This window comes from Vibrio sp. Vb1337, from assembly GCF_033338715.1.
Lineage (GTDB): Bacteria > Pseudomonadota > Gammaproteobacteria > Enterobacterales > Vibrionaceae > Vibrio > Vibrio alginolyticus.
On sequence record NZ_JAWOTD010000027.1, the window covers coordinates 1 to 57,074 of the forward strand.

Sequence of the window (57,074 nt, forward strand, 5' to 3'; positions counted from 1 at the left end):
CACTCAAGAAGAAAAAGTGGATCAAGTGCGGAGAGTCACACTTGATTGTCAATGGGGGACTGGTGAACGGTTACGCTCTTACTAACTGGGGTTGGCCAGATATTCGCTCGGTGTGGTCTGCGGATTAACTGCCTTAGTTATATAGCAAAGTGCTGCTTCACGAATTCAATGAAGGCTCTGGTTTTCGCCGATTGATAAATGAGCTGCGGATACACCAAGTACACCGCGTTGTGCTGGTGGTCGGTTTCTTCCGATAAAACCTGCACTAGACGGCCGTGCTCAACGTCTTGTTCGACAAAGTAACTTGCTAACCGAGCAATGCCATTGCCAGACAGGGCTGATTCTTTGAGTAAGCGGTTTTCATTGCTTGAAAGCCAACCTTGGGTTTGAACTGTTCCCGTTTTTAACGGCCACTCTTTTTGATGCAATGTGGTTAAGCATTGATGCTGTTTTAAATCCGCTAACGTCTCCGGCGTACCTTCTTCTTGCAGATAATGAGGAGAGGCAACCAGCCAGTGGTGGTAGTCCAAAAGGTGATGAGCAATCATATTCTCTGGCGGCGTTCTTGTCGCTCGAAACGCAAAATCAACGCTGGTTTCCGTCAGATTAAACGCTTGATAGCTAGAAAGAATCTCGAACTCTACGTTTGGATGTAAAGCGCGAAACGCTACGCACAAATCATGCAGCACCGCTTCAGCAAACATCTTGGGAGCGGTAAGACGAATCAGACCGTCTATTTGTTCAGATCGCTGACTTAAACTCTTTTCCATTTCCATTACGCGGCGTTTGAGATCTTCTGCTTGTGCAAAGATCGACTCACCCTCTGCCGTCAATCTCACGCTGCGTGTGGTTCGAACAATCAAAGGCGTGGCGAGTTCCGATTCCAATCGCTTGATTTGTTCCGACAGGTAACTTTTAGAAATGCCAAGTTGCTCCGCTGCCCTAGAAAAGTTGAGTGTTTGAGCCACTTCAGCAAACAGCATCAGTTTTTCGATTCTCTTATAATCTGCCATCTTGATTGCTCGTCTTTATTGTTCGCTTTAATTGTTCGGTAGCGAGGATAATGAATTCGATTTTACGGTATTAAACTAATTTTTACGAACGGTAAGATGGTTCGAGTTAACTTAAGAAATTGAAGATGCAGAAATCGGAAAAGTGAGAATAACGATGAACAATCCAACACTACCGCTCGCCAAAACCTTACCTAACGTTAGCCGCTTGGTCTTCGGCTGTATGGGACTTGGAGGGGAGTGGAATCGCAACCCATTAACCGCCCAAGATGAAAACCAAGCTTATGCCGCTGTCGAGGCAGCATTAGAGGTAGGCATTAATCTCTTTGATCATGCGGATATCTACAAATTCGGTAAGGCAGAAGAAGTGTTTGGGTGCATCTTAGCCAATGACTCAACCTTACGAGAGCGAATTTATCTGCAATCCAAGTGCGGCATCCGTCTAGGAGATGAGCAAGGTGTTAAGCAGTATGACTTTTCTGCTAAATGGGTGATGGCTTCTGTTGAGGGCATTCTTGAGCGCCTTGGCGTGGAAAACCTTGATGTTTTGATGCTGCATCGTCCTGATCCTTTGGTTGAATTTGAAGAACTGGGCACAACGCTAAAAGCCCTGAAACAAGCTGGCAAAGTTAACCACTTCGGTGTTTCTAACATGAACAGTGCTCAAATTGACCTTCTTCAACAAGCAACGGGCGAAGTTGTTGTGGCGAACCAGTTGGAAATGAGTCTGGCTAAGTCTGAGTTTATTAAGCAAGGCATGGGGCTTCCTTCGTCGGAATCTGACTACGTTGCGGGAACACTGGAACATGCCCGTAAGCATAATATCCAACTGCAAGCGTGGGGCAGTATGGCGCAAGGAAGATTCTCAGAGCGTGGTTTACATTCTGATGATCACAACACCAGACAGACGGCGGAGATGGTAATGGCGCTAGCAGCTGAATATGGCGTGTCGTCTGAAGCGATTGTTTTAGCCTTCCTGACGCGTCATCCAAACCAAATTCAGCCTGTTATTGGTACTGCAAACCCACAGCGTATTCGCGCTTGTGCTCAAGTAGAGAACGTCACGCTATCACGTAGCCATTGGTATGGCTTGTTCGAGAAAACCCTTGGTCATGAGATCCCGTAGGAGAGAAAAATGAAATACGTACAAGTTCAAACTCTGATTCAAACGGCATTGGAAATTGCGACTGCTCGCAAGCAAAACATTGCGGTTGCCGTGGTTGATACACATGGAGAATTGCTCGGTTTTGCCCGAATGGATGATGTGAGTGTGCAAGCAGGTTTGTTGGCACAGAACAAAGCTTACACCTCGGCTAGAGACCGTCAGCCTAGTGGCAATCTGGGCGCTTGGGCTCGTGAGACAGGTAAGCAGTTGAGTTATTGGACTGACCCAAAGATCACTGGCTTTATGGGTGGTGTACCTGTAGAACAAGAGGAGAAAGTCGTCGGTGCAATTGGCATTAGCGGTTTGGCTGAGCAAGATGATGAAGCACTTGCGATGGAAGTATTAAACGCGCGTGAGTATAACGTTTATCAGTAGGTGTGATGCTTTGTCCAGCTTTGTACTCACTGTAGGGACTCAAGTTCACAGGCTTCGTCGAGTCACAATGCTATCTAATAGCCTGAAGTAAGCAGAAGTTGAAATCGCGAACTATGATTAATTTATTTGAAAGCTTTGAGGCCTAAATATGTTTCATAGGGTATTCGTTTCGCTATTTTTTGTTCTCCTCTCAGGCTGTGGTACGAGTGACAGCGCGTTAAAAGAGAGCGGTTATGATGAAGCTTATATCCAAGGCTTTCATGACGGTCGGCATAGTGGTATGCAAGAGGCAGGGAATGATTTTGAACACTATATTAAGGACGAAACAAGGTATCAAACCGACTCAGATTATCGACAAGGCTGGGATGCTGGTGAGGTAGAGGGTAACAAGTTACAAAAGCAGGCGACCGCGATAGGACAAGGCATGATTGATAATTCATATGAAGAACGTGATGTCTTTGATCCTGATAAAGTGGCGAAAGATGCAATAAAAGGCGTTGATACATCGGAATTGAAAAGCCTAGAGTAACGGACTGATATAAAGAATAAAACTCGTCATTTGACGAGTTTTTTTGTCTAAACGATTCATGTTTCAACGCTCAACAGGGCATTCATCGTTTGGGTATGAGCAATGTCGTTAATCACCTTTCTTGTTCTTTTGTTCAAGGACTAACGATAATAGGCGAACGAGCAGGGACTGAGCTTCCGGTGAGAGCAATCTCGCCACGGCCGTTAGGTCATTTGCTGTGACATGCTGAACATCACGTACATCTAAAGCAATATCTAGGTCAGTCAAATGAAGCGAACGCAATATGGCACGATATTGTGAGAGTTTAAGATCGGACTCTCCGCGCTCGATCCTTTGATATGTTTTTACGCTCATTCCAGCGATGTTTGCCATTTGCTCACGGGAGAGGCCATTCGATTTTCGTCTTGCGATCAGTGCTTGAATTATAGGGTCTACCTGCATGTGCTCTCCTGAAAGGACAGTTTTGACCTAAACGGAGCAAGAAGTGGACCAGTTTAACCACCACATATTTACCTGCTTTGCAATCAGTATAAAAATAACTGTCTTATAAAAACGTAAATATTTTAGTCAGTTATTAACTCAATGGAAAAGTATCAATCATACAAATCAATAGAAACGAAAGCTTCTATTCGCAAAATGCAACGCATTTTAGATCATTTACTTAGTGAAATTGATCAGCAACATCGTGAGACTAAAGAGAATGTTGTGACACTGATTCAACAGTCACAACAGCGATTGATGAACTACAAAGAGCTTTACCTTCACAAAGAGTCGATAAGTGAAGTAGAGCTGCGGGTGGCGCATGAAAATATGAGTGAGACTGAGAAGCAGGTCGCCGATATGGGTATTCCAGTGTTAACTTATATCATTGGTGCGCTAGATAAAGCGTATTAACACAGCCGTAAAGTCGGGCGATACAAGATTTATGCAATTTCGATCAATTGATGACATCTAAAAGAAAGGATGCAAATGCTGGGGAACCACACCCAGCATTCGGACACTCATTTACCTATATTTTCGAACCGTAAATCAGTGTTTAGAGGTATGTGAACCGAACGTGTCGGTACGCAGCGAATAATAGCGATATTGTCCGATCTAGGCTACGTCCTTGGAATCTAACACCTTCACTTAAACTGTAAATTAATCTGTACACCCAGCCAAATTGAGCCATTGAGCACGTTCTGCCTTCTCTTTAAGCGATAAAAGACTAATTAGTGACGAAAAAAACAACACATCTTAGGTAAAAGATAAGAGTTGTTAAAATATATCGCTATAAGATTGACCTTTTGCTTTTCAATCGTCCTGCTTATGCCTTACAATCTTTTCGAACCAAATCCATTCATAACGAATGGGGTTGATGAATTAAGATGAACAATTTTGCTTCGAACCCAAAGTTGCGCACATTTCATCAACGATGACATCGCCAAAAACGACTCTCAAGTGTTCATGTGCAAATGATTAACCACCTTTTGTTGCATGTTTTCTTAGCCATACAGGGCTCTTGTAACATAGTGCTCTTGTAACCAAATTTTGACTAAGTCGGAGCGTTTTGTTGTGTGCTTTAGCTAAAGCACAACTGGCGAGAAATTAACGGATTGAATTTAGAGGTATTAACCGTGAACCTAAAACTTGTCGGCAGCTCCCTGATCGTTGCAGGTACTGCTCTTGGCGCTGGTATGCTTGCTATACCAATGGTGCTTGCTCAATTTGGCCTCCTTTGGGGCACTCTTCTTATGTTGTTCATCTGGGCTGGAACGACTTATGCTGCGCTGCTCCTTCTTGAAGCCAGTTGCAAAGTAGGTGGTGGTGTGAGCATGAATGCAATTGCTCGCGAAACGCTTGGTAAAGGAGGCCAGTTGGTAACCAACAGCTTGCTTTACGCCCTGTTAGTTTGTCTATTAATGGCTTACATCATTGGTGCGGGTGATCTGGTACAAAAAGTAACAGCCTCAATTGGGCTTCCAACATCCACGATCGCAAGCCAAGTCGGTTTTACTCTTTTAGTTGGTATCATTGTTTCGGCAGGTACAGGGGTAGTAGATAAGCTTAATCGCGGTTTGTTCCTAGGCATGATCGTAGCGCTGATCCTGACACTTTTTGCGCTTGCACCAAGCGTCTCGTTTGAAGGACTTGATGAGGTTGTGAGCGACGATAAAATGGCACTTATCAAAACCAGTTCGGTGCTTTTCACCAGTTTCGGTTTTATGGTCGTGATCCCATCGCTTGTAACTTACAACAAAGAAGCGAGTAAAACACAGCTGCGTAATATGATTATCGTGGGCTCAACTATTCCGCTTGTTTGTTACCTATTATGGTTGTTAGCGGTTGTCGGCAATCTACCACCTCATGAGCTTGTTCAATACTCCAACGTAACAGAGTTGATCTCGGTACTAGGTCAGCAATACGAGGGCTTAGAGTTCATCCTATCCATGTTTACTGGTTTGGCACTGCTAACGTCGTTCTTAGGTGTTGCAATGGCGCTATATGATCAAAATGCAGACCTACTGAAAGCAAGTAAGCCAGTGATTTTTGTTACTACTTTTGTGCTACCACTATTAGGTGCTGTATTTGCGCCAGAACACTTCCTAGCTATTCTCAGCTACGCGGGGATTATTCTTGTGTTTCTCGCGGTCTTTGTCCCATTATCAATGACCATGAAAGTGCGCCGAGTGCCGGTAGAAGATGACAATATTTATGAAGCTGGTGGCGGCGCAATGGGAATGAGCATGATCTTCCTATTCGGCTGTTTCTTGCTGTTTGCCCAAGCAGTATAAAATCACGCTAGCTTATTTAAAAACTGAGCCGCTCGTAGTCAAACGGGCGGCTTTTTTGTATTCATAGCCGAACCCAGGCCACTCGAAGTCATCAGCATTTGTGATGTTTGACGTTTCTCTGATAATCACGGTTAGCGCTGACTTTTTAGTAAAACTCCTTAGCGAAAGGCTGACATGTACAGTGATTCACCCTTCTATTATATCGATGTTGATATGAATAAGAGGCTCTGTTGTGTCAAAGCAATTATCTTTTGCCATGGTTGGCGTTATGTTGTCTTTAGGTGTGTTGAGTACAGAAGCGGTGGCTGACCCGAAGCATAAGCATGGACATCGGTACGATCACCATCATGCTCATCACCACCATCATAAACACAAGCGCAAGCACAAGCATAAACACAAACATCGTGACGTTATTTATGTGGAGACCAGACGACCAAGGCGCAGTTACTATTACCATGACCGAATTCCTCGGAATAGTACCTACATAAAGATTGGAGATTTCACTTATCTAAAAGTGGACGACCGTTATTATCGCCGTTCTAATGATCGCTATATCCATGTCGAGTTCAATTAAACTTGAAAGGGCACATAGTCGGCGTTCTTGTAATGTTGAGCTTAATAGCAACAACATGGCACATGTAACATCGACCAATACTAGGGTTGAGGGTTAAAAACAAAAACAGCGAGCCGGTGCTCGCTGTTTTTGCTTAGATGAGTGTTAGACAGTAAATCTATTTAAGATTTGATCTTGTTTATGTACATCTTCTTGTTGCGCCTGCATCGCGTCGTTGGTTCGATTTGCCGATTCGGCGACTTGAGTCGATAGGTCTTTAATATTCACCGTATTGTTGTTGATCTCTTCAGCGACAAGGCTTTGCTCTTCCGCTGCTGAGGCAATTTGCAAGTTCATATCGGAAATACGCTGAATCGCGTCACGAATGCGTTGTAACGCACTATTTGCTAAACCCGCTTTTTCAACGGCCTCTATAGCACTACCTTTGCTTTGATGCATGGCATTTGCCACAGATGAAGCGCCAGATTGTAGTTGCTCAATCATAGTACGAATCTCTGTTGTCGACTCTTGAGTACGTTGTGCCAGTGTACGTACTTCATCTGCAACAACGGCGAAGCCTCGGCCAGATTCTCCCGCACGTGCAGCCTCGATTGCGGCATTCAACGCGAGTAAGTTTGTTTGGTCCGCAATATCGTTGATGACTTTTAGAATCGTTTCGATATTGGCGGTAGCAGATTCCAACACTTGTACTTCTTCGACTGCAAGGTCAATGCTATCGGAAAGCATGTTTATCGTTTGTGTCGATTCACCAACGATAGAAGACCCCTCAACCGTTGCTTGGTCGGCTTCTTTGGCTGCACTTGCCGCACCTTGCGCATTATTAGCAACCTCTGTCGCGGTGACAGACATCTCATGCATCGCGGTAGCAAGTTGTTCTAGCTCTTGCAGCTGAGTGTGAATTGCGCCTGCCGAGTCTTTTGCGCCCTCAGCGGTGATTTGAGTTCCGTTTAAAATTTGATCAGAAATACGTTTCGACTCAATGATTTGCTGTTGTAAGTTCTCCATGAACGTATTGAAGTTTGTGGCAAGCTCAGAAAACTCTTGGTCAGTATCTGTTTCGAGGCGTTGTGTAAGGTCGCCTTTCCCTGATGCTACATCTTTAATCGCATTGTTTAGCGTGTCCAAAGGACGCATGAGAGTGCGAATCAACAGAGTTAGGGCGATAATAGATGCAATCACGGCAATGATTGAATAAATAATAGCGTTGTTACGAAGCTCTCCTACGGCAGAATAGGCAACAGCTTCATCGATCACCGAACCTACGTACCAGTTCTCGCCAGGAATGTGAGTCAGGTTAACCATGTAGCGGTTGCCATCAATCTCAACATGTTGTGCTGATTGCGTAAGTTCGATTTGCGGGAGGTAGCTACCGACCTTCTCGCCGTTATACTTACTTTGAGGGTGAGCAATGGTTGTGCCATCAGCGGTGATCAGAAATAAGTAACCAGCATCAAACAGATTCACTTGGTTGACCAGATCAGAAAGGGTAGTTAATTCGAGGTCATAAAACATACCGGCTAAAAACTGGCCATTTTCTTTTACTGGCGTACCAACAGAGATGATAACGTTTTTCGAGGACGCATCGACGTACGGATCGGTTACGACCAAATCGCCTTTGCTCTTAGCTGCAATAAACCAAGGACGCTGACGTGGGTCGTAGTCTGGACCCGCATCCCAGCCGTCGTCATTTTCAATCACAAAACCATTACTTTCATAACCAAAACCGATGGCAAGGAAGCTGCTTTTTGGCGTCGGTCTTTCAAGTATGTTTTGAACATAGCTATGTGAACTGGGATCAAGCTCAATCACTTCAGTAATGGAGCGAGCGAGATCCTTCTTTGCATTCATTTCTGATTGCACAGTGTTACCAACACTGGTCAATATCTCGTTTACACTTGAGTCGATTTGCTCCTGAGTTTGGGAGCGGATGGTCATAACTTGTTGTGTCGACAATAACGACACGGTAATTAGCAGCAAAAATGAAGAGGCTGTGACAACCTTATGTCTGAATTTCATGAGCTTTCCTCTGATTCTCCCGGTTGGTTCCACTTTGCTTTCGCCTCTTTTAAACCGAGCGAATTGGGCATAAAGAGAAACCTATTGTGTTTGGTTATATTTTTATCGACATCTTTGTCAAAAACATGAACTCATTTGTCGTCTTTTTTAACTAAATTTAAACAAACCGACAATTTACGTTAAAACTTGTGAGTGTGATCATGTTTGCGAGCTCAATTAATGAAATCGTCATAATGAAAAGAATTGCTTAACAAACAGTGGCATTAACTGGCTTTACAGGTGAGGTGATGAAAATTTTGTTGGTGCTGAAAGGTGTTTTGTTGAAGTTTTGTCTTTGTAAATTATGAGCTTTTTACTAAAAGCCTAATGTGGACGGAGTTTTAGGTATAAAAAAGGCCCCGACGATGCGGAGCCTTTGTTAATTGACGTCTCGATTTTAGAAAATAAGATGAGCAACGCCAGCAATCACAGGTAATGTGATTAACGTACGTAAAATGAAGATTACGAAGAGCTCTACAATGTTTACTGGAATTTTGCTGCCTAACAGTAGGGCACCTACTTCCGACATGTAGATAAGCTGAGTTACTGACATTGCTGCAATAACAAAACGTGTCATTTCGTTATCGATTGAGGCCGCTAAAATTGCTGGAATAAACATATCCGCAAAGCCAACAACGATTGTCTGTGATGCTGCAACAGCTTCAGGGACTTGCAGTAGCTCTAGGTATGGGATAAACGGTTGACCCAGAATTGCAAATACAGGCGTGTATTCTGCAATCACCAATGCAACGGTACCAAGACCCATAACTACAGGTAGTACGCCAAATACCATGTCGACTGCGTTGTGTACGCCTTCTTTAAATACAGACTGAACCGATGTGACTTGACCAGCACGCTTAAGAGCTAGATCCATACCCCAAGAGAATGTGGTGTGGCCTTCTGGCACTGCATCTGCGTCTTTATCTGGGTTGCTGCCGTCAATGTAGCGATCTTTCTTCAGACTAAGCGGAGGCAGGCGAGGAATGATAATCGCAGCTACGATACCAGCTAGACAGATAGCGCCGTAGAAAGGCAAAAATAAGTGCTCTAGTTTTACCTGAGCGATAACAACTAAGCTAAACGTGATCGATACTGCTGAGAAAGTGGTCCCGACAACAGCCGCTTCACGCTGAGTGTAGAACTTATTTTCGTATTGCTTGCTGGTTAGCAAGATACCAACACTTCCGTCGCCTAACCAAGATGCCATACAGTCAATTGCACTGCGGCCAGGTAGGTTGAATACCGGACGCATTATTTTACTGAGTAACGCACCAAATAGCTCCAGAAGACCGAAGTTCAAAAGAAGCGGAAGCAGTAAACCCGCGAAAATGAAAACGGCAAACAGAGTAGGTAGAAGACCAGTAAGAACAAGCCCGCCAGTGTTCTCTTCCCAAATTGCTTTTGGACCCACTTGGAAGAACGTCATTAACACGGCAGCGCCGCCGATTAAACGAACAACGAGCCAAAGTGGAGATGGGTTGAAGAGACCGTTTAAAAAACCATTACGTAAAATTGCAGCTGGCTTAAAAATTTTGCAAAGAACAGAAGCAACGGCCATGAAAGCGATGATACTGGTGACGATAGCAATCAAGGTATCGCCTAACACCGCTGGGATGACTTTTGCCATCACGGCAACGGGAATGGTTAGGCCGCCATCGTAAGAGATCGGAGCCATAAAGAGTAGAAGACCAATTAGGGAAGGGATGAAAAACATCCAAAAGTTGCCCTTAGGAGCTTCAGTAGCATTAGTGGTGTTATGCATAGTTGTCTCGTGTTACTACTAGTCAATACTTGCCATTTCCATGACATAAATATTCACTAAACATCCGTATTTAATCACAGTTTTGCGGAGGGTACCCGCAAACTGCATCCATTGCAATACTATTCATTAAATACATCTAGTTATTCAGCCGATTTGTCGGGTAATTGGTCAAATAACGTCTAAGTGTATGCGAATATGTTGCTTGTGTTAGAAAATTGTAGCACGAGAGGCGAATTGCGCAGTGAATTATGGGGCGCATTGTGACTGGAATAATAAAATGGTAAACAAATGTGATTTTGATCTAACTAACTTCTTTGCCAGAAATTCAGTTAGCCTTATCTATTCTAAGGTTTTTAGTGGTGTCAAAATACCGTTCAGCGTTTCTTGTACCGTTGCAGTGTGAACCTATTGAGCCAAATCCGATTGAAGCATGTCGCTTCAATCGGATCGAAATTTTATGCTTTTTGTTGACGGCTAAGTATGTATAGGTAACTCCAGTAAATCAGAGCCGTAGAAAAAGCCAATATTGCTGGGAAAACCAGCGTATATAAACCATATACCATAAATAGAGCCCCTCCCGCGACGCCGCCAAACAAAAAGCCAAAGAAAATGAATAGGAATAATTTTGCTTTACGTCGGTCAAATTGACGACCTCTCAAGCTCTCTCCAATCATAATCCCTAGATCGGTGATGATTCCGGTCATATGTGTGGTTCTGACTACTGCGCCGCTAAACGTGGTGATCATGGCGTTTTGTAATCCACATGCTGCTGATGCTAGATATTGGCCGTACAAATCCCCTTGCACCAAAAAGCCCAAGCTGAGTAAGAGCAAGCTCCCTTCTATGCACAGTGCAACACCATATCTTCGCCCTAGTTTTAACGCACTGCTTTCAATAAAAAAGCCGCTAAAGGCAGCGCCAATCAAAAAGCTAAATACGATGAAGAGCAGGTGAATGGAGCTATCCACACCTGTTAGCAAGCTGTTCCCTAGCTGAGTTACGGTTCCCGAAAGATGAGTTATCGCTTGGTGTTGAAAGCCGAGAAGACCAACGGCGTTGACGCAGCCCGCGAGAAGAGCTAGTAGAAACGCGCCATATTCCACCCAACGAGGAAGTCTGGAAATCACAATAAACCCCCACCAAATATTAGGAGCCGATTATAGCGCTCACACCGAGTTACGAAACCCTTTACAGTAAAACTCGATTGATCATTCTCAAAAAAATCTCACTTATAGGGCGGTTGTCCGAGCCAAAGTAAATACGTGAACGCGGATTGCTCGCTAGCAGATGTGTTCCGTTGTGCATTCGAAACTCACCCACCCGTGTTTCATTTGTTCATAGACTGAAACGGTAGGTTGGTGGAACTCTTTATCGGTAAATAGACCGACGGGAATGATCATGATTTCTGGGTATGCAGCAACGAACAACCTCATTGTCGTGCCGCAGGATGGACAAAAGTCATACTGAACCTCACTGCCATCATCGCCAATTCGGGTATAGCTAGTGACTTCACCGTTTAAAGTGACATGCTCTTTTTCAAAGCGAGCTTGTACCCCAAAAACACTGCCAGTTCGTTTTTGGCATTCGAAGCAATGGCAGACAGACGTGTGGGTGGGCTCTCCCTTACAACGGATCTCAACTAAACCGCAGGCGCACTCGCATGTATGAATGGTTTTTGTCATCGTGATTACCTATTTGTCCCAATACACCAATAGACCTAGAGCACAGAGCTTATGTCACTGGCTCGTTATGAGCTCTGGACTTGAAACTATTTGGATACAATCAGTTTAGTTTAATTTTGAAACACTTGAAGAGGTGAAATCATTTGGGTATACAATGGTATACTCGCTTTTCGTTTATACCTTGAAACAAGGAAGTCTTCATGACTCACAAAAAAATCCTGCCGATACCACTTATTCTACTTATTCCAATCGTTTTATTGGTTGTGGTTGTGATCGCGGGTGTTTATCGCTTTAGTTTGTCTGATGACGAGATCATGGCTAAGTTTCCTCAAACAGAAGTAGAAACGAACGTTATTGTGCAAGAGACGCTTGGTATCACTGCACGTAATCCTTGGACGATCCAAGTCCCCGAGCAGGGTGCGGTCACTTTTCTTGATGAGTGGGATAAAGAAAACGGCTATTTGATAGGTGGCTATGATGCAGGTGCGACGAAAGGTCAGGTACTTGTTCCAACTGCGTCGATTAGCCAGCGTGAGATTGAAGGTGTTTCATGGGTTGTTGCACCGATGATTGTAACGACACAAGGTAGCGGTTCGTTTAACTATGTTGGCTTGTTCAAGTTTGACCCCGTGCCGAGCCGAGTTGTCCTTTTAGACAGTATTTTTGTTGGTGACCGCGTGAAATTTACTCAGCTCGAATGGAAAAGTGATACAACTATCACGCTTTCATATTTAGCGCACGGTGACGATCAAGCAATAGCAGACACGCCAAATCAATTCAATTCATCCACATTACAGCGTGTAGGGAATAACTTACATATGCAACAGTGATGAATTTTTTTTGAGTTCTGTAAAAATTCAGTATTTTCTGCGCTAGATCTCGAAATTTCCTAGTGATTTCTTATTCGGGAATGCATAAGCTATGAGCCTTGTTTGAAAGGAGATAGTAATTCCCGTGTCTACAAATGAAATTACAAGACGGTTGCCGAATCTGACAAGTCGTAGAGCGCTGCTGTTATACTCCTTGCCAGTTTTAGTTGCGATTGGTGTTTCTCACTCTCTCAAAGAGTCATCTTTAACCAAAACCATCGCATTGAACCTACCTGAATCTCAGGTCGTTGAAAAAATTCTTGATGCGACAACTGCCGAAGTTGTCACTCCCCCGAACTTCGAATATCAAATCCAAGCAGGTGACAACCTAAGCACTATTTTTAGTCAGCTCGGTTTCGGTTACAGCTCGTTAATGAAAGTAATGGAAACGGATTTGAACTACTTGGCACTTGATACACTTAAGCCGGGCAATACGCTCCGTTTCTGGCGTGATGATGCGACAGGCGAGTTAGCGAAAATGGAACTGCAATTTTCTATTGCAGATAAAGTGGTCTACAAGCTGAATAGTGATGGTAGCTATGACTTTACTGATATTTCCATTCCTGGCGTGTGGAGCCAAGAACCTTTAGTTGGCGTTATTCAAGGCAGTTTTTCTTCTTCTGCGAGTCGTTTAGGTTTAACGTCGGCGGAAGTGAGTCAAGTCGTAAGCTTACTCAAAGAACAACTTAACTTTGGACGTGATCTTCGTGCAGGTGATCGATTTGAAGTTGTTCGCCGCTCACAAAGCATCAATGGTGTACCAACAGGTAAGAACGAAATTGAGGCGATTAAGATTTATAATCGCGGCCGCGAGATCACCGCTTACCTTCATACTGATGGTCAATTCTACAATGCCAAAGGTGAAAGCTTACAGCGCGCATTCCAGCGTTACCCTGTAAGTAGTCGTTGGCGTATCAGTTCTGGCTTCAACCCTAATCGTTTACATCCAGTAACGGGGCGTGTTGCGCCGCACAACGGCACTGACTTTGCTGTACCAACCGGTACACCAGTCGTTTCTACTGGTGATGGTACAGTGATCATGACTCGTAAACACCCTTATGCGGGTAACTACGTGGTTGTTGAGCACGGCAGCAAATACAAAACCCGTTACTTACACCTAAGTAAGATTTTGGTGAAGAAAGGGCAAAAGGTTTCTCGAGGCCAGCGTATCGGTCTTTCTGGTAAAACAGGTCGAGTGACTGGGCCACACCTTCACTATGAGTTGATTGAATACGGCCGTCCAGTTAACGCTATGCGAGCAAATATCCCAATGGCGAGTTCTGTTCCTAAGAAAGAGATGGCTACTTTTGTCGCGAACAGAGATGAAATGGATAGACTATTACGCGATAAAGAGAAAGCAGTGCTGTAATAAAGTACTTCGCTTAAAAAACAAAAAGAGACTAAGCATAGCTTGGTCTCTTTTACTTTGTGCATTAACTAGATTTGAATTCTATGACAGCAGTCTGTTCAGTACGTTAGGCACTCCGCACTTCACGTTCATTTATCAGGTGTACGATTTCTTCAACACTGTGTGGACGAGAGTAAAAATAACCTTGGATGTAGTGGCAGCCCATTTCAATTAACTTTTGTAGTGCTCTATCGTCTTCTACGCCTTCGGCAATCAAATCCACATCAAGCAGCTCTGCCAATTGCGCTATCAAAAACACTACTTGTTCAGAGGTTGTATTTGAGAGCATGTTCTGCACAAAGGTAGCATCGATTTTGATGCTATCAATCGGATAATTGTGTATATAGTTCAAGCTTGAGTATCCCGTACCAAAATCATCCAGTGCGACTTTAAAACCCAAGTATCGCAACGAGTTAAGTACCATTTGTTCACGGCCACTTTGTGAGAGTAAGACGGTCTCGGTGAGCTCTATAACAAAGTCTTTTGCTTCGTGCTGATACTTTTCAACCATGTTGGTTAAGTGATTAATATAACGGTTGGAATCAACCAGCTCATACGCTGAGCAATTGATGGAGAGTTTGACTTTATAGCCTAGGTTCGCTTCGAGTTCTTGCTTTGCGATACACGCGAGTTCAATAATCCGTTCACCTAACTCGATAATCAGGCCTGATTGTTCGGCAGCTTCAATGAACTCCGCTGGAGAGATATTTCCATAGATATTGCTATTCCAACGAGTCAAAATTTCAAAGTAATTCCAGCGGTCGCTCGTGATATCGACGATCGGTTGAACCACTACATACAACTCATCGCTGTCTTGTATATCAGTACTTAGCTGGATTCGCATTGCCTCAATAAGCTGCGTCCTACGGTGGTATAAAGCACTAAGGTGTGTGTCGTAATGCTGAATCCGTGTATCGCGGTGTTTTTTACAATCTTTGAGAGCGAGACTGGCATTCAAAATCAGCTCATCGCTGTTCAACATATGTACTGGGGCACGCGCAATGCCAATACTAACGGTGAAAGAAATCCGGTTAGATTTGTCGCTGTAGCCACTTTCAATTTTGTCGAGTACTTCCTGACACACGGCTACAGGATCTTCGTCGTACGTGATGAAGGCGAATTCATCTCCTGCGACACGGAACGCATTGTTTGGCGACGACAAACTCTGTTGAATGGCGTTAGCTGTGAACTTAATGATTTGGTCGCCGATATAGTTTCCGTTGATATCATTGATCGATTTGAAATTATCGATATCAAGATACGCCAAACTGAATGGACGAGTCGCTTGCTGCGTTAATGTCTCCAAGGTATCAGCTAAACAGCTACGGTTGAGCAGTCCAGTTAGGTTATCATGCGATACCTCATAGCTAAGCTGATTAAGAAGCTTATCTGAACGTTCACTGACCCACTTTTCACGTAAGCTATGAATAATGACATTGGCATAAAATCGGTGGAAGTCGAGGATATCTTGCGCTTCTTTCGCGTGGATGCTTCGGGTAAAGGTAGACAGTAAAATTCCCAGAACTTCGCCATTTTGTGTCTTCAATGGCAGGCCAATGTAAGCTTGAATGCCATCTTCTTGAAACATCTGATCTTCAGGAAAACGCTTGTATACCTGGTCTTGATAGAAAATATGTTCGCCAATGTCTTTCGCCACTTTTTCACAGGGGGTGCCTGAAAGGTGGTAGCTTAGGTTGTCTGTAATTTTTCCATTGCTGGCGAAGGAAATGGTATGAGCCGAATGCTGAAGATGCGCAACTTCTACGACGCAAGTGCAATGGCTCTGCAAGTGTTGATGAATATCTAACGTGACTCGGTTTAGCTGAGCCGTGCCGTTTAGCTTCAATATCTCATCAATTTTGTGGAAACTGATTTGTACCTGACCCATTGAGCATTTCACCTAGCGTTGTTATTAACATATCGTGTAAGACACGACGAATTATTATTTGATATGCATCAAATAAACTATCGGTTACTAAGGCAGATTTTTCAAATTTTGTGAACGAACAAATCATTATTTTCATGTTTTTATGCTTGAACCTTTTAAAGGTTCAAGCATAAAAACGCTAAGCTAGGTGCGCTTCTCCTCTTCTAATCGTGATTTGAGATAATCGAGGAATAGCTTAGTCCGGGTATGCTGATAATCCAGCTTTGGATAGTAGGCATATACAATGGCTTTATCCGCTGTGATATCGGGCAGGATAGGGACTAACGCGCCGGATTTGAGATCATCTTTGATCATGACGTTGTTCGTCATCAAAATACCCATGCCTCTTTTGGCACCATGAAACAGCGCTTCTGGGTTGGTCGTGGCAAAGTTACCGGACAAGCTGATACGTTTGCCTCGATTTGTTTTGATTTCTCGTGAGGGCTTTTCACCCCAAATCAGGACATTATGCTCTGTCAGATCCTCAACGCATTGCGGTGTTCCATATTTTTTTAGGTAACTAGGCGCTGCGTAAAACTGTGCTTTATGTTCGAAAAGCGCTGTGGCTTTGAAACTTAGAGAGTTCAGTTGCTCTAATTCCCGGCTAATAAACAGGTCTAAGCTTAGCTCTGGCAATTGGCCTGGTAGCGTTGTTGTTAATTGAAGTGTGATGTCTGGATATTTCTCAAGAAAATCATCAAGATAATGAACTAGAAATTTAGAACCAACGGCCAGCGTTGCCCCAATTTTTAATAGCCCTGCTGGTGATTGGTTGACTGAGCGAGTTTCATCTAATACCGATTGCCATGAATCAAGCTGACTTTTTGCTCGTTGATAAAACAGCGCACCAGCTTCAGTTTGGCTAATTGAGCGGGTCGTACGTTTGAGTAGTTGAACGCCAATTTTATCTTCTAGCCATTGAACTCGCTTACTGATAGCTGAGCTGGTGGTATTGAGTTTCCGCGCTGCTGCATTAAAGCTACCTTCTTCGACCACACGAATATAACTCTTCACGCTTTGAATCCAGTCCATTGTATCTCCTTGGGAATTAATTCCTTTCCAACTTAGCTGATTATCATCTTTGAGTATCAAATATACACTGTTTGCCATCAATCTGTCACAAAGTAGGAGGAACGTTTGCGTAAAACACCATTGTTATTAGCGATGATGATCATTGCCACAGGCCAAGTTGGCGTCAGTATTTATCTTCCTTCTTTGCCATTGATTGGTCATGACTTGAATTTGCCGCAACATTCGATTCAGAATCTCGTCACGCTATTTCTCGTTGGCTTCGGTATCTCTCAGCTTTTTTACGGCCCATTGTCTGATGCGATTGGTCGTCGGCCGGTCTTTATTCTGGGGCAAAGTGTATATCTAGTTGGTACGGTTATTTGCATCGCGTTTTCGGACAACATTGTTGCCCTTGAAGCGGGACGGTTACTGCAAGGCCTAGGAGCGGGCAGCGCTTCGGTACTTGGTCGGTCAGTACTGCGTGATAGTTATGACGGTATGCAACTAACCAAAGCGCTATCTTATATTTCAGTCACTGCTTCAGTGATGCCAATTATTGCTCCGCTGTTTGGTGGCTGGATCGCTTTTCACCTGAGTTGGCATGCTGTCTTCGTGTTTGTGCTGATTTACTTAATGGCAATTTTTACACTTGGTTTATTGGTGCTGCCAGAAACGCTGCCTTATCCGAAGAGAAAATTTAAAGTAGGCGAAGTAAGCGCGAACTATTTGCGTCTGTTAACGAATACACAAGTGATTGGTAGTGCGAGCTACAACTGGCTTAGTTATTTATCGGCTCTGGTTACGCTCTCCTTGTATCCATTTTTAATGCAACAAGAGTTAGGATTAACGGCGGCAGATTACGGCTCTTTGATGATCATACCGTCAGTTGGTTTGCTGACGGGTAGCTTAGTGCTGAATTTGATCAATGCTCGTTACAAAGCTCAGCAAATCTTGCTGATGAGTTTCGCGATTGTTGCTGTTGCTGGCTTCATGTTGTTGGTTACCCCCTTCAGTGTATTTTCATTGCTGACGGCATTCACGTGTTTAAGTTTTGCCCAAGGCATGTCATTCCCAGTATCGATCAGTTTGCTACTTTCGCCACATAAGCAACAGGCAGGCGCGGTTTCTGCGTTATCTGGCTCTATTCAAATGTGTTTAGCAGGTTTGTTTGGTGGGTACTTAGTAGACTCATGGGTTACGAATCAGCAGCAGCTTGGGGTGTTTTATTTGTTTATTGCGTTACTTTCTTGCTTTGTTCTTGTACTAAGCCAATTTCGTAAAGTGCCAGAAGGGACGGTTCAAGCAGAAACTTCCATCTGAATATACTTGCAACCAGAAGGTCGGCTTTCTAAAATGCGCAGCTAAATTAAGCTAGGCCTGTTGTGTATACTGAATGACTTGGTTTGAAAGGAAGAGGGCGAACCTTGATACTTCTCTCAAGCTTGGAATACATTTCTGCCCAATGGCTATCCGATCTCTAATCGTTAGGTGAAAGAATGCAACAAAACGAATTTGAAACACTGGTAAAAGAAATTACTCAGCAAGAAAGCATGCCAAAGGCACTTGAAATCTTGAAGGCGTGTGAGGAAGAAGAAGTTGCACAAGCGGCGCAATCCCTAACGGGTCAGTTTGGCCTTGCAGAAGTTGATGGTGAGAAACGTATTTACCATATTACCACTCAAGAAGATGAGTCCGGAGAAGAGCAAGAATACGTAGAGCACGTCATGAATGAAGGCGATCACTTGATCAAGTTTGCTGCGTGGTTCTTTGAAACATTCTTTGAAATCAAACAGAAAGATACGTACGTCGCAGCGGGAAAAACATACCAACAACCTAAGCGATAGACGCTCATTTCAAGAAATCCACGAAAATCAAACTGAAAGTTAATTACAAAATAAATGTGACTGGAGTCTTGTTTTTATCTAGTTGTGGTGTAAAATTACAACATAGTTAAGTCAATACATTCAGGAGAAGGTCATGGGTAACGAACTTGGTGGTGCTTATATTGGCCAGATGATTGCAAAAGACGCGATGCACAAAGCGCTTTACGGTAAAGCGAAGAAGAAAAAAGCTTCTGTTTTTGCTCGTGTTATTAAAAAACTGGCGAAATAATTTAAAAAGCCCTGATTGAAAAATCAGGGCTTTTTGCTTTTCTCTGTTTTGTTGTTAGTAAGTAGCCAACATATTGCACAACATTGGCAAAACGCTACTCAAAGACTGATGACATTTAAATCTAGAATTACGCGGATTGGCTTGGTATCTCCACAACATTGTTAGGCACTTTATCTAGCCCCTTTGCTGATAACCACTTTTCTAAATCGTCAGCGCCTCCAATATATTTTCCATCTAACCAGATTTGCGGCACTGTTACCGGTGTTTTTTCGCCAATGATGGCTTTTACTTCAGGAATCATGCGGTATAAGGCGGCGCTGTCTTTAACTACATCATGGTACTCATACTGAACGCCAGCCTCGTCAAGTAATTGTTTGGCTTTGACACAGTAAGGGCAAGTTGCTTTACCATAAACAATGTTGCCTTTTAGCTCATCGCGTTTTACCCACTCAGCAATAACAGACTGTACAAGCACACCCCGATTCAATGCTTCTCCTTGGCTGATAACTTTCCCTTCGACAAGAAGAATGGGTGCATGCCAAGCACCAGCTTTTAATGGTTCCCACCAGTGCGATAACCAATCTTTTACTTCAAGTTCAACGGGCACATCGGCTAGTTCGTTTTCAAAAGCATCCTTTAAAATATCTTTGGTTAATGTACATTCACCACAAGGAATATTGACTTTGAATGGGCCCCAACTACCAGCCCAGCGATACAGTGTAATTTTGATTGGTTGACTCATATGGGTTCCTCATTTCCTTTCCTGAAAATATAGAACTTTTAAATTAGATTTTTCTTTCAACTAACTTTGTCTTTTTCGCTTCCCAATGCGTAATAAACGCAATAGATGCAATAATAATCGCAGCACCTAACCATAAACGACCAGGTGGCACCCAACCAAACACCAACCAACCAGCAACAACATTCAAAGGCAGTTTGGCGTGATCAAATGGTTGCACAAATGAGGCGTCTGCTACTGCATATGCTTTAACGATAGCCCATTGAGCGAGTGCTGTAAGTGCACCTGCGGCTAAAAGCACACCCCATATCGTCCACGTATCTGGCATAGTAAACGTCGGTATCGCTAACAAGATATTAAATGGTGTTATCAGCATCAATAAATAGACAACCATGGTTGATGGCGGATCGTTTACCGACATTTTTTTAACCATTAATGAATACGCTGCCCAGAAAAATGCGGCGCCAACAGGGAGCAGGGTCGCCCATGTAAATGAGTCTGCCCAAGGCTCAAGAATGATCATGGCACCAACAAACCCCGTCAATGTCGCTAACCAGCGTGCAGTACCTACTTTCTCTTTGAGTAACAAGCCAGAACCAACTGTGGCAAATAACGGGGAGGTCATGAGAAGTGCAATACCTTGCCAAATTGGAACTGGGTAAGCGAGAGCCCATAACCAAAGTTGAATCCCGATAACAGAGAGAAAAATGCGGAATGCATGCCAGCCAAAGTGTTGGGTTCTTAAAGAACGTCTAATCCCAAGTGTACGTAGGTAGGGCAGAATAACAAATAAGGCGATTGCATATTGGAATAACGCAAATGTGGTGGAAGAGACACCAAAGTTGATGCTAGCAATTTGGGCGAAGCTGTTCACTATGGCGAATGCCAAGCCAGCTGTTAGCATCCAGGACGCACCTTGAACAGGATGATGATTCAATTGAAAAATTCCAGTTTGATAGAGGTGGCGGGATCATACGTCCTATTGTTTTTCGCGCCAATAAAAAAATGCCTCCCAGAGGGAGGCGACATTACCAATTCAAAGGACGTGCCTGTTATAACAGGTACAAAGAACGAGAAGCACAAACGCTGCCATGCATTTGCATAAATAATATTGCAGAACACGTGCCAACTTTTATCTGTTTGATTTTAAATGTTTTTTTTGGTTTTTCTATGTTGTCGATTAGATCAAACGCACTAACTTAGTGAGCAATCGCATTAAAAGAGGGCAGAAGTAGGCGTCGTTACGGTCGTTTTTCATTGCTGAGCGATGCTTCGATAGTGTGAAAACTTATCGAGTTGTGTTGGGTTACATAAAAAATGGCCAGCAAAGGTGCTGGCCAAGTGGACTCGCTCTTAGGACAAGAGTGAATTAGAAATCGTAACGTACGCCTAGGCGCAGTGTATCTTCGCCTTCTGTTACTAGACCTGTTGTTGCATCTTTTGCTTCATCAAGTTGGTTGATGTAGTAAGACAGGTAAGTACGGAAGTTGCTGTTTAGTTTGTAGTAACCAACAAGCTCGATACCTTCAACGGTGTCGTACTTTGAACCGTTGTCTGGATCATTCTCTTGAGCTGTGTATAGAGCTGCAAGCGTCACTTTGCTTGCTACTTTGTAGCTTGCGACTAGCTCGTAAGCCGTAAAGTCTTCAGAGTCAGTCAGGGAACCTTGAGAATAAGTACCTGCTAGGTAAAGGTTGTCCATCGAGTAAGCGATACCACCTAGAATTTGATCTTCAGAGTTATCTTTATCTACATCGCCACCAGAGTATGCAAGACCAAAGTCGAGGCCCATTGGTAGTGAGTACATTCCAGAGATGCCGTATTTATCTTCGTTATCGCTAGAGTTTGCTTGGTAGGTTGCTTGAAGTTGTAGTGCATCAAACGCCCCACGGTATGCGAAAACGCTGTCTTGCTTATCAGACGACGAATCAATAACTTGCTGAACACCAGAGAACTCTGTGATATCCGTCATGTCAGAGATGATAACTGCAGCCATGTCTTGACGACCTACAGAGAAAGCACCGATATCAGAGTCGACGCCTGCATACATGTAGCGGTTTTTGAATTCACTCTTGCCCGTTTTTTGTTCGGCTTCGTAAACACCGAAAGCAGAAAGGCCGTTGCCGATGTCTGTTTTACCTTTTAGGTTAAGACGAGCACGGCTTTTATCTTCCATGGAACCTTCAACTTCAGCACCGTCTGAACCGATGAAGTCACCACGAAACTCAACGCGGCCGCCAACTTTTAATTCAGTACCGTCGTTTTTGTATACAGTTGCTGCGAATGATGGTGCTGATACCAATGCTGTAAGAATTGCAGTAGTTAGTGCTGCCTTTTTCATTTTCTTATTACCCTAGTTGTAATCGATGGGCTTTCTTGCCCGATGTGTTGATGACGCTAAGGTAAAGGCTGAAAATGAAAGATAGATTTCTGTTAAGTTATGATTTGATTGCACTTTTATTGCTGGCGAGAATAAGTGCCCCTTCTCATACCACTTATAAAAAGAAAGGTTTATCTTTTTTGAGGTTTTTTCCTCTCCGTTAAAGACTGTGTTTTTTTCAAAAAGTTCCTGAATTGCTTCTTGACCCTAAATGTAAGTAAACATTTCAATTTGGCAGGGAAGTTTGGCCTAAAAATAGCGAATCATCAGCTATTTGTGAGCTAACTCTCTCTAAAGCATTTCTTATTGTAAGGTTTCTATTTCTCGATTTCTTGAAGACTAAGTAAACGATTGCTTTTTAGGTTTTGTCTGAGATCTTTTCACTCGGTTGTCAGGAACTAATCAAATAAAGTGTCGGCAGTTGTTACACAAAGGTAAAACTAATCTGGTGGAAACGATGCCTCGGATAGCCTTTGTATTCCTCTCTTTGTTCATCATTTCGTTTTTACGAAAGTGAACCAAAGCCGGGTCTAAAACTGACTAACCAACTAATAAGTAATGGATTTAGAAATGAATAAAAAATTATTAGCAGCGGCAATCGCGGCAGCAACCTTCGGTACTCAAGCAGTTGCAGTGGAACTATATAATAACGATGGCACAACATTTTCGATGGGCGGCCACGTTTCTGTTAATTTAAATGGATCAGAGCAAGGTGACACGGATGTGGGTACTAACTCTCCTCGTATCAATATCTCTGCGACACAGGATTTGGGTAATGGCTTCACCGCAGACGCACGTGGTGAATGGGCGCTAAACTACTTAGACGGTGGTGAAGAGTCGTTTAAAACTCGTCTAGGTTACTTAGGTATAACACATGAGGTTTATGGTCGTGCAGTAGGTGGTACGCAATGGTCACCTTACTACGATGTCGCAGGTATTGCAGATATGCCAATCGCGTTTGCAAACGACTTCATCTATGACGATCATGGAAACCTTGGCACTGGCCGTGCGGATAAAATGCTTTCTTACCGTAATGCCATCGAGCTGGGTGAAGCGGGTGTGATCAACTTTGGTCTTGGTTGGCAGGGTGCAAACGATGATTACACGCGCAACGATGCAGGAGTTATAACTGGCGGTGCTAAATATGATGACCGTGTGCAAGCTGCGCTTTCTTACTCAATCATGGGCGCTAAAATCGGTTACTCTTACAATGGCGGCGATTTCCAGCACCCTGCATATGCAGGTAAGCACACGGCGGAATCACACGTTGTATCAGCATCTTACGGTGCGTACGGCCAAGGCCTATTCCTTGCTGCAGTTTATGGTTCAAACGAAAACATGAACTTCAGTGTAAAAGGTGACCGTTTAGAAGAAAGTGATGCGTACGAAGCGATCATCGCATACGCTCTAGCAAACAGCCTAAACTTGAGTGTTAACTATGAGATGGTGGAAGGTAAAGAGTTTAAGAGCTCTAAAACAGAAACTGCTCGTGAAGAAATGGCACTACAAGCAGAATACAACTTCACGCCTAAATTTGTTGGTTACGCGGGTTACCAATTTGACCTAAATGACGACAATGGTCGTGAAACTGATGACAAATGGGCGTTAGGTGCTCGTTACTACCTATAATAGGGTTTAGCGAGAACTATTATTCAAGCTCATTGATCTAAAGCCAGCCTCGTGCTGGCTTTTTTGTCTATTTGTTTTACAAATACTTTGCTGTTTCAATTAGATGATACAAAACTCAAAACGGGGTGAATGTCTTATTTTTTACACTAGAGGTTGCTATTTAGTGTCGTTAAGTCAATAGGTTAGATTATGATGGGATTTTTGTTTTGCAGGGAAGAATGATGAGTGTTATTCAAGTTGAAGAAAAGAAAGTAGAAGTGGGTAAAGTGCTTTGTGTTGGACGAAATTACGTTGAACATATTCATGAGCTTAATAATGCAATGCCTGAGCAAATGGTGGTATTTAATAAACCCGCAACTTCCGTATCAACAACTCTGCGTTCATTCCATCAAGAGCCCCTTCATTATGAGGCTGAAATCTGCTTTTTGATCAAGGATGGACGTTATTCAGCGGTTGGTTTGGGATTGGATCTGACCAAGCGTGGTTTGCAATCCTCGCTTAAAAATCAGGGGTTGCCGTGGGAGCGAGCTAAGGCATTTGATGGCTCTGCTGTGTTTAGTCGGTTTGTCTCTTTGGATAACATTGATATCAATGACCTTAACCTTGAGCTCTTAATTAACTGTGTTCGTGTACAAAAAGGTCACGTTAACCAAATGCTCTATCCGCCGCTAACTATCCTGGATGAATTAACCAGTTACACAACACTTCAAGATGGCGATGTAGTGATGACTGGTACACCAAAGGGCGTTGGTGAGGTACATGAAGGTGACATCTTCCTTGGTCGATTAAAGTGTGGCGATGTCACCTTGTTGGAGATTGAGTGGTTGGCGGATTAAAGCCAAATTCGCAGAATGAGAAATACCACCATACTGATAACCGTCGTTAAAAGAACATTTTTAGTAAAATAAGCGATTAAAGAAGCCAGTACGGCAGCCAGTAAAAATGGGTTTTGCACATTGACGCTGAGCTCCCCATCGGGAATGAAAACGATAGGTGCCCAGATCGCAGTCAGTACTGCGGGGCTAGCGTAATTGAGTACTTTTTGAGTGCGCGTCCCTAATCGCAATGGCAGCTTGGGTTCTAAAAACAAGTAGCGGCTGGTGAAAACAAGTACCGTCATCAGTAAAATAGCCAACATGATCATTAGCGTTTCTCCTTTACTTGTTCCACAAAGTAACCAGTAAGCATGGCTAAAATGCTCGAAATCATCAAACTTCCCTCAATTTGATAATAGGTTAGGGCAACCGAGCTCACCAAAGCCACAAGAACACTCGCGAGCACCGCTGCATTTTTAATAGTCGGAACTACAATTGCGATAAAAGTTGCGGCCACAGCAAATTCCAAACCCATTTCGTTCAGTTCAGGGATTAGACTTCCCGCAATAATGCCCGTCAATGTCGCGACATTCCAAAACAGGTAAAAACTCAGACCAGCCCCAAGTGCATACCAGCGATTAAATTGTTTATCGGAATGGTGGCCTACAATCGCAAACAGCTCGTCAGTAAGTAAGAAGCCGAGTGATAATCGCCATTTTAGAGGGAGCGGTGCAATTTTACTGCGCATCGATACACTGTAGAGGAAGTGTCGAGAGGTGATAAAAAACGTTGTCAGTAACATGGTCACTAGACCTGCTCCCGTTTTAATCATTCCCATCGCGACGAGCTGTGCAGAACCTGCGAACAAAATGGCGGATAGTGCTTGTCCTTCCAAAGGGTGAAGCCCAGTATCAATTGCGAATGAGCCTGCGAGTAAGCCCCAAGGGAGCACTGCGATACTCAGAGGCATCATCGCAAGTGTACCTTGCCAAAATAGCGTGGCTTTTGATTCTTTTTGTAACGGCAAAGTGTGGTCCATAGTTTCTTCTTATTTATTCCTAAATCAGATTACCAAGATAGCTCGGTAGTCGCATAACGCCTTGTACAATATTGCTGCTTTAGCTGTGACGGACGTATTGGCCGGGAGTGACGCCCATGGCTTTTTTAAAGTGTCGATGCAGATGGCTCTGATCATGGAAGCCACATTCTTGTGCCACGTCTGAAATTTTTTGTCCCATTTTTAGTAGCTTCTTCGCCATACGTAAACGTTGCTGAATTTGATAGGCATGAGGCGGAAAGCCAAATTGCTTTTGAAACTCTCTCAGCAGATGAAAAGGGCTTAATCCAGACAGTTTGGCGAGTTCTTCTAGTGAGACGTCCGTTTGTGGAAAGTCTTCCAAAAATTCTCTGACTAGCTGCACTTGTCGTTGAGCTCTGGTTGATTCTTTCAGTGGTGCCCGATGAGTACTGTGTTTACTGGCTAGCTTGACCAACGTGCCGTAAACCAAAGTTTCTCTCAATAAACGGTTGTCTGATTTTTCTAGTGTTTCAAATACCAATCGTAACTGACTAGCCAGCTCAGGATCGTAAACCACAGGTTGAGGGAAATAGGGCAGAGCTACATTTGGTGAACCAAGCTCTTGTCCTAAAGTTTGAAACTGCTGAGGTACGGGGTACATTGCTTTGTATTCCCAGCCGCCTTCCGAGGCTGAATGCCCGTTATGTACTTCATCTGCATTAACAAGGATGATGCTGTCCTGTGGCGCGATATGATTCCCGCCAGTCCTAAAAAATTGTTGTGCCCCTTTTTCGATGACACCAATAGTGTAACCTTCGTGGCTATGGCGTGAAAAATTCTGCTTCTCATACTTTGCATCGAGAAGCTCTAAACCTCCGAGCTCTTGAGCTATCTTGAAGGTAGCGATTTCCTTATTCTTTTCTTTCATCTTTATCCGGTCTGCTCAAGAAAATCATTTTAGAAGTGTAACGGATCCATCGTGCTTATTTTTGTACAAAATTGCTATTCGATTTTGATAAACAGGCGAATTGATTGCTCTTTTTCGGCTGGGCAAACTATGATTTTTATTTTTTGATTTATCTTGGCTATTTTGGGCTGGATGATGTCATTTTGTTGGTATAACATTCGCCGCCTTGTTGTAGAAAAGCGGTTCCATCATGATTGATTTATCTGTACTTCCTGTTTATCTCACCGCAGTTGTCGCCTTATTGCTCTTACCAGGGCCTGATATGTTGCTGATAGCGAGCTCAAGTATGAGTTACGGTAAGAAGGTCGGTCTGTTTGCTAGCTTAGGCAATGCGACGTCTGGTGTTATTCTTACTTTGCTTGCTGCGATGGGCGTATCTACCCTGATTGCCATGAGCCCAATAGCCCTTAAAGTCCTTCATCTATTAGGTGGCGCTTACTTGTTAAAAATGGGTTGGGACTGCTTACGAGCTGAGGCATCTTCGGCTCCAGAGCTTGATGGTCAAAACAAAATGGCATCAACTTATTATCAGCGTGCTTTGATGAGTAATTTGCTTAACCCTAAAGCCTTGGTCTTTTTTGTGATGTTTTTGCCGCAGTTTGTCTCAAGCAATATCACTGCATCTTCCGGTGAGCAGATGCTAGCGCTAGGGTTATTGTTGAACGTTCTTGGCTTGTCATTCAATTTATTACTTGTTGGGTTAGCAGGCACATTGGGCAAAGGGCTGCTCGAGAACGAAAAATTCCGCACGTATCAACATAAACTAATGGGGTTAGTGTTTGTTATTCTGGCGTTGTGGATGCTGAGTAGTTTCGCCTTGTAAAGTTATCATATTCCATTAGAAAGCCAGCAATTGCTGGCTTTTTGTTTTAGGATATTGGTGTTTCCTAAGGAGAGGATATATGAAGCTTGAATTTTGTTTAAATCCAGATCAAACAGACCTTGATTTTGTTCGTGAAGGTATTCGATCTTATAACCGAGTGCATTTACCTGAAGGGGAAGTGCATGCTGTAGGCTGTTTCGCAAAAGATGAGAATGGCAAGATCATGGGTGGCTTGACTGGCGAAATGTTTAAAAATACGGTGTTTGTTGAGTTTTTGTGGGTAGACGCCGAAAGTCGAACCTCTGGTCTCGGTAGTCAATTAATGTCGATGCTAGAACAAAAAGTAAAGCCTCATGGGGTTACCCATGTTTATTTGGATACCTACAGCTTTCAAGCTCTTGAGTTCTATCTCAAATTGGGTTTTGAGAAAGTGGGGCAGTACTCAGGCTATCCTGTAGAGGGCATCCACAAGTACTTTCTACAAAAGGAAATTGTAGGCTAGGGAAAGCACGGGTTAGCTTGACTTGTTCTAGTGAAAATCAAAAAAGAGGCGCGAATTTGCGCCTCTTGTTGTATCAAATATCTATGTTTCTCTTTGACTTACAAACTTTGCTGGTGCGCGTCGATAAGTTCGTTCATCTTCGCTTCTGCTGCTTGCTGTGCTTGTTCATAGCTCATATCCGCAGGGAAGAGGTTGATGACTTCGTAGTAACATTTTAGTTTTGGCTCAGTACCAGAAGGACGAACAATCACGCGAGATTGATCTTCTAGGTGATAAATCAATACGTCACTTGCTGGTAAGTCAATGGATTCTTCAGAGCCGTCGTCAAACATGCGAACCGATGTTTTAAGATCTTCGGTTACTGCAACTTTTTTACCAGCAATCTCTGTTGGTGGATTGGCTCGGAGTTTGTCGCCGATTGGTGGAGAGTTCGGGTCGAGAGCGATGCTGCGTTGTGCGTTGAAGTAGAAACCGTGCTCGCGGTACAGCTCTTCCAGTTTATCCCACAGTGTTTTGCCTTGCGCTTTAAGCTTGCCTGTTAGCTGTGAAAACGCGACGATTGCAGATAAACCATCTTTATCCCACACCTTGTTACCCACGGTATAACCGAGCGCTTCCTCATAAGCAAACAAGAATGGGTTGGTTTCTGTCTCTTGTTCCATGGCAACGTTAGTAAGCCATTTAAAGCCAGTTAATGTTTGATAGTATTGTGCGCCATGCGCCTTAGCGATGCTGCTCAGCATTCTTGAGGATACGATGGTGTTGCCAACCAAAGCGTTAGGTTGCTGTTCCAGCAAGTAATCGCCAAACAGTGAGCCCACCTGATCACCCGTTAGCATTTGATACTCGCCATCTGGGCGTTTAACTGCCACGGCAAAACGGTCCGCATCTGGATCGTTCGCGCAAGCGATATCGGCATCTACGGACTTACCTAATGCCATCACCATATCCATTGCACCGGCTTCTTCAGGGTTTGGGAAGTTGACGGTTGGGAAGCTTCCATCAGGTTCGCGCTGTTCCTTAACACTTGCCACTTTTTGGAAGCCTGCGTCGGCAAGTAGCGTTTCCGCCATATTCGCGCCAACGCCATGCATTGCGGTGTAAGCAATAGATATATCGGTATTGTTGTCAGGAGTAAGCAGCGCGTTTTCATTCATTGTCTTACGGTAAGTTTGGTAGTAGTCGTCTTCCAACCAAACTAACAAACCGTGCTGTTTTGCATCATCGAGAGACATTAAAGGTAATGGCTTCGTTGTTGCGTCATCAATTTTCGCTGCGATTCCAGAGTCGTGTGGAGGAATAATCTGTGCGCCATTTTCCCAATATACTTTGAAGCCATTGTATTCTGGTGGATTGTGGCTGGCAGTAACAACAACAGCGGCCGCAGCATTCAATGTACGGACACCAAACGCAACAATTGGGGTTGCTGCAACGTCATACGTTAGGTAAACCTTGATACCAAGGGCCGTCAGTACGGATGCGGTATCATGCGCGAATTGTTTTGAATCGGGACGACCGTCGTAGCCAATAACGACACCACGACTCGCGGCACCTTTGACTTGCTCAAGCAAATAGTTCCCTAAACCAGTGGCGGTCTCTTGAATCACCAAGCGGTTCATTCGGTTTGGACCTGCGCCCACTTTGCCACGTAAGCCTGCAGTACCAAAGGCAAGGCGTGAGCCAAAGCGATCAGTAAGCTCTTGTTCATTGTTCGTATCGACGAGGTGTTGTAGCTCTTCACGAGTCTTAGGATCAGGGTCTCGTTTTAGCCATTGCGTAATTAGTGCTGTCATATCAATCATTCCTTAGTAGGGGGAGCCTACTTTCTTGGACACTTCGTTTGGTAAGTATCTCAATGTTTTCTTTTAAATCAATGTAAATGGTTCTCAATTACATTTCAAAGAGGGCAATCGATAAACCGAATTAATTTTTCTTATCCGAACAAAATTTAATCATATTTAATTTCTTGAAGAACCTTGGAACTATAACTAGCCTTTTAACATAAATATAACAAACCGTGTCGAAATCGTAGTTTTTGTGATTTTTCGTAAAGTTGTTCGATATTTGCATCGGGACGCAAGGAAGCTTGCGTAGGCGTAGCGGCTGAGCAGAGGAGAGATCTTTTGAAAAGATTAACGACTACTCTAGCCTTATCACTGAATGTGATTTTAATCACATTTTCCTCTTTTGGTTGGTCAAAGGAAAATGACTACAACATGACAAAAGGGGTCACAGAGATAAGTGGGCAAGTGTATGAATTACATATGCTGATTTTCTATATCTGCTGTGTAATTGCTTTGATTGTTTTTGGTGTGATGTTCTATTCCATCTTCCGTCATCGCAAGTCAAAAGGAGCAGTTGCAGCACATTTCCATGAAAGCACAAAAGTGGAAATTATTTGGACGGTCATACCCATCATCATTCTTGTCGCTATGGCGATTCCCGCAACAAAAACTCTAGTAGCAATGGAAGACACAAGCCAATCGGATATCACGGTCAAGATCACAGGCTCGCAATGGAAATGGCATTACAGCTATTTTGGTGAAGATGTTGAGTTTTTTAGTTTGCTTGCCACCAGCCAAAAACAAATTGATGGAATCGAAGCTAAAGGCGCGCATTACTTACTGGAAGTAGACAACCCTTTGGTGTTGCCTGTGAATCGCAAAGTGCGTTTTTTGATGACTTCTGATGATGTCATTCACTCTTGGTGGGTACCAGACTTTGCCGTCAAGAAAGACACCATTCCAGGTTTTATCAATGAAGCATGGACAAGAATTGATGAGCCAGGCGTATATCGCGGTCAGTGTGCGGAGCTATGTGGTCGTGCACACGGATTTATGCCAGTGGTGGTGCATGCGATGGAAGAAGAAAAGTTCGATGAATGGCTAGCGAGTAAGAAGGAAGAACTCGCGCTTCAAAAAGCGGCGGCACAAGAAGCGCTCTCTCAAGACTTATCTATGGACGAATTGATGTCGCAAGGCGAATCGATATACACGGCGCGTTGCGCTGTGTGTCATCAGGCAAATGGTGAGGGGATTCCGGGTGCATTTCCCGCGATTAAAGGCAGTCCTATTGCAACCGGAGATGTTACAGAGCACATAGATATTATTGTCAACGGTCGCCCGGGCACCGCAATGCAGGCTTTTTCTAATCAGTTAAGTGACAAAGAAATTGGCGCGGTTATCACATATCAACGAAATGCATGGGGCAACAATACTGGCGATACAGTGCAAGCATCCGATGTGAATGCCTTTAAGGCACAAGGCAGTGCTAAGGAGGAAATATGAGTAAGCCAATAGATAAGGCAGTGAAGTCTGCGCCAGCAGAAGCCAGTGCGAACAGTACCATTGCGATCGATGATGGTCACGAGCATCATGCACCCCAGGGCATCACTCGTTGGTTGTATTCTACAAGCCATAAAGACATAGGCACCCTCTACCTTTGGTTTAGCTTTGCGATGTTTCTAACAGGTGGTGCGATGGCTATGATCATTCGTGCCGAACTGTTCCAGCCAGGGCTACAGCTAGTCGATCCGCAGTTTTTTAATCAAATGACCACGGTACACGGTTTAGTGATGGTATTTGGTGCGGTGATGCCAGCATTTACGGGGCTTGCTAACTGGATGATCCCGATGATGATCGGCGCTCCAGATATGGCGCTGCCGCGCATGAACAACTTGAGCTTTTGGATCTTACCTTTTGCATTTCTCATCTTGTTGAGCTCGTTGTTTTTACCTGGCGGCGGTCCTGATTTTGGTTGGACGTTTTATGCTCCGCTGTCCACGACTTATGGCCCGGATAGCACTGCGCTGTTTGTATTCTCTGTGCATATCATGGGTATCAGCTCCATTATGGGCGCGATCAACGTTATCGTGACGATCGTAAATATGCGAGCTCCGGGAATGACTTGGTTCAAGTTACCAATGTTTGTTTGGACTTGGTTAATTACCGCTTTCTTGCTAATCGCGGTTATGCCGGTATTAGCGGGTGCGGTGACCATGGTTCTTACTGACAAATATTTCGGGACTAGCTTCTTTGACGCAGCTGGTGGTGGTGACCCGGTAATGTTCCAACACATCTTTTGGTTCTTTGGTCACCCAGAAGTGTACATCATGATTTTACCGTCGTTTGGAATCATCTCCGCCATTCTGCCTGCTTTCAGTGGTAAGAAGCTGTTTGGTTATCATTCGATGGTTTACGCGACGTGCAGCATTGCATTGTTATCTTTCCTTGTGTGGGCGCACCACATGTTTACCACGGGGATGCCAGTTTTTGCTGAGCTCTTCTTTATGTATTGCACTATGCTGATTGCGGTACCAACGGGGGTTAAAGTCTTTAACTGGGTTGCCACCATGTGGCGTGGAGCTCTGACATTTGAAACGCCAATGTTGTTTGCCATTGCCTTTATTGTGCTTTTTACTATTGGCGGCTTCTCGGGACTGATGTTGGCGATTGTGCCGGCGGATTTCCAATATCATGACACTTACTTCGTGGTTGCCCATTTCCATTATGTGTTGGTATCTGGTGCGGTATTCTCGATCATGGCAGCGGCATACTACTGGCTACCTAAGTGGACGGGCAATATGTACGACCACAAGCTGAGTTTATGGCATTTCTGGTGCTCAATTATTTCCGTCAATGTCCTGTTTTTCCCAATGCACTTCCTAGGCTTAGCGGGCATGCCAAGACGCATACCGGATTACGCCATTCAGTTTGCTGATGTTAATCAAATAGTATCAATTGGTGGGTTTGCATTCGGGTTGTCACAACTGATCTTCTTATGGTTGGTGATCAAGTGTATTCGTGGCGGGGAAAAGGCTTCTGCAAAACCGTGGGAACGTGCGGAGGGCTTAGAGTGGACAGTGCCAAGCCCTGCGCCGCATCATACGTTTACTACACCGCCTAAGATTGACTAGCAAAGAGTGGGGTGAGTGACATGAAACCGAATCCATCAAACAAGAAGCTCACAGTGAAGTTGCTTTTGGCGACCCTGTTAATGTTTGGCTTCGGCTATGCACTGGTCCCACTTTATGACGTGATGTGCGACGCACTGGGAATCAATGGAAAGACAAGTGAAGTGGCCGCCATTCAACCGACAGGTATGCAACCGGACATGAGCCGAACTATTCGCGTGGAGTTTATGGCGCATGTCAGCCCAGATATGCCTTGGGAGTTTAGACCCAAAGTGATTTCGATGGATGTTCACCCAGGTGAAGTCGTGCAAACCGAATACCTTGCATTTAATGAAAGCGGGCAGAAGTTGGTGGGGCAAGCCGTTCCTTCTGTTTCTCCCGGGACTGGAGCTGCTTACTTCAATAAGATTGAGTGTTTTTGTTTTAACCAGCAGCCTCTGGATGGTAAACAGCAAGCTCAAATGCCGTTGATTTTTTATATCGAACCGGACTTGCCGGAGTCTATACACACGTTAACGCTGTCTTACACACTCTATAAACTTCCCCCTCCTACAGGCTCTTAGCCACTCAGGGAGAGAGATACAGACCAAGGTTGGTCAGTAAGGAGAGAAATTATGAGTAACAAGCCAGGAACATATTATGTTCCCGCTCAAAGTAGCTGGCCGATCATCGGTGCATTTGCTCTGTTTTTGGTTGCTGTTGGCGCAGGCATGACCGTCCAGGGGACACAAAGTGACGGTGCAGTGGGAACCATTGGTGGCATTGTGCTAGCGGTGGGCTTCTTGTTCTTGCTTTACATGTTGGCTGGTTGGTTTAGTAATGTGATTACTGAATCACTGAGTGGAAAATACAGCTCGCAAATTACTCGTTCTTTTCGCCAAGGAATGAGCTGGTTTATCTTTTCTGAAGTGATGTTTTTTGGTGCCTTTTTTGGTGCCTTGTTTTACGCCAGAATGATTTCTGTGCCTTGGTTAGGTGGGGCAGATAATAACTTCATGACCAACGAAGTCCTGTGGCCAACCTTCGAAGCGATGTGGCCACTCACACTGACACCGGGGGGAGAAACAACACAAGCTATGCCGTGGCAGGGCATACCCCTTACCAATACTATCTTGCTGCTATTGTCGTCTATTACGCTACATATGGCGCATATAAGCCTTGAACAAGACAAAAGAACGGCACTGATTATTTGGTTAGAGATAACCATCATACTTGCTGGCTTTTTCCTATATTACCAAGCGGTTGAGTATGTTCATGCTTATCAAGACATAGGGCTCACGTTGCAGTCCGGTATTTACGGTAACACGTTCTTCATGTTGACGGGATTCCACGGTTTACACGTTTGTCTTGGGACTATCTTCTTAATCGTGCTGCTGTTCAGAATCGCTAAAGATCACTTTTCGCCAAAGAACCATTTTGCCTTTCAAGCGGGCAGCTGGTATTGGCATTTCGTGGATGTGGTTTGGTTATGTCTGTTTGTGTTTGTTTACGTACTTTAGGCTCAGTGTGAACTCTTGGTTCGACTAATAAGGGCGAGGGTTTGGCGCTAGCCAACCCGAGCTGAGCGCAATAAGCAGAAGGACGACCACCAAAGCGGAGAACATGACTCGACGGCCTAAGTAATGACTCATGGGTTTGTCTCTTTTTTCAGGATTATCTGGGTCTTCACGAACCATTTCGATAAGCGCTTTTGCGAGGTTGAAGATAATGAAAAGCAGCAAAAGGACAAGCGTCAGTTTGAATAGAAATACGGTGGACATAGCACCTCCGGTTTCATCATTGTTGTTATCAAGACAATTATGGCTATCGAAACGGTTTTGGGTTGCAGTTGGTTTAACTGTGGTTGTGTTTTCTCTTTTGGTCAAACTGGGTTTTTGGCAGTTTGAGAGAGGGCAAGAAAAACAAGCATTGGAACAAGCCATTCTCGCGCGTGCGGATAGTGCGTACCAAGCACTAAGCGTCGTTCTTGAAGACAACGACTGGCGAGAGGAAAGTATCCTCGGGAAAAAAGTGGAAGTTAATGTTGTTCCTCAGGCGTTTCCCGTAATTTTGTTAGACAACCAAACGCATCAAGGCAGTGTGGGATATTTAGCATTTCAGATTGTATTGACGAGCGATGAGCCTAGTACCTATGCGTTATTGGAGCTTGGTTTTGTCGAGGGAAGAGCAGATCGCTCAATGTTACCAACGGTCACCAAACTCGATAATTCGATTTTCATCACAGGACGCCTGTACCGAAAATCTACTAATCCACTGAGCTCAGAGTTAATGCCGGAAGTTGGCGATGTTATTCGCGTGCAAAACCTAAACATCGCGCAATTGAATCAGCTACTGAATATTGAACTTATGCCCGCAGTCTTGCAGCCAGACAATTTAACTCGTTGGCCCTATGACTTTCCTTGGAATCCATTACCACTCAATAGTGCCAAACATTTTGGCTATTCGATTCAATGGTTTTCGATGGCAGGTGTTTTCTTAATACTGACTTTAATTGTTTTTGTTCGTTGGCAAAAAAAGTTGCGTCACATGGAGGTGAAGCATGACATCTAAAGTAACCAAAGGACGACTAATGTTGATTGCGCTGGTTTGTACGTTCGCGCTTCCCGCTGTCATTGCAAAAGTCATTCTCACACAAGGGTGGTATCAAAGCGGAGTGACCAATAGAGGCGAGTTAGTCGAACCATACACGACGTTAGAGCAACTTGGTCAAGAGTCACCTCTCAAAGACCATGGTTGGCAACTCGCTTATGTATTGCCTAACGAATGCACTGAAGAGTGTAAACAGCAGCTTTACCTGATTCAGCAAAGCCATGTTGCTTTAGGTAAGTATCAAGAGCGAGTAGTGCCAGTCGTTTGGCAGACTGAGCATTCAGATCCCATTGAAGTATCGATGTTAGCGATGCAAATGAATGAATTGGTTACCGCAAAAGTGAAACCTGGGCAAATGTTGATCGTTGATCCTCTTGGGCAGCTGGTGATGTCTTACTCGCCGAAACCAAATGAGGACTTAGTCCTATTGAATAAAGGTATGTTGGCGGACTTACGCAAGCTCTTAAAACTGTCACGAGTCGGTTAGAGGAAGTGCATATGAAATTAATTCAGTTGGTTAGATTCAGTTTGCTGCTAACTCTCGTGGTGATCATGTTAGGGGCATATACTCGCCTTTCAGATGCAGGGTTAGGTTGCCCGGACTGGCCTGGTTGTTATGGGCACTTTTCTGTGCCGCATCAAGAAGAAGACGTCATACGTGCTAACCTGAACTTCCCCGAGCGGGCAGTAGAGCATGAGAAAGCATGGCTTGAGATGGTTCATCGCTATTTTGCAGGAACGTTAGGTTTAGTCATTTTTGCGATGGCTGCAATATCAGTAAGGTCTGAGCGTGTAAATTCAATCATTCCGATGTTGCTAAGCGTATTGGTGATTGGGCAGGCACTTTTGGGAATGTGGACAGTTACTCTTAAATTAATGCCCGTCATCGTGATGCTTCACTTGCTCGGTGGTTTTGTTTTATTGGCGTTACAGGCGATTTTTTACTGCCAATTAAAAGCGCAAAACAATCTCTATTTCTCTCCATCTTCTAGCTCTCTGAGAGGCTTTTCATTGTTGGTTTTTCTGGTTGTATTGGTGCAAGTGCTCCTTGGAGGATGGACTTCGTCAAATTATGCTGCGCTGATGTGTACCACACTGCCGATTTGTGAGGGAGACTGGATGAGCCATCTCTCATGGAAAGAAGCGTTTTCTTTCTGGCAAACTGGATTCGAGAATTATGAATTTGGTGTCTTGGAGTATCCGGCAAGAATGACTATACACGTCACTCATCGTATAGGTGCTATTGTTACCGCCACCGTGGTATTGGCTTATAGTATTGGGCTTATGAGGCAAGATTCTCATCATTCACAGAGAATCGGAGGGTGGTTGTTATTCACTCTGGTGTGCCAAATTATGCTGGGTGTAAGCAACGTAGTATTTCAACTTCCTATCTATGTCGCGGTGGCGCACAACCTTGGTGCCGCTGTTATGTTGAGTCTCGTTTGTGTTAGCCAGTTTTACTTGTGGCAGGGTAAAACGGCTTGGAATTACACCGCGAAAGGAGTTCGCTATGAGTAAAGAAATCGCGCTGTCGTTAAATGGGCGAAAGCGACTAAGTTCCGTTTATTTGAAGTTAACGAAACCTAAAGTGGTGGCGTTAATGTTGGTGACGGCAGTAGTAGGGATGAGCTTAGCCCCGGTTGATGATTTCCCCTGGTTGCACGCGGTAGTTGGCCTAACGGGGATTGGTCTGATGGCAGGGTCTGCGGCAGCGTTTAATCATCTAATTGACCGCCGAATTGATGCGAGAATGGCACGTACACACAAACGACCATTGCCATCGGGTGAGACTAAACCATCATCGGTGATAGCCTTCGCTACAGTTTTAGGTGTCTTAGGGTTTGTACTTCTATATGCGATGGTCAACCCGCTGACGGCATGGTTGACTTTGATGAGTTTGCTCGGCTATGCGATGGTATACACAATGTACCTCAAACGTGCTACGCCCCAAAATATCGTCATTGCAGGGATTGCCGGTGCGATGCCGCCTCTTCTCGGTTGGACTGCTGTAACAGGGCAATTACATGCGAATGCTTGGCTGCTCGTGATGATCATTTTTATCTGGACGCCTCCACATTTTTGGGCTCTGGCTATTCATCGTGTCGAGGATTACCGCAAGGTAGATATTCCCATGCTGCCAGTGACACACGGCATTGAGTACACCAAAACTTCTATTCTGTTGTATACGGTGCTATTGACTTTGGTTTGTGTCCTACCGGTTTTGGTTGGTATGGTCGGCGTGGTGTATCTTTTTGCCTCGCTACTACTCAATGCTGGCTTTATGTACCATGCATGGAAGCTAAAATATGCACCAGAGCCAAATACCGCGATGGAGACGTTTAAATTCTCTATCTATCATCTTTTGGCGTTGTTCATTGCATTGCTTTCGGATCACTATATTGGTTTTTAACCTTTCTTAAAACAGAAAACGCCGCGTGGTTCGCGGCGTTTTTGGTTTTGATACTTTGGCTTTAAGACAAAGCTTTCTAGATTTATTGAATTTCTAGCAGTTCAACATCAAAGATCAAAACACTTGCTGGTGGAATTGGGCCAGAGCCACTCTTACCATAGCCAAGCGTGCTTGGTACGAAAAGGCGGATTTTCTCACCTTCTACCATGTATTGTAGACCTTCTTGCCAGCCTTTAATGACTTGGTTAAGACCAAATGAAATAGGCTCACCACGATTAACAGAGCTATCGAATACCGTGCCATCAATCAAGGTGCCGTGGTAGTGTACTTTTACTTTACTTGTTGCCGTTGGGTGAACCTCACCTTCGCCTTTTTCAAGAACCATGTATTGAAGGCCACTTTCTGTTGTGATGACGCCTTCTTTTTTCGCATTTTCTAGTAAGAATGCTTGGCCTTTGGCAAAGTTTTCATCTGCTACTTTATGGTTTGTCCAAGTACGGTAAATGAAAAAGCCCGCCAAAATAAAAATAATAAGAGGAAACAAAAATTTAGACACGTAATCTCCTTGTCTATTTAGGTTGTTTTAGCAAAAAGTTGATGGTTTCTGCCATGGCTTCAACGCTGTCATGACCACCAGTAATCACTTGATATTTTCCGTTTACGATAAAGGCTGGAACGGAGTTAATTTGGCCGCGAGTCGTGATCGCTTCTGCCTTAGTGATGTACTCAAACAGCGTTTTTTGCTGTGCTTCATCTAAATGGTAAGGGCTGATAAGGTTGCGAGACTCAAAGGCTTTCTCTACGGCGATTTGGCGTTCCTCAGCCGTTGCATCGGCACCCATTTGCACAGCAGTAAAAAGATCCGCCATAAACGCTTTATCTGGTGTTGATTCAAGCTGCATTACGGCAGTATAGAAGATGATGGCGCTCACTTGTGCACTTTCATTGAACGTTACATGCATTTTTTCAACGCTTTGATCGGTCAATGATTCAATTTGAGGGACAAACTCTTCCATTGAGCGGCAGTGGCCACAAGTTAAAGAGAATGCTTCAGTCAGGGGAGCTAAATCATACTCTTCAAGGGATACTGGCACAACTTCGTATTGTTTGCCTTGCTGAGGCTGACTCTTGCCGCTATCGCATGCCGACAAAGCCATTACGGCAACAACAACAGCAAAGCCTTTCGATATGGTTTTTAACATAGTAGTGCTCTAAATGAGAAATTTGCGTTAGTTTATCGGTTAACGATAGTGACTAAAACCATTAAATAACAATAAAGTGAGACCATTGGTAACAGACTTTGCCTGACGTATGGACTGTAAGGGTAGGGTATTTTAGTGTTGCGTTTTACTTGAGAGATGATTTTGCATTGACTCCAGTGGCATGAACGCTGCATAGACAAACCAATCGGTGGACAAAAGCGCTAAAGATTCGGCGTGTTTTGTCGACACAATGAACAAGAGTTTTTCTACGTTGGTAATGGTATGAAGCATTGGTTTTTAATTGTTTGTGGCATTCTGGCCGGGTGCAGCAGCCTCGATCAAGATATGGTCCCTGGTGGGAACATTTTAGATACAGCTCCTAAATCAAACACTGAGCTGAGACACCCAGAGTGGGGATACCCGAGCGCATCCAATGTGGCTTCTTCCCCTCGTTCATATCAAACAGCGAGGGCGTCAGTAAAAAAGTCGCAAAACGTGACCTCTCTGGAAATGTTCCTGAGCAGGCATAACATTCCTCACGAGACGCTCAGTGGTGGTCACCTGATGATACGTTTGAAAGAGCAAGTGCATTTTCAAACGGGTTCTGCACGGTTATCTGCTCAATCTCAAGACTGGATTCGAAACATTGGTCACTATCTGGCTGGAAGAACTGATGTTGATGTCGTGATTGATGGTCATGCGGATAGCACGGGAGCTGAAAGCTTCAATGACACGCTATCTGAAAAGCGAGCTCGTGAAGTAGAAAAACAACTATTGGCGACGAGTATTCCACGTCAACGAGTGTTTTCTAGAGGCTTCGGAGAGTATGTACCGAAGTGCAGCAATGCGACAGCGAGTGGTAAAGCTTGCAATCGGCGCGTAGAGCTAACATTGATCGTGGATGAATAACGCAGACGTTAGGCGGTAATCTTCGTTGTGTTGTTCTCGCATACCCGTTATTTGCTTAGTGGAGTTTAAGTTCGGAGTTGAGCAAGAAGACTGAATAAGGAAAGCTCGCACGGCAACATTTAGCTAGAAAAAATAGAAAAGAGGCACCGTTAGGTGCCTCTTTTACATCCGCCAATGTTCATAGGGGGAACTTAGGCAAATTCTTTTTCAACGTAAGCGACGATGTCAGATGACTCGTATAACCACTGTGTCTCGCCATCTTTTTCGATACGAAGACAAGGGACTTTAACTCGCCCACCACCTTGCTCTAGTTCAGCTCGATGAGTCGGGTTATTTTTTGCATCACGTAGCTCAATGTTCACCGATTGACGCTTCATTGCACGGCGGACCTTTACGCAAAAAGGGCAGGCTTCAAATTGGTAAAGTGCGTATTGTTTCGCTTTTTCATCAATACGTTGCTGTTCTTCTGCGGTGCGCTTAATACCACGAGGTGAGAACACCGCGTTCAGCAATAAGATAACCTTGCCTAAAATCCAACGGATAAACTTCATAATGATCCCTTGATGTTCATTGGGTAATTGTCCTTTAAGAATGCAATCATGATGCTTGTTGCACTGAGCGTGAAGTCTATCAGTTGTTTGAAATGGATAAAACCATGTATTTTATGCGGAAAATAGACGTTTAAACCAACCCCAAAAGCCACTTGCTGAAGCCGGACGGGCTTCTTTACCTTGATAAAAACTTTGCATGAGTTCGGTTCTGAATGCATCAACGTCCATGCGTTTTATGACAAGCTCGTGCTGCAATGTATTTTGAGTCTGCTCGGCATGATCGTGCGCCAAGCTGAAATCCATATTTAAATAGCCTTGCGTGTATAACCAAAGGTGGGTGACTAAGATTAGGTCTTCAGCAGATTGGTTAGTAAACTTATCCGCGTGCTCATTACCCAAGGAGTCAGTCAGAACTTGCTGCATACGCTGGGTAGAGTGAGCATTTTGCTCGTAGTTAGCACTTGCTTCAATATGTGATTTGGTCAAAAGGCCAAGCAGGTGAAGAGTAGGTGCTGTTGTGGGTTTGTTCTCACAAACTTTTGTAAATAGTTGTGACTGTTCTTTTAACCAACGTCGCTTTGCTGCTTTATGTTCTTTAACAAAGGGGATTTCTTCAAATCCCATCTCTTGACTCAGTTCACTAAGAGACGTCATGGTTTTTTAGTTCCTTCACCGTTACTTCGATATGCTGATCATTGATATCAACAAAAATTGAGCTGCCAGTAATCATAACAGAAAGGCTAGTACCTCGGTCAAGGTGCTGACAAATCAAGTCGATAGCGTCATAGTCAAAGCTCTCTACGTTGACGGGAAGCATTGAGAACTTTCCTGACATTTTGTCCCACCAGACAGCCGCTTTGGTGTTATAAGTGTAAACTTTTACATGCTTTGCTAGGCGAGAAGCTTTCTTAATTCTGTCTGGTTCTGGTTCGCCAATTTCAATCCAGTGAGTAATGCTTTGATCATCGCCAACATGCCATAAATCAGGCTCTTCAATCGTAGAGAGTCCTTTTGTAAACTCCAGATTGCTTTGAGCATTTAAACAGTAAGCTAGAATGCGAGCCAACATTCGTTGCGGCTTTTCAGAAGGGTGAAGGGCGATAGTTAGATTTTTAGAATCGTAATAGTCATTATTCATATCGGAAATGGCGATACGAAATTTGTAAATGGTTGGTTTAAGAGCCATAGATTTATATCGTTTTGTTGGCAAAATAAGTTTTAGGCAAAAAAATAGCCAGCTTTAAAAGCTGGCTATCGTATCAAATTCTTTAAGAATTAAAGTACTTTGATTTGCTCTGCTTGAGGGCCTTTTTGACCTTGAGAGATAACAAATTCTACTTTCTGGCCTTCAACTAGAGTGCGGAAGCCGTCACCAGTGATTGCAGAGAAGTGAGCAAATACGTCAGGACCGTTTTCTTGTTGAATGAAACCGAAGCCTTTAGTTTCGTTGAACCACTTAACTGTGCCAGTAGCTGTGTTAGACATGTCTATTTCCTAAATATCTAAATAATGTAATCTTTCGCCTCAACGGCGCTTATAGCGTGGAAAAATAAATTGCTATTGCGTACCACAGGACGACGGGTTACAAGTAATCCAACGAAATGTGAAAACAAAGAACTTTCTTTCTAGCCGTGTTTGAGTCTAGGTTAATTCCACGAAGAGTCAACATATATTAGTGCTTTATGGACAAATATTTGTATTTAGTCACTATTTAACCAGCATGTTTTTGATTAAATTTCAAATAAATGACGGTGATGTGAAGTTTTTTAGCATAAAATTCAACTAAATCTATAAATTTGACTTATTTATATAATTATTGTCCAATCTGGTTCGACCATTAAGGAGGATTTATGGCAAAGCGTAAAATCAGTCCTCAACCGAGTGGCTCACAACATGAGACCGACTTCGGCAGAGGTGAAATCAAAGACAACGCGTTAAAAGCGGTTGTTACCAGTCAGCTGTTCCAAACACGAGTCGTTAAAGCGAAAAAAGGTAAAGGTAGCTTCAGCCGTAAAATGAAGCATAAAGGCAAAGAGCCCTATTCAAAGTTCTCCCCAAGGTGGATTTTGAATAGGGCTTTTTTATTGGTACTAGGTGTTTGCAAAACTGATGATATTCAATTTTTTAGTACCAGATAAGTTTTCCTAATTTATCATGTACTGCTTCAACTGCTTCAGCGAACCAAGTGCTTCAGCGAACCAAGTGCTTCAGCGAACCAAGCGTTGAAAGTACCAATTAAGTACTAAAACTTACTAAGTTAGATTCATATCAATAAGCGTCACTTCCTGTCTTATGCAACTCTACTATATCTTTAGTCTAATCAAACAGCCGAGATTATGGTTTAAAAAGACTGGTGAGAAGTAGGTATGTCATCGACGAGTTATGGTACTTATGGTTGCAAATGTAAAAAAGCGTGTGCTTCTTTATTACTAGTGTGGCTGTCCATTTGTCCGATGGCGCATGCGCACAAATCAGAGTCTCATTCTTTAATTGTTGCTAACTCCAAAGCGTGGAAGCCGTTCTCTTACCTTAGCCCAGATGGTGAACCTAAAGGTATTTTAATCGACTTTTGGAAAGAGTACGCGGCGAACAACCAAATCGACGTTCAGTTTCTCCTTTTGGATTGGGATGCTTCTTTGCAAGCCGTAAAAGAGGGTAAGGCTGACTTTCACGGAGGACTTGTCTACTCGCCCGAAAGAGCGAAGTATATGGACTTTGGCGCAGTCATAATGCCTATCCAAACCAAATTGTACGTAAATAAAGATGTACTTTCGGTTGATATCAGGAGTGTTTTAACTGGCGAAATGACGCTGCCAATTGGCGTTGTTAAAGGAAGTTACGAGTCTGAGTTTGTTCAGACGAATTACCCGAATGCACCTATCGCAGAATACATTAACAATGATTCGATGATACAAGCCGCCGTCGATAAAAAGGTGCTGTACTTCGTTGCAGACCTGCAAGTTGCTAACTTTTATATGGCAACCACGCCGGGAGCGGGTATGTTTGTCCCGACAATTAGCTTATATAGTAAAGATCTTCGGATTGCAGCAGGAATGCACAGTGCAACTTCCATTTTAGAGGTATCACGAGCGTTTGAAAAAGTCATCGATACGGATCGTGAGCGGATCCTCACCCGTTGGAGTGTGGTGAAAACGGTTTATCCACTTTATCTTTTCCCTATTGCTATTTTCATTATGGCGGTCGCAACGCTTTATCATATTTTTGCCCTCAAACGTATGGTTGCTCTTCGGACAAGGCAATTAACGATTGCCAATCAGCAATTGCTGGAGATGACGTTGACGGATTCTCTCACAAAGCTATACAACCGTAGACACCTGATTGAGCAATTGGCGCTACTGAATCATTTGAAGCGAAACTTAACGGTGATGGTGTTTGATATTGATGATTTTAAATCAATCAATGATCGATATGGCCACCTTGCTGGAGACCGAGCAATAGTTGCCATCGCAGAAGCCGCTAAGTCGATGACTGATGACCGAATGACATTGGCGAGAATTGGAGGAGAAGAGTTCGCACTCGTTACGTCGTCTCTGTCAGAGCGAGAAGCGCTCAATTTTGCCAATATGCTTTGTAAAGCCGTTTACGATCAGCCTGTTATACTGGGTGGACAAGCAATTCATTTGAGTATCAGTTTGGGCTGTGCTTACTATCCTGAGTTTACCCACATCGTGAGCTTGCAAGATGCTGACGAGTTGATGTATCAAGGTAAGTCTGAAGGAAAGAATCGTGCAGTTTTCCAAGTTATAACAGACTGTCAGCTTCAACCTGCGCTTCGTCAAGTGAATTAGATCTCGCTAATTCAACTGATACTTCAAACCATCCTCAAGCCTCAAAGTTTTAGTTAGAGTAACGTGGTAAGCGTTGACGATCACGTTGCGTTGTTTTCTTTGAGGCCAATTTGAGTACAAATACTATTACTTTCATATATATAAACCCCCGCCTGCTCACGTTTTTATCATAGAAGCAGTAATTGTTTTAAAGTGATAAGTGATTTCTTGGTAAAGATCAGAACCCCTGTCTACACTCAGTGTAAAGTAATGCATATAAAGCATGATGCATACAGTGTTGTACAAAAACAATTAAAGAAGATAAGAAATAAGTTGGCTTGAGAAGGACGGGGAATGAACAACGAATGCTTTGCTAGGTTCCGAGCTGTCACGGATGAACTGTCAATGAAAGAATCGTTGTCAGTTGGGAAAGACCCTTATGCTCACTATCTCAAAGATATTGTGGGGATTGATTTGTTGTCTCGTGAAGAGGAGTTGCATTACGCCAAACTTAATCGAGCTGGTGATGAAGAAGCGCGCGAAATGTTGATTGAGTCTAATCTTCGACTTGTTGTGAAAATCGCAAAAGGCTACCTCAAACGGCCAGGCAATAACTTTACTCTGCTCGATTTAATAGAAGAAGGTAATATTGGTTTGATAAAAGCGGTCGATAAGTTCGATCCTGAGCCAGGCTACCGTTTTTCTACTTATGCGGTATGGTGGATTCGCGAGAATATAGAAGCGGCATTAATGAACAATGGCCGCACGGTACGTTTACCTGCTCATGTGTGCAAAGAGATAAATAGCCTGGCTTTAAAAAAGCTCGATGCGTCAAAAAGTGAGAGCAAGGAGTTGTCTATTTCTGAACTCTCACGCTGCTCAGGGGTGAAAGCAGAGCGTATAGATGAACTTGTTGCGCTTAGTGGCTTTATTGATGTATCGACCACTGCGGACCTACATCGCGTTCCATTTGTTCTTGAACTGTGTGAAAGTGAGTATACGCCAGATCCACAACAAGACTGTGAAAATCAGTGTTTTACTCAAGCTATTGAAAATATTATTAAAACCTTGCCAACTAAGTTGCAGAAAGTCTTGATCCATCGATTCGGATTATTTGACCAGAGAGTGAAAACCTTGTCGGAAATAGGCCTGTTGTTAAACGTGTCTAACGAGCGTGTTCGTCAGATGCAGATAGAGGCGGTTGAACGCGTGCAGAAACGTCTCCGATTCGATGGTTGGGTTTAAGGTTTTTGGCCCCTTATCCTAGCCGATTAATTTACTGGCTTGCTACTCTGTTCTTCCGTAAGTAACAGCAGCTCAAGCTGTGCTTTAGCTGCTGCCTCCAATCTCCATACACTCAATAATCGGTTAAGTGCTGCGCGATAAGTACGACTTTTGAGTAAAAAAGCGAGCGTACTTGTGTAGTTGTTTACGACTTGCGCTTGTGTCTCGACTAATGCGGTTTTGTTTTCGATGTCGATGTGTTGAAGGTTAAAGTCAGGAAGAAACGCACACTCATACCATACCTCTACAATTTCACGAATTTCGAGTTCTTCTTCAGGCACATCGAAGTCTTGTAACTGGTAGTTTTCTGGTATTGTTGATAAATAAACCACATCCAATTTGTCTGCAACAAATGTATACATCGGATTCCTTAGTGTACGCGCTTACAGAGTAAATAGTCTCATCGTTTACATTTTTGTCAATGACCGTGCTCAAGTATGAATGATGAACCACACCACATTCCGAACTTAACTTAGACTTTTTAAGTACTTATCGGTTAACCCGAAATACTTCAGGTTGCCATCTGGCTCCAAGACTAAGCTCATATTGGATGTAGAGATCATGCCCGGATCATTCGTTGAGAAAATAACGGTCTTATTGAGTAGTTTATCGCTGAATAACCGCTTGAAGTAGTGCGAGTTTTCTTGCTCTGCACCATTAAATGGCTCGTCAATGATAATCAAAGATTGTTCGCAGTTGCCTAGCCCTAATGCGAGCCGTAGTCTTTGTTGAATACCATTTGGTAAACTTTTACAGATATCAACGCTCAATTGAGTGTCCAGGCCTTGTGGCAACCATGTATCGAGCTCAAAGAAACTCACCATTTCACGCATTTTTTCTGTTGGGATTAATCCATTATGCAAGATGAAGTTAGTCTCCAAGGAGCCTTCAAAAATATGCAGGTTAAACGGGATGTAGTTAATCGAGGTTCGATAGCGGTAACTGTTGAACTGTTTGATGTTATAACCGTCCACCGAAACTGAGCCTTGATAGCGTTCCTCTAGCCCAGCGATAATAGAGATGAGCGTCGTTTTACCGCAACCTGTTGGTCCACAAATCACGACTTTTGCGCCCGGTGGAATTTTAAAACCAAGATTAGTTAAGCCTGTTGCCGCACCACTATAACGATGGCTCACACCAGAGCCGACGATACTACCTTGAAAGAGGCGAATAGGGGGGCTTTTCTCTAACGTTAGCTTATCGTCATTCATCGCCATAAGGTTGTTGATTTGCGCAGAAGACGCCTTAATGGATTGGAACTTAGAAATAGAGTTGTAGATGCCCATAATAGGCCCCAACGCCTTCCAGACTAAAATTACAGTAGCAAGCATTGCACCTGCATCGGAGGTGCCGTCCATCACGCCGATAACGGCCGCGACGATACTTGCGGTACCAATAACCTGAATCAAACTCCCGCCTGCTGCCTGAACTCTGCTATTAGTCACTGAAACATGTTCTGCATCGTTTGTGCTTTGTAAATGTGATGCGCTAAAGCGGGACTGGATAACACGCAATAATGGCAAGCCTTGGATGGTTTTTATACCACGAAGAATCTCATTCCATTGGTAAGAAACCATGGCGTTGGCGCGAGAGCTCTTGGACGTGGCTTGCGAGTAGATGTAACGAGAATAAACACAGAACACCAACATTAGAATCAACCCCGCCATAACGACTAGCGCTGCGGTACCAGACATAAGAGCAATGGCAATAATGAATACGATAACAAACGGCATGTCGAAGTAGCTTAATGTTGACTCTGCGGTTACCAAACGGCGGAAAGTGTCGATGTCCTTCAATCGTGCTAACTGAGAAGAGACACCAGCGGTAGATGTCATCGAATACGGAAGCCACAACAGTTTGGATATTACGTTTTGAGAAATATGCACCGCCAAATCCTTTCCTGATGTGGCGATGATGTTGACCCGCATTTTCTTGAAAAAGTATTCCGAGAACCCAACAATCACAGCAAATAACGTGAGCCAATAAAGCGTGGCTTGCGAGCTAGACGTCAAGGCGAAGTTGTACACACTCATGATAAAGAAAGGTTGGAGCGCGCCCAAGATGCTGACCACGAAGCTAAGAATAATCAGGCTTTTGAGTTCATTGTTGTAGCGATAAAACGCGTATTTAATCCAGTTACTGCGGTCTTGAGATTCAGGTGGCGGCTCTCGGAACAAGCGCGAGTATTCGCTGATCGAGACCAACAAACATGGCTTCTTGCAGAGCGGGTATTCAATGGTGTTGTTATTGGTGTAATCAAACAGGATCAGTTTGCCGTCTTTGGTGCCCAAGAAAATCGCAGTGAGGTTTTCTATCTCAATAAAACAAGGATGAGGGTGCCCCTCGATGTGCTCCAACGTTTTTAATTTGGTGACGTCACAACGGTAACCAAGACGTTCAATGGTGGCAATAAAACTGTCGCTGTCTTTTGGTTTAGGGATAAAAGCGTCACTGAGGATAGAAGGTGTGCCTTCCCATTCAAGTGCAATGAGGGTGTAAGCTAAACCACGAATCAAAGGAGACTGATTGTATCGCTCGTCATAACTTCGAGCCTCAAAGTCCAACAAGCGCTGAGGGACATTATTAAAATCAACCAAAATACTCATTGGTCACCTCCGGTAAGTTTGACGCGTTTGAGGCGATGATTGAGTTTGTCCATCTTATTGCTGACGATGATGAGGATTTTGTCGTTGGCGCGATAGGCGGTACTGGTCAAAACCAATCGAGCAAAGTCGTCATCATAAACACAGTCGATGTCGTCGAAGATCAACACACGTTTGTTCGCAAGTAAGGCACGCACTAGCAACAAGGCATAAGCGACTTGGCGCGAGAATGGGTTGCGTAAATGTCCTTTTAGCTCGGTGTAAAAACCAGCGGGAAGGGCATCGATTTGTGCTTTGATGTTCATGGTTTCGCAAAGCGCAAATGCGGTGTTGTTTAAGCTCGGGCGGAAACAAGTTAGGTTGTCGATGATGGTGCCTTCGACGAACGAACTGGTTTTGTCGACCATGAGCACGCTATTACGCCAGACATTGTAGTTAACGTCATCCAATGGTGTCTCGTTGATTTGGATATCGAGCTTGGCGTCGGTGTTTTGTCGCGTAATGCAATTCGCGAGGTGGGTTTTGCCTGCGCCGCTTTTCCCTGTTAGCAAGTAAGCCTGACCACGTTCAAACTCGATGCGTTGCTTTTCCGAATACTTCACCGAGATGCGCTCGACTTCCGTCGTGTCATTTTGTTGTTCTACTGATGCAGCAAGCTCAAGCAGCTCGGCGATACGTTGAATATGAAGCTTGTTCAACTCCCAGCGGCTCACCGTGCGCATCACTTGCTGGTATGGCGCGAAGTAACGGTTGGTAAGCATGATGATAGCAGCCATGATGCCTTGACTCGATTGCATGTTGATAACGGCCGTTGCCAAAACCACCACCACACAAGCGATGGAGAGCTGTTGTATGAGCGACAAGATCAGGCTGAAGTTTGATTCAATTTGCTCGTACTTGATGTTCTCGACTTCACGCTCTTCCACCATTTGTGTCATCAAGCTCTCAACGCGATATTCCATATTGCGCGCTTTGATATCGAGTGGGCTAGAGATGATCTCGATGATTTTCGAGGTGGTTAAGCCTTCGATGTCGGATTTGTTTTCTAGGCTGTTGATCTTTTGCTTAGAGAGGCTGAGTGCGAACACTGCTAAAACGATGGAGGCGAGCAAGATGGTCACCCCTGCCCAGATGTTGATCAGACCGATAATCAGAATGGTCAGTATGCTGACAGCAAGGTTGATCAATGCCCGTACAGATTCTCCGCCAAAGAAGGATTTAATCTCTGGAATGGTCGCAATACGCTCTAGGTATTCACCGGGTTCTAGACGACGAAACTTCGATATCTCAGCCAAACAGATTGATTGAAACACCTTGTTGGTTAAGTTGGTTTCGAATTGCTTCATGATCACCGACGAAATCTTCTCTTCCTGATTCTTTAAGTGATAGTCGAGGAAGATGGTGATCAAGATAATGGCAAACAGAAGAAACAGCGTGTCTTTGGCTTGGTTAGGTAAAACACGGTCAAAGATAATAAGAATCGAAAAGGGCAGCACTAAACCAAACAGTGTTGAGATGACCGTTGAGAAAGTCAGATAACACTTGTCAGCAAAGTTAATCTTTTGGGAAAAGTGCTCAGTTTGCATTGCGACCTCCTTTCTTAATCGATGGTTTAGAGAGAAGGTGTTTTGGAACTAAGTCTTGATTGCTTCTGCCTTCGATATCGCTCATCAACTGCATGATGCTTTCGATAGATTGAACCGATAGCATGCCTTTGATTTGCTCAAGATTGATCGATTCAATGATGTAGTCATAGCGCGCGCTCTCGTAATCACGTAGCGCGCTGAACAGTTTACTTTCCGCTGCCAGTAAGTCGGTAATGGTTCGCGTACCAAGCTGATAGGCGCGTTGAATGCCTTTGTAGGAAGCGTAGTTGGCACGGATGATGTTCTCGTAACTGCTGATGGCGCGGGAGAAGTCGTTAATGTTGAGTACTGAGGTGTTAACGCTATTGCGCGTCGCGAACAATGAATCTTGGTACAGCAGCTCGGTTCGCTCGATGGCAGTCGACGATTTTTGATAACCGTAGTAATCCGAACCGCCGGAGAAAATTGGCACATTCAAGTTCAACCCGACGCTGGTCGAGTTACTGTCCCCTGTTGCGGTTGGGTCGGTTCGGTCATAGTTGTTCGCATCGTCGTAACGGTAACTGGCAGAGAGCGATACGGTCGGCACAAAGTTTGAACCGCTTTCTTTCAAGCCTCTTCGGCTGCGCTCGACGGTTTTCTTCGCAACCAATAAGTCGTTATTGAGCTTCAAAGCTTGTTCAAGAATCTCACGTTGTTCGGATTCGCTGATTTCCTCCAAGGGAACACTTTCGTAGATGTCTTGTGATGGGGTGACTGGGTATTGAACTTGAATCTCTAAACCGTTCAAAATTACGCGCCGGTCTTTCTCTAAGGTTCTTAAGCGATTGGCAATGCCTTCTTTCTGGGCAATTACCTCATACAATTCGCTCGCCGCAGTGTTGCCAAGTTCCACGTTGCGACGCATTTGGCGCTCACGTGTTTCAGACGATTTAAGTTCTACTTGGGTGGCTTTGATTTGCGCGTTGTTTTTGAGGTATTCGAAATATTGCGTCGCGATTTCAGAAATGGTGCTCTGGATTTTGTTCTCGTGTTTGATTTCCTCAATGTTGAAATCCAGCTTCGCGGTGCCGTATTTGAAGATGTCGCCAAGGTTAAACACCGATTGCGATAAAGACACGCTGTAGCTATTTGAGTTGTAGCTTGAACGTTTATCTGGTGTTCCCGTTAATATGGTCTCGTTTTCATTCCATGTTGTATCAGCGGCACCGTTTAAAGAAGGCAGGAACTTAGAACGGCTAATGTCGATGTTGTATTCGTTTTCTTCCACGCCTTTGTCACTAGCGCGCAGAGATAAATTGTTTTCCAAGCCGAGTTTGACCGCCTCAAGCAAGGTGGTCGCCATTGCCGAAGGAGCATTGCTCAATGTAAGCGCTGCCAATACGCAGCTAGTTAAGTTTCTGTACCGCCACATACTTGTTGATCACCTTGATGATTTCGTCGTTTTTATAAGGTTTGCTGATCACGTAATCCATTCCAGCTTCGATACAAGCTTGGTGTTCATTACTGCTGGTCAATGCTGTCGCGCCTATGATGGTGCAAGGGTTTTGTCCGCTCTCTTGTTCGTATTGTCGAATGCGTTTGGTTGCTTCAATACCGCCCATGCCAGGCATGATGCAGTCCATAAAAATGATGTCCGAGCGCTGATTCATGAAGTGCTGAACAGCGTCTGCGCCATCGCCAACGGTGTCGGCTTCGTATTCTTGCTTGCTCAAAATACGTTTGAGTAGAATCTGTTGAACACGGTCATCTTCCACAATCAGGAATGAGCTGTTCTCCATCTGATCTTCTGAGGCTTCCGCTTCCATGATTGCTAAAAGATTGGGGATAAACTCATACGGAATCGCAGGGGAGTTCAGAATCTTGTCGACAAAGGTATGGCTCTCTTGCGCTTGCTGAGTGCTAGTGACCGAGAGCAGCAACTTGGTGTTCGGGTGATTGCGCAGTTGCGATTTCACCGTTTTGCTCAGTGAGGGCAGCTTGTTTGGCTCGAACGTGTCGGTCAGCAAGATGGCATCGTATTCGCCAAAGGTTTTTGCCGCAGAGAAGAGTTCGTTCGGCGTTCGAATTGGCGTAATCTCTAAGCCCAAGTTGACTAACATTTTGCTCATCACATCAATGCGCAACTGAGAGTTGGCACACAGTAATAGGCGCTTATTGTCGAAGCGAGTTTTCTCGGTGTGGAAGCTTTTGGCTTTCAAATCGAGCTGAATTTGAAAACGTTCCTGATTGCCCGATTGATACCAATGGCTCTCGTAATAGCCATAATCTTTCAACACGCTTTTCGCCAAATCGTCTTTGGTTGCAGTGTGCTGTTTATGGTCGCTCCAGTGTAGGGTATTGAGCTTGGCAAGCGGCACATCCAGCGTGGTTAAGAAGTTTAGATTGATGGTCAGGCGGGTATTTTCAATGTCTGACGCCGCACCTGATTCAATGGTGACAAACAGTTTCTTGTCGGCTTTGAGTTGGATGGCATTTGATAGCTGAAGGAACAACACCCAGAATAAGCTGGTGGATTGTCCTTCAACACGGTTTGGTAAGTTATCTGAGATAAAGCAGTCTAGCTCACCTTCATTTCGCTGCACTTTTGAACTGATGTGAATCATCAATTCAGACAGTACATTCAGCAGTGAAAACTCTTTCGATTTGCTCTCGGTCCCTTGTGAAATGAGTCGGTTGTAGTTCTCTGCCAATTCAGACAGGGTATTGGCAGCCGAGGTTATATCTTGCGCCATCAACACTCCGCTCTCATCGGTCTCTTGAACGAGATATTGCACGCCGCCGTTAATGGTGTTGGTGATGCCACGAATCTCGTAACCAATCAGAGCATAGAGCTGCTTGTAGAGATCGTTATTGCGTTTTTGCTCTTCGAGTTTGCTGAAAATCAGTTTTAGGTGTGAGTAGATCTGACGCTGCTTAGGATTGATGCTCACTTCATTCAGCAACTCTTCCAACCTTTGTAAATCCAGTAGTTTGAGTTCTTGATAAAGCTCATCGAATTCTTGGTCAATGTCACGCTCATTCGAGCTGGATTTTTTCAGTTTAAGGATTGCCACCAAGTTCGATAGCACTGCGATACCAACCAGTACGACAACGACCACAAACAACCAAATGAAGAACTCGTTTTTCTCCATCATTAGGTCGCTCGCATGGTTGTTAAATATGGTCCGGTAGTTGTCGTCCATTTGTAGGTAGTTATTGGTGAGCGAGAGGTACAGTGCCAACACATCGTCGCGTGTTTTTTGGCTGTCTGAGAAGCGATTGATTGCCAGTTCAAGCTGCGTGTATTCGGTCGCGCCCACCAAGCTAAACTCGGTTTTGTTGAGTGACGCGAGCGACTTAAATTGGTCAATTTCGTCTTTCAGAACCTCAAAATCAAGCTCTGTTGTACTGCAATAACGTGCGCTTAAACAGCGTTGAAGCGTTTGAATATCAAACTCGATAGTTTGGTTGAGCTGTTGAGCTTGAACCAACAGAGGCGCGTTTTGCACTTTCTCGACTGAATCCACTTTTTCCCAAGAGATATACAAATAAAAGGCGAGGGCAGCCAGCATCAAGCTGAAAGCGATGCTTAGGCGCATAACAGGAACGGAAATATTGTAAGAAGGTTTGCTACTCATCCATCACCTCTCATCGAATGCGTCTTCGATAGCCGACATAACCGGCTTCGCTGCGTATTCGATCACCCGGCGTGAACCTGTTTTCACGTCTGCGGTAAACTCCATATAAGGGGACAGCTTGTATTGTGTGCCTCCGCGCTCTAGATAGTTTTGACTGATTTGGATTTCCGCGAGATAGAATTCTGCGTCTTCTTCTTCATAAGAAGAACGGCTGATCGATGCAATTCGACCTTCCAAAAATCCGTATTTGGCAAAGTTGTAGGTATCCATCTTCACTTTGACCGCTTGTCCGATTTCTACAAAACCCATGTCTTTACGCGGGATCTTCGCCTCTCCATGAAGGGCGTTATTGATCGGTGCAATGTCCGCGATGCTTTCACCTGGCGGTATCACAGCGGATCGGAAGTTGAAGTGCACTTTATCTACTACACCGTCAATAGGGGCGTAAACCACGAGACGATCCACTTTATCTGAGTGTTGAGGACGTAATATACGTTTCAACTTTAAGTCCTTGTTTGCTTGAATGATTTGCGCTTGATACTCGGCGTTACGATTCTCCACCAAGTCTCGGTACTGCTTCTCTAGTTTGTCGAGTTGGAAGCGCTCATTCATGACCGACTCATCAAGGTTTTCTATCTCACGCACCATGTTTGACTCTTGAACCTGCATATTCAGAACATCGACGTAAGACGCCATTTCCTCTTTGTACAAGGTGTTCTTAATATTGAGCTGCTTGCGGATCAAGGAGAGCTGGTTCTCGGAGCTTTTACGGCGCTTGAGCATTGAATCAATAAGTGAATTCTTATGTTGGATATCGTGAGTGATCAACTCTTCATTGGAACGGTTTTTGGAAAACTCTTGCTGCCAGGTATTCATGTTGACTTGCACTAATTCTGGGTACTTTTCGATGTAGGCAGAAAAATCGGGTTCCACCATATCGCGCAGGCTTTCGTAACGAATCTTGTCTAGCTCAAGCTGAATGATCTCTGTGTTTACCGTATCAAGTTGAGTGTTTCTATCCAGAGAGCGAAGGCGTGCAATAGGCTGACCTTCATAAACCACTTCGCCTTTGCGTACTAGCATTTCTTCTAGAATACCGCCTTCAAGGTGTTGCACTTTTTCGATGTCAGATTCGAGCAATAGCTCACCGCGCACCGACACCACAATGTCGATACGAGCCTGAGATGCCACGGCGATAGCCACCATGGAAAGCAAAAAGATAACCAGCAAGGTTTTGTGTACGCTGGTCATTGCACTGGCTAGCACGATTGTATCGTCTGCTGTTACCTTCGAAGCTTCGTTGTTCGAAACGAGTGCCTTTTTGAGGTGATGTTCTATTTGCTTATTACTCATGAGCCACCCCTACGATTCACTACCTGTGCGGCTATCGATTGAATTTTCGATTTTTAACAGCTGGCTAATTTGTTTGTTTACGTTGTTAAGCTCGGTTTTAACGTCCTCGATCAATTCATTAGGAGCAGGGAAATGGTGTTTGTTTAAGTGTTCAAGCTTTGCCAATTTTGGTGGTAAGTCGTCATCACATAACAAGACGAGAATGGTCTTTAGCCTTTTTGAATAACATCTGAGTGCTTCAAAACGGTTTTGTTTATGCAGCATCTCAATATCAATCCCTGCATCACTGAAATCTTGGTAAAAATCGCCTAATAGCAATTGCAGCCCCTTATGGCTGTTGTCGACTGAGCGCAACAGATTTGTCATATTTATCATTATCCCACCGCACTAATTGCTTTAATGACAACAAGTAAGGATCTTTATACTGGGTTTTCAAATTTTTTTGTTTTTATGGAACTCGAAAGGTATGAAAAAAGTTGTATAAAAAAGTTGGTTTCTAAAAATGGTGTCCTTTACTGCCTCTAAATACGATCAGTTAGCTAAAAGCAACGGAGGCTGTAATGGCAGGCGACACTAATCAAGAAAAAGACAATGAAAAGCTTAACGATGCGGTAGAGCAAACAGAAACGAAGGATACGGGGACAAAAGAAGAAAAACAGCAGTCGACCGTCTCTTCGACTGTAGCGACTGGTGCTGAAAGTGCAGATGCTGTTGATGAAGCCAATCGTGCGATGGAAGAAAATCCTAGTGGCGCGGGTACGGAAGAAGAAGCAGTGAGCTCGGGTGGCGCAGTTCAAGAAGAGGATACTGAAAGTAGCAGCGACTCTGACGCTGCACAATCCAATGTTGTTGATAGTGTAGTTTCTAGCGGAGAATCAGGTGACGAGGCTCTGGGCAGCGGTGGTTCGGATTCTGGGGCGGGTGCCCAAGCGGTCGGTGGTGGTGATGCCTCTGGCTCTGAAGGTGGTTCGGACGCAGAAGGCAATGAAGCGCAAGGACAAGCGGTACAAACTTCATCTGCGCCAAGTGCTTCTTCAGACTCTGAAGGTTCTCAAGGTGGTGACGAGCTAGATTCAGAAACCACTGAAGAGAGCTTCGCGGTGGATGTACAAGACACCAGCGAAGAAACCACGACGCAAGTAGAAGACGATTTCGACTCCGAAACTACGAGCGAGACGTTCCAAATTAAAGTCGAAGGTGAAAATGACGCGCCAGAAGTAGGGCAAGATCTGGCATACATCATGGATGAAGATGGCACTATTACCTTCACTCAAGAACAACTTCTCGGGTACGCGAGTGATGTTGATGGCGATGATCTTGCCGCATTCAACGTGCAAGTGGGTGCTAATGCATCGGTTGTGGATAATGGTGATGGCACTTATACCGTCACACCTGAAGCTGATTTTAATGGTGAACTCGACTTAACGTTTGATATCAGTGATGGTCAAGAAACCATTTCTAGTTCGATTGATTTAACCGTTCGTCCAATCAATGACGCCCCAGTGCCTGAAGATAAAACCTTTGAGGTGGAAGAGGACGGCACGCTGATCTTCACAGATGCTGACCTGCTTGCTGGCGCAACGGATATTGAAGGCGATAACCTCACCGTTGAAGGCGTGAGCTACGACGGTGGTGACGGCATCCTGACCGACAACGGCAATGGGACTTACACTTTTGCGCCAAATGAAAACTTCAACGGCGATGTGAACTTCAGCTTTGATGTGTCCGACGGCACAGATACGGTTTCTGCCAACATTGATGTAAGCGTCACGCCTGTCGATGACGCACCAGTATCTGGCAATCTTGCTTACTCGGTGGATGAAGATGGCTCGATTCGTTTGAGCCAAGAGCAGTTGTTGTCGCAAGCTTCCGATGTGGAAGGCGATGCACTGACGGCATCTAATCTTTCGGTAGATGGCAACGCGACGGTGACTCAAAACGACGATGGTAGCTTCACTATCACGCCGGACGCAGATTTCAACGGTGACATCGACATCAGCTTTGATATTTCCGATGGCACGAATACCGTCCAAGCAACCGCTGACCTAACGGTTAATCCAATCAACGATTTGCCGGTTCCTCAAGACCAGCAGTTTAGCGTGGAAGAAGATGGCACGCTGATCTTTACGGACGCTGACCTG

Annotated in this window: 57 protein-coding genes (1 of these 57 running past the window's edge); 28 read left to right on the top strand and 29 right to left on the bottom strand. The window is 44.2% G+C overall.

Annotation, left to right across the window (positions count from 1 at the left end; genetic code table 11):
- Positions 1-137: 137 nt before the first annotated feature.
- Positions 138-1,013, bottom strand: a complete 876-nt coding sequence (locus tag R7E42_RS21200; protein WP_206970798.1) for a LysR family transcriptional regulator — start codon at positions 1,011-1,013, stop codon at positions 138-140.
- Positions 1,014-1,167: 154 nt separating this feature from the next.
- On the opposite strand from R7E42_RS21200, the gene R7E42_RS21205 reads away from it, so the two are divergent.
- From R7E42_RS21205 to R7E42_RS21215, 3 genes are all read left to right on the top strand, one after another.
- The gene (locus tag R7E42_RS21205) at positions 1,168-2,136 is read left to right on the top strand and encodes an aldo/keto reductase family oxidoreductase (RefSeq protein ID WP_258470045.1); all 969 of its coding nucleotides are present in this window, start codon (positions 1,168-1,170) and stop codon (positions 2,134-2,136) included.
- 9 nt (positions 2,137-2,145) lie between these two features.
- On the top strand, positions 2,146-2,550 hold the full coding sequence (locus R7E42_RS21210; RefSeq protein ID WP_005385161.1) for a GlcG/HbpS family heme-binding protein: 405 nt from the start codon (positions 2,146-2,148) through the stop codon (positions 2,548-2,550).
- Between the two features lie 148 nt (positions 2,551-2,698).
- Positions 2,699-3,079 (top strand): hypothetical protein, encoded by a 381-nt coding sequence (locus tag R7E42_RS21215; RefSeq protein WP_031780944.1) that lies wholly within the window; start codon positions 2,699-2,701, stop codon positions 3,077-3,079.
- Positions 3,080-3,187: 108 nt separating this feature from the next.
- Here R7E42_RS21215 and R7E42_RS21220 read toward each other — a convergent pair whose 3' ends face one another.
- The gene (locus R7E42_RS21220; RefSeq protein ID WP_031780945.1) at positions 3,188-3,520 is read right to left on the bottom strand and encodes a helix-turn-helix transcriptional regulator; all 333 of its coding nucleotides are present in this window, start codon (positions 3,518-3,520) and stop codon (positions 3,188-3,190) included.
- 141 nt (positions 3,521-3,661) lie between these two features.
- Here R7E42_RS21220 and R7E42_RS21225 point away from each other — a divergent pair, with 141 nt between their 5' ends.
- The 3 genes from R7E42_RS21225 to R7E42_RS21235 all read left to right on the top strand — a co-directional run bounded on the left by R7E42_RS21225 (position 3,662) and on the right by R7E42_RS21235 (position 6,427).
- On the top strand, positions 3,662-3,973 hold the full coding sequence (locus R7E42_RS21225) for a hypothetical protein (RefSeq protein ID WP_031780946.1): 312 nt from the start codon (positions 3,662-3,664) through the stop codon (positions 3,971-3,973).
- A 722-nt stretch (positions 3,974-4,695) separates the two neighbouring features.
- A complete protein-coding gene (locus tag R7E42_RS21230; protein WP_005385167.1) occupies positions 4,696-5,853 on the top strand; it encodes an amino acid permease in 1,158 nt (385 codons plus the stop codon).
- 232 nt (positions 5,854-6,085) lie between these two features.
- A complete protein-coding gene (locus R7E42_RS21235) occupies positions 6,086-6,427 on the top strand; it encodes a hypothetical protein (protein WP_080276968.1) in 342 nt (113 codons plus the stop codon).
- Positions 6,428-6,571: 144 nt separating this feature from the next.
- On the opposite strand, the gene R7E42_RS21240 is transcribed toward R7E42_RS21235, so the two are convergent.
- From R7E42_RS21240 to R7E42_RS21255, 4 genes are all read right to left on the bottom strand, one after another.
- Entirely contained in the window at positions 6,572-8,443 is a 1,872-nt protein-coding gene (locus tag R7E42_RS21240; RefSeq protein WP_025768473.1) for a methyl-accepting chemotaxis protein, read from the bottom strand.
- Positions 8,444-8,879: 436 nt separating this feature from the next.
- Positions 8,880-10,244, bottom strand: a complete 1,365-nt coding sequence (locus R7E42_RS21245) for a YjiH family protein (protein WP_017635848.1) — start codon at positions 10,242-10,244, stop codon at positions 8,880-8,882.
- Positions 10,245-10,699: 455 nt separating this feature from the next.
- Complete coding sequence (locus R7E42_RS21250) at positions 10,700-11,371, bottom strand: YoaK family protein (RefSeq protein ID WP_225496299.1); 672 nt, start codon at positions 11,369-11,371, stop codon at positions 10,700-10,702.
- Positions 11,372-11,524: 153 nt separating this feature from the next.
- Positions 11,525-11,926 (bottom strand): GFA family protein, encoded by a 402-nt coding sequence (locus R7E42_RS21255; RefSeq protein ID WP_025768472.1) that lies wholly within the window; start codon positions 11,924-11,926, stop codon positions 11,525-11,527.
- Positions 11,927-12,126: 200 nt separating this feature from the next.
- Between R7E42_RS21255 and R7E42_RS21260 the strand changes: the two genes are divergently transcribed.
- Together R7E42_RS21260 and R7E42_RS21265 are read left to right on the top strand one after the other, a co-directional pair.
- Positions 12,127-12,756, top strand: coding sequence for a hypothetical protein (locus R7E42_RS21260; protein ID WP_318072978.1), 630 nt, complete (start codon positions 12,127-12,129; stop codon positions 12,754-12,756).
- 124 nt (positions 12,757-12,880) lie between these two features.
- The gene (locus R7E42_RS21265; RefSeq protein WP_025768471.1) at positions 12,881-14,164 is read left to right on the top strand and encodes a peptidoglycan DD-metalloendopeptidase family protein; all 1,284 of its coding nucleotides are present in this window, start codon (positions 12,881-12,883) and stop codon (positions 14,162-14,164) included.
- A gap of 106 nt (positions 14,165-14,270) precedes the next feature.
- On the opposite strand, the gene R7E42_RS21270 is transcribed toward R7E42_RS21265, so the two are convergent.
- Positions 14,271-16,091, bottom strand: coding sequence for a putative bifunctional diguanylate cyclase/phosphodiesterase (locus R7E42_RS21270; RefSeq protein ID WP_005375494.1), 1,821 nt, complete (start codon positions 16,089-16,091; stop codon positions 14,271-14,273).
- 183 nt (positions 16,092-16,274) lie between these two features.
- Positions 16,275-17,162 (bottom strand): LysR family transcriptional regulator, encoded by an 888-nt coding sequence (locus R7E42_RS21275; protein WP_005385181.1) that lies wholly within the window; start codon positions 17,160-17,162, stop codon positions 16,275-16,277.
- Between the two features lie 105 nt (positions 17,163-17,267).
- Here R7E42_RS21275 and R7E42_RS21280 point away from each other — a divergent pair, with 105 nt between their 5' ends.
- The 3 genes from R7E42_RS21280 to R7E42_RS21290 all read left to right on the top strand — a co-directional run bounded on the left by R7E42_RS21280 (position 17,268) and on the right by R7E42_RS21290 (position 19,253).
- Positions 17,268-18,461 carry a multidrug effflux MFS transporter gene (locus R7E42_RS21280; protein WP_017821607.1) on the top strand — a complete coding sequence of 398 codons (1,194 nt, stop codon included), beginning with the start codon at positions 17,268-17,270 and terminating at the stop codon, positions 18,459-18,461.
- A gap of 176 nt (positions 18,462-18,637) precedes the next feature.
- Positions 18,638-18,985, top strand: coding sequence for a hypothetical protein (locus R7E42_RS21285; protein WP_005375501.1), 348 nt, complete (start codon positions 18,638-18,640; stop codon positions 18,983-18,985).
- 133 nt (positions 18,986-19,118) lie between these two features.
- The gene (locus tag R7E42_RS21290) at positions 19,119-19,253 is read left to right on the top strand and encodes a hypothetical protein (protein WP_017635854.1); all 135 of its coding nucleotides are present in this window, start codon (positions 19,119-19,121) and stop codon (positions 19,251-19,253) included.
- 127 nt (positions 19,254-19,380) lie between these two features.
- Here R7E42_RS21290 and R7E42_RS21295 read toward each other — a convergent pair whose 3' ends face one another.
- The 3 genes from R7E42_RS21295 to R7E42_RS21305 form a co-directional block, all read right to left on the bottom strand.
- On the bottom strand, positions 19,381-19,995 hold the full coding sequence (locus R7E42_RS21295; protein ID WP_256896122.1) for a glutaredoxin: 615 nt from the start codon (positions 19,993-19,995) through the stop codon (positions 19,381-19,383).
- A 43-nt stretch (positions 19,996-20,038) separates the two neighbouring features.
- A complete protein-coding gene (locus R7E42_RS21300) occupies positions 20,039-20,896 on the bottom strand; it encodes a DMT family transporter (RefSeq protein ID WP_256896121.1) in 858 nt (285 codons plus the stop codon).
- A 465-nt stretch (positions 20,897-21,361) separates the two neighbouring features.
- A complete protein-coding gene (locus tag R7E42_RS21305) occupies positions 21,362-22,333 on the bottom strand; it encodes a porin (protein WP_005375535.1) in 972 nt (323 codons plus the stop codon).
- Positions 22,334-22,942: 609 nt separating this feature from the next.
- On the opposite strand from R7E42_RS21305, the gene R7E42_RS21310 reads away from it, so the two are divergent.
- Both R7E42_RS21310 and R7E42_RS21315 read left to right on the top strand, forming a co-directional pair.
- Entirely contained in the window at positions 22,943-24,001 is a 1,059-nt protein-coding gene (locus R7E42_RS21310; protein WP_213901302.1) for a porin, read from the top strand.
- Between the two features lie 221 nt (positions 24,002-24,222).
- Complete coding sequence (locus tag R7E42_RS21315; RefSeq protein ID WP_017635857.1) at positions 24,223-24,837, top strand: fumarylacetoacetate hydrolase family protein; 615 nt, start codon at positions 24,223-24,225, stop codon at positions 24,835-24,837.
- On the opposite strand, the gene R7E42_RS21320 is transcribed toward R7E42_RS21315, so the two are convergent.
- The 3 genes from R7E42_RS21320 to R7E42_RS21330 all read right to left on the bottom strand — a co-directional run bounded on the left by R7E42_RS21320 (position 24,834) and on the right by R7E42_RS21330 (position 26,762).
- Positions 24,834-25,145, bottom strand: coding sequence for an AzlD domain-containing protein (locus R7E42_RS21320; protein ID WP_042521501.1), 312 nt, complete (start codon positions 25,143-25,145; stop codon positions 24,834-24,836). The genes R7E42_RS21315 and R7E42_RS21320 overlap by 4 nt on opposite strands.
- Positions 25,145-25,855, bottom strand: coding sequence for an AzlC family ABC transporter permease (locus tag R7E42_RS21325; RefSeq protein ID WP_054578691.1), 711 nt, complete (start codon positions 25,853-25,855; stop codon positions 25,145-25,147). Before R7E42_RS21325 ends, R7E42_RS21320 begins: the two co-directional genes overlap by 1 nt.
- Before the next feature lie 79 nt (positions 25,856-25,934).
- On the bottom strand, positions 25,935-26,762 hold the full coding sequence (locus R7E42_RS21330; protein ID WP_213893319.1) for an AraC family transcriptional regulator: 828 nt from the start codon (positions 26,760-26,762) through the stop codon (positions 25,935-25,937).
- Between the two features lie 229 nt (positions 26,763-26,991).
- On the opposite strand from R7E42_RS21330, the gene R7E42_RS21335 reads away from it, so the two are divergent.
- A complete protein-coding gene (locus tag R7E42_RS21335) occupies positions 26,992-27,624 on the top strand; it encodes a LysE family translocator (RefSeq protein ID WP_005375522.1) in 633 nt (210 codons plus the stop codon).
- A gap of 79 nt (positions 27,625-27,703) precedes the next feature.
- Positions 27,704-28,126 (top strand): GNAT family N-acetyltransferase, encoded by a 423-nt coding sequence (locus tag R7E42_RS21340; RefSeq protein WP_318072979.1) that lies wholly within the window; start codon positions 27,704-27,706, stop codon positions 28,124-28,126.
- 98 nt (positions 28,127-28,224) lie between these two features.
- Here the strand turns inward: R7E42_RS21340 and R7E42_RS21345 are convergent, their stop codons facing one another.
- Positions 28,225-29,919, bottom strand: coding sequence for a phospho-sugar mutase (locus R7E42_RS21345; RefSeq protein ID WP_042521498.1), 1,695 nt, complete (start codon positions 29,917-29,919; stop codon positions 28,225-28,227).
- 330 nt (positions 29,920-30,249) lie between these two features.
- Between R7E42_RS21345 and coxB the strand changes: the two genes are divergently transcribed.
- From coxB to R7E42_RS21365, 4 genes are read left to right on the top strand one after another with little or no spacing between them, the layout of a single operon-like run.
- Positions 30,250-31,413, top strand: coding sequence for a cytochrome c oxidase subunit II (gene coxB, locus R7E42_RS21350; RefSeq protein ID WP_318072980.1), 1,164 nt, complete (start codon positions 30,250-30,252; stop codon positions 31,411-31,413).
- The gene (gene ctaD, locus R7E42_RS21355) at positions 31,410-33,041 is read left to right on the top strand and encodes a cytochrome c oxidase subunit I (protein ID WP_005375510.1); all 1,632 of its coding nucleotides are present in this window, start codon (positions 31,410-31,412) and stop codon (positions 33,039-33,041) included. Before coxB ends, ctaD begins: the two co-directional genes overlap by 4 nt.
- A gap of 20 nt (positions 33,042-33,061) precedes the next feature.
- Positions 33,062-33,601, top strand: coding sequence for a cytochrome c oxidase assembly protein (locus tag R7E42_RS21360; RefSeq protein ID WP_017821600.1), 540 nt, complete (start codon positions 33,062-33,064; stop codon positions 33,599-33,601).
- A 51-nt stretch (positions 33,602-33,652) separates the two neighbouring features.
- Positions 33,653-34,537 (top strand): cytochrome c oxidase subunit 3, encoded by an 885-nt coding sequence (locus R7E42_RS21365; protein WP_137283114.1) that lies wholly within the window; start codon positions 33,653-33,655, stop codon positions 34,535-34,537.
- A gap of 24 nt (positions 34,538-34,561) precedes the next feature.
- Here the strand turns inward: R7E42_RS21365 and R7E42_RS21370 are convergent, their stop codons facing one another.
- Positions 34,562-34,798, bottom strand: coding sequence for a DUF2909 domain-containing protein (locus R7E42_RS21370; RefSeq protein ID WP_005375504.1), 237 nt, complete (start codon positions 34,796-34,798; stop codon positions 34,562-34,564).
- On the opposite strand from R7E42_RS21370, the gene R7E42_RS21375 reads away from it, so the two are divergent.
- Genes R7E42_RS21375 through cyoE form a run of 4 tightly spaced genes read left to right on the top strand, consistent with a single transcriptional unit; the run spans position 34,746 to position 38,037 of the window.
- On the top strand, positions 34,746-35,588 hold the full coding sequence (locus R7E42_RS21375) for an SURF1 family protein (RefSeq protein ID WP_318072981.1): 843 nt from the start codon (positions 34,746-34,748) through the stop codon (positions 35,586-35,588). The genes R7E42_RS21370 and R7E42_RS21375 overlap by 53 nt on opposite strands.
- Entirely contained in the window at positions 35,578-36,114 is a 537-nt protein-coding gene (locus R7E42_RS21380) for a cytochrome oxidase biogenesis cluster protein (protein WP_213876052.1), read from the top strand. The genes R7E42_RS21375 and R7E42_RS21380 overlap by 11 nt, the downstream gene beginning before the upstream one ends.
- Before the next feature lie 11 nt (positions 36,115-36,125).
- On the top strand, positions 36,126-37,145 hold the full coding sequence (locus tag R7E42_RS21385) for a COX15/CtaA family protein (protein ID WP_318072982.1): 1,020 nt from the start codon (positions 36,126-36,128) through the stop codon (positions 37,143-37,145).
- On the top strand, positions 37,138-38,037 hold the full coding sequence (gene cyoE / locus R7E42_RS21390) for a heme o synthase (protein ID WP_138939610.1): 900 nt from the start codon (positions 37,138-37,140) through the stop codon (positions 38,035-38,037). Before R7E42_RS21385 ends, cyoE begins: the two co-directional genes overlap by 8 nt.
- Positions 38,038-38,119: 82 nt before the next feature.
- Here the strand turns inward: cyoE and R7E42_RS21395 are convergent, their stop codons facing one another.
- Both R7E42_RS21395 and R7E42_RS21400 read right to left on the bottom strand, forming a co-directional pair.
- Positions 38,120-38,593: an FKBP-type peptidyl-prolyl cis-trans isomerase gene (locus R7E42_RS21395; RefSeq protein WP_005375638.1), complete on the bottom strand. Its 474-nt coding sequence runs from the start codon at positions 38,591-38,593 to the stop codon at positions 38,120-38,122.
- Between the two features lie 13 nt (positions 38,594-38,606).
- Positions 38,607-39,239 carry a thiol:disulfide interchange protein DsbA/DsbL gene (locus R7E42_RS21400; protein WP_136976471.1) on the bottom strand — a complete coding sequence of 211 codons (633 nt, stop codon included), beginning with the start codon at positions 39,237-39,239 and terminating at the stop codon, positions 38,607-38,609.
- Positions 39,240-39,521: 282 nt separating this feature from the next.
- Between R7E42_RS21400 and R7E42_RS21405 the strand changes: the two genes are divergently transcribed.
- Positions 39,522-40,148, top strand: a complete 627-nt coding sequence (locus R7E42_RS21405) for an OmpA family protein (protein WP_025768460.1) — start codon at positions 39,522-39,524, stop codon at positions 40,146-40,148.
- Positions 40,149-40,339: 191 nt separating this feature from the next.
- Here the strand turns inward: R7E42_RS21405 and R7E42_RS21410 are convergent, their stop codons facing one another.
- The 4 genes from R7E42_RS21410 to R7E42_RS21425 all read right to left on the bottom strand — a co-directional run bounded on the left by R7E42_RS21410 (position 40,340) and on the right by R7E42_RS21425 (position 42,184).
- The gene (locus R7E42_RS21410) at positions 40,340-40,699 is read right to left on the bottom strand and encodes a glutaredoxin family protein (protein WP_005375631.1); all 360 of its coding nucleotides are present in this window, start codon (positions 40,697-40,699) and stop codon (positions 40,340-40,342) included.
- 111 nt (positions 40,700-40,810) lie between these two features.
- Positions 40,811-41,353 carry a hypothetical protein gene (locus tag R7E42_RS21415; RefSeq protein WP_213897602.1) on the bottom strand — a complete coding sequence of 181 codons (543 nt, stop codon included), beginning with the start codon at positions 41,351-41,353 and terminating at the stop codon, positions 40,811-40,813.
- Positions 41,340-41,885 carry a YaeQ family protein gene (locus R7E42_RS21420; protein WP_005375627.1) on the bottom strand — a complete coding sequence of 182 codons (546 nt, stop codon included), beginning with the start codon at positions 41,883-41,885 and terminating at the stop codon, positions 41,340-41,342. The genes R7E42_RS21415 and R7E42_RS21420 overlap by 14 nt, the downstream gene beginning before the upstream one ends.
- 89 nt (positions 41,886-41,974) lie before the next feature.
- Complete coding sequence (locus tag R7E42_RS21425; RefSeq protein WP_005375625.1) at positions 41,975-42,184, bottom strand: cold-shock protein; 210 nt, start codon at positions 42,182-42,184, stop codon at positions 41,975-41,977.
- Positions 42,185-42,549: 365 nt separating this feature from the next.
- Between R7E42_RS21425 and R7E42_RS21430 the strand changes: the two genes are divergently transcribed.
- The 3 genes from R7E42_RS21430 (at position 42,550) to R7E42_RS21440 (ending at position 45,732) form a co-directional block, all read left to right on the top strand.
- Positions 42,550-42,837, top strand: coding sequence for an alternative ribosome-rescue factor A (locus R7E42_RS21430; RefSeq protein ID WP_031781276.1), 288 nt, complete (start codon positions 42,550-42,552; stop codon positions 42,835-42,837).
- A gap of 228 nt (positions 42,838-43,065) precedes the next feature.
- A complete protein-coding gene (locus tag R7E42_RS21435; RefSeq protein ID WP_025768459.1) occupies positions 43,066-44,508 on the top strand; it encodes a diguanylate cyclase domain-containing protein in 1,443 nt (480 codons plus the stop codon).
- A gap of 333 nt (positions 44,509-44,841) precedes the next feature.
- Positions 44,842-45,732, top strand: a complete 891-nt coding sequence (locus tag R7E42_RS21440; protein ID WP_017635872.1) for an RNA polymerase sigma factor RpoD/SigA — start codon at positions 44,842-44,844, stop codon at positions 45,730-45,732.
- A 26-nt stretch (positions 45,733-45,758) separates the two neighbouring features.
- Here R7E42_RS21440 and R7E42_RS21445 read toward each other — a convergent pair whose 3' ends face one another.
- The 7 genes from R7E42_RS21445 to R7E42_RS21475 all read right to left on the bottom strand — a co-directional run bounded on the left by R7E42_RS21445 (position 45,759) and on the right by R7E42_RS21475 (position 55,311).
- Positions 45,759-46,133 carry a hypothetical protein gene (locus R7E42_RS21445; protein ID WP_005375619.1) on the bottom strand — a complete coding sequence of 125 codons (375 nt, stop codon included), beginning with the start codon at positions 46,131-46,133 and terminating at the stop codon, positions 45,759-45,761.
- Between the two features lie 105 nt (positions 46,134-46,238).
- Complete coding sequence (locus R7E42_RS21450) at positions 46,239-48,377, bottom strand: ATP-binding cassette domain-containing protein (protein WP_053809549.1); 2,139 nt, start codon at positions 48,375-48,377, stop codon at positions 46,239-46,241.
- Positions 48,374-49,960, bottom strand: a complete 1,587-nt coding sequence (locus tag R7E42_RS21455) for an ATP-binding cassette domain-containing protein (protein WP_167415934.1) — start codon at positions 49,958-49,960, stop codon at positions 48,374-48,376. The genes R7E42_RS21450 and R7E42_RS21455 overlap by 4 nt, the downstream gene beginning before the upstream one ends.
- Positions 49,950-51,374: a TolC family protein gene (locus R7E42_RS21460; protein ID WP_062730940.1), complete on the bottom strand. Its 1,425-nt coding sequence runs from the start codon at positions 51,372-51,374 to the stop codon at positions 49,950-49,952. Before R7E42_RS21460 ends, R7E42_RS21455 begins: the two co-directional genes overlap by 11 nt.
- Positions 51,349-53,580, bottom strand: coding sequence for a response regulator (locus R7E42_RS21465; protein WP_318072983.1), 2,232 nt, complete (start codon positions 53,578-53,580; stop codon positions 51,349-51,351). Before R7E42_RS21465 ends, R7E42_RS21460 begins: the two co-directional genes overlap by 26 nt.
- 3 nt (positions 53,581-53,583) lie before the next feature.
- On the bottom strand, positions 53,584-54,933 hold the full coding sequence (locus R7E42_RS21470) for an HlyD family type I secretion periplasmic adaptor subunit (protein ID WP_033906830.1): 1,350 nt from the start codon (positions 54,931-54,933) through the stop codon (positions 53,584-53,586).
- A gap of 9 nt (positions 54,934-54,942) precedes the next feature.
- A complete protein-coding gene (locus R7E42_RS21475) occupies positions 54,943-55,311 on the bottom strand; it encodes a hypothetical protein (RefSeq protein WP_031777210.1) in 369 nt (122 codons plus the stop codon).
- A gap of 182 nt (positions 55,312-55,493) precedes the next feature.
- Between R7E42_RS21475 and R7E42_RS21480 the strand changes: the two genes are divergently transcribed.
- On the top strand, positions 55,494-57,074 hold part of the coding region annotated (locus tag R7E42_RS21480) for a tandem-95 repeat protein (protein WP_318072984.1) (this coding region is incomplete at its 3' end). The annotated region continues 9,233 nt past the right edge of the window; 1,581 of 10,814 annotated nt are visible.

Excerpts from the sequence above, each read along its gene's own strand:
- R7E42_RS21200 (WP_206970798.1), bottom strand. The coding sequence starts at position 1,013 with ATGGCAGATTATAAGAGAATCGAAAAACTGATGCTGTTTGCTGAAGTG.
- R7E42_RS21205 (WP_258470045.1), top strand. The coding sequence starts at position 1,168 with ATGAACAATCCAACACTACCGCTCGCCAAAACCTTACCTAACGTTAGC.
- R7E42_RS21210 (WP_005385161.1), top strand. The coding sequence starts at position 2,146 with ATGAAATACGTACAAGTTCAAACTCTGATTCAAACGGCATTGGAAATT.
- R7E42_RS21215 (WP_031780944.1), top strand. The coding sequence starts at position 2,699 with ATGTTTCATAGGGTATTCGTTTCGCTATTTTTTGTTCTCCTCTCAGGC.
- R7E42_RS21220 (WP_031780945.1), bottom strand. The coding sequence starts at position 3,520 with ATGCAGGTAGACCCTATAATTCAAGCACTGATCGCAAGACGAAAATCG.
- R7E42_RS21225 (WP_031780946.1), top strand. The coding sequence starts at position 3,662 with ATGGAAAAGTATCAATCATACAAATCAATAGAAACGAAAGCTTCTATT.
- R7E42_RS21240 (WP_025768473.1), bottom strand. The coding sequence starts at position 8,443 with ATGAAATTCAGACATAAGGTTGTCACAGCCTCTTCATTTTTGCTGCTA.
- R7E42_RS21245 (WP_017635848.1), bottom strand. The coding sequence starts at position 10,244 with ATGCATAACACCACTAATGCTACTGAAGCTCCTAAGGGCAACTTTTGG.
- R7E42_RS21255 (WP_025768472.1), bottom strand. The coding sequence starts at position 11,926 with ATGACAAAAACCATTCATACATGCGAGTGCGCCTGCGGTTTAGTTGAG.
- R7E42_RS21260 (WP_318072978.1), top strand. The coding sequence starts at position 12,127 with ATGACTCACAAAAAAATCCTGCCGATACCACTTATTCTACTTATTCCA.
- R7E42_RS21270 (WP_005375494.1), bottom strand. The coding sequence starts at position 16,091 with ATGGGTCAGGTACAAATCAGTTTCCACAAAATTGATGAGATATTGAAG.
- R7E42_RS21275 (WP_005385181.1), bottom strand. The coding sequence starts at position 17,162 with ATGGACTGGATTCAAAGCGTGAAGAGTTATATTCGTGTGGTCGAAGAA.
- R7E42_RS21285 (WP_005375501.1), top strand. The coding sequence starts at position 18,638 with ATGCAACAAAACGAATTTGAAACACTGGTAAAAGAAATTACTCAGCAA.
- R7E42_RS21290 (WP_017635854.1), top strand. The coding sequence starts at position 19,119 with ATGGGTAACGAACTTGGTGGTGCTTATATTGGCCAGATGATTGCAAAA.
- R7E42_RS21295 (WP_256896122.1), bottom strand. The coding sequence starts at position 19,995 with ATGAGTCAACCAATCAAAATTACACTGTATCGCTGGGCTGGTAGTTGG.
- R7E42_RS21300 (WP_256896121.1), bottom strand. The coding sequence starts at position 20,896 with ATGCTAACAGCTGGCTTGGCATTCGCCATAGTGAACAGCTTCGCCCAA.
- R7E42_RS21305 (WP_005375535.1), bottom strand. The coding sequence starts at position 22,333 with ATGAAAAAGGCAGCACTAACTACTGCAATTCTTACAGCATTGGTATCA.
- R7E42_RS21310 (WP_213901302.1), top strand. The coding sequence starts at position 22,943 with ATGAATAAAAAATTATTAGCAGCGGCAATCGCGGCAGCAACCTTCGGT.
- R7E42_RS21315 (WP_017635857.1), top strand. The coding sequence starts at position 24,223 with ATGAGTGTTATTCAAGTTGAAGAAAAGAAAGTAGAAGTGGGTAAAGTG.
- R7E42_RS21320 (WP_042521501.1), bottom strand. The coding sequence starts at position 25,145 with ATGATCATGTTGGCTATTTTACTGATGACGGTACTTGTTTTCACCAGC.
- R7E42_RS21325 (WP_054578691.1), bottom strand. The coding sequence starts at position 25,855 with ATGGACCACACTTTGCCGTTACAAAAAGAATCAAAAGCCACGCTATTT.
- R7E42_RS21330 (WP_213893319.1), bottom strand. The coding sequence starts at position 26,762 with ATGAAAGAAAAGAATAAGGAAATCGCTACCTTCAAGATAGCTCAAGAG.
- R7E42_RS21335 (WP_005375522.1), top strand. The coding sequence starts at position 26,992 with ATGATTGATTTATCTGTACTTCCTGTTTATCTCACCGCAGTTGTCGCC.
- R7E42_RS21340 (WP_318072979.1), top strand. The coding sequence starts at position 27,704 with ATGAAGCTTGAATTTTGTTTAAATCCAGATCAAACAGACCTTGATTTT.
- R7E42_RS21345 (WP_042521498.1), bottom strand. The coding sequence starts at position 29,919 with ATGACAGCACTAATTACGCAATGGCTAAAACGAGACCCTGATCCTAAG.
- ctaD (WP_005375510.1), top strand. The coding sequence starts at position 31,410 with ATGAGTAAGCCAATAGATAAGGCAGTGAAGTCTGCGCCAGCAGAAGCC.
- R7E42_RS21360 (WP_017821600.1), top strand. The coding sequence starts at position 33,062 with ATGAAACCGAATCCATCAAACAAGAAGCTCACAGTGAAGTTGCTTTTG.
- R7E42_RS21365 (WP_137283114.1), top strand. The coding sequence starts at position 33,653 with ATGAGTAACAAGCCAGGAACATATTATGTTCCCGCTCAAAGTAGCTGG.
- R7E42_RS21375 (WP_318072981.1), top strand. The coding sequence starts at position 34,746 with ATGAAAAGCAGCAAAAGGACAAGCGTCAGTTTGAATAGAAATACGGTG.
- R7E42_RS21370 (WP_005375504.1), bottom strand. The coding sequence starts at position 34,798 with ATGTCCACCGTATTTCTATTCAAACTGACGCTTGTCCTTTTGCTGCTT.
- R7E42_RS21380 (WP_213876052.1), top strand. The coding sequence starts at position 35,578 with ATGACATCTAAAGTAACCAAAGGACGACTAATGTTGATTGCGCTGGTT.
- R7E42_RS21385 (WP_318072982.1), top strand. The coding sequence starts at position 36,126 with ATGAAATTAATTCAGTTGGTTAGATTCAGTTTGCTGCTAACTCTCGTG.
- cyoE (WP_138939610.1), top strand. The coding sequence starts at position 37,138 with ATGAGTAAAGAAATCGCGCTGTCGTTAAATGGGCGAAAGCGACTAAGT.
- R7E42_RS21400 (WP_136976471.1), bottom strand. The coding sequence starts at position 39,239 with ATGTTAAAAACCATATCGAAAGGCTTTGCTGTTGTTGTTGCCGTAATG.
- R7E42_RS21405 (WP_025768460.1), top strand. The coding sequence starts at position 39,522 with ATGAAGCATTGGTTTTTAATTGTTTGTGGCATTCTGGCCGGGTGCAGC.
- R7E42_RS21410 (WP_005375631.1), bottom strand. The coding sequence starts at position 40,699 with ATGAAGTTTATCCGTTGGATTTTAGGCAAGGTTATCTTATTGCTGAAC.
- R7E42_RS21415 (WP_213897602.1), bottom strand. The coding sequence starts at position 41,353 with ATGACGTCTCTTAGTGAACTGAGTCAAGAGATGGGATTTGAAGAAATC.
- R7E42_RS21420 (WP_005375627.1), bottom strand. The coding sequence starts at position 41,885 with ATGGCTCTTAAACCAACCATTTACAAATTTCGTATCGCCATTTCCGAT.
- R7E42_RS21425 (WP_005375625.1), bottom strand. The coding sequence starts at position 42,184 with ATGTCTAACACAGCTACTGGCACAGTTAAGTGGTTCAACGAAACTAAA.
- R7E42_RS21430 (WP_031781276.1), top strand. The coding sequence starts at position 42,550 with ATGGCAAAGCGTAAAATCAGTCCTCAACCGAGTGGCTCACAACATGAG.
- R7E42_RS21435 (WP_025768459.1), top strand. The coding sequence starts at position 43,066 with ATGTCATCGACGAGTTATGGTACTTATGGTTGCAAATGTAAAAAAGCG.
- R7E42_RS21440 (WP_017635872.1), top strand. The coding sequence starts at position 44,842 with ATGAACAACGAATGCTTTGCTAGGTTCCGAGCTGTCACGGATGAACTG.
- R7E42_RS21445 (WP_005375619.1), bottom strand. The coding sequence starts at position 46,133 with ATGTATACATTTGTTGCAGACAAATTGGATGTGGTTTATTTATCAACA.
- R7E42_RS21450 (WP_053809549.1), bottom strand. The coding sequence starts at position 48,377 with ATGAGTATTTTGGTTGATTTTAATAATGTCCCTCAGCGCTTGTTGGAC.
- R7E42_RS21455 (WP_167415934.1), bottom strand. The coding sequence starts at position 49,960 with ATGCAAACTGAGCACTTTTCCCAAAAGATTAACTTTGCTGACAAGTGT.
- R7E42_RS21460 (WP_062730940.1), bottom strand. The coding sequence starts at position 51,374 with ATGTGGCGGTACAGAAACTTAACTAGCTGCGTATTGGCAGCGCTTACA.
- R7E42_RS21465 (WP_318072983.1), bottom strand. The coding sequence starts at position 53,580 with ATGAGTAGCAAACCTTCTTACAATATTTCCGTTCCTGTTATGCGCCTA.
- R7E42_RS21470 (WP_033906830.1), bottom strand. The coding sequence starts at position 54,933 with ATGAGTAATAAGCAAATAGAACATCACCTCAAAAAGGCACTCGTTTCG.